Annotated in this window: 44 protein-coding genes and 1 tRNA gene (2 of these 45 cut by a window edge); 24 read left to right on the top strand and 21 right to left on the bottom strand. The window is 61.5% G+C overall.

The annotated features are described in order from the left end of the window. On the top strand, positions 1-559 hold the 3' portion of the coding sequence (gene rdgB, locus OES25_01710) for an RdgB/HAM1 family non-canonical purine NTP pyrophosphatase (GenBank protein ID MDH3626356.1). 44 nt of this gene lie to the left of the window's left edge; the window shows 559 of its 603 coding nt (coding positions 45-603); the start codon falls outside the window, past its left edge; the stop codon is at positions 557-559. Here rdgB and OES25_01705 read toward each other — a convergent pair. Next, a complete protein-coding gene (locus tag OES25_01705) occupies positions 556-1059 on the bottom strand; it encodes a hypothetical protein (GenBank protein MDH3626355.1) in 504 nt (167 codons plus the stop codon). The two genes, rdgB and OES25_01705, sit on opposite strands and share 4 nt — an antisense overlap. Positions 1060-1236: 177 nt before the next feature. Between OES25_01705 and OES25_01700 the strand changes: the two genes are divergently transcribed. The 3 genes from OES25_01700 (at position 1237) to OES25_01690 (ending at position 5787) form a co-directional block, all read left to right on the top strand. After that, a tRNA-Asn gene (locus OES25_01700) sits at positions 1237-1312 on the top strand. Positions 1313-1645: 333 nt separating this feature from the next. Then, complete coding sequence (locus OES25_01695; GenBank protein MDH3626354.1) at positions 1646-2248, top strand: hypothetical protein; 603 nt, start codon at positions 1646-1648, stop codon at positions 2246-2248. A gap of 386 nt (positions 2249-2634) precedes the next feature. Next, a complete protein-coding gene (locus OES25_01690; protein MDH3626353.1) occupies positions 2635-5787 on the top strand; it encodes a metallophosphoesterase in 3153 nt (1050 codons plus the stop codon). Positions 5788-5823: 36 nt separating this feature from the next. Here OES25_01690 and OES25_01685 read toward each other — a convergent pair whose 3' ends face one another. Genes OES25_01685 through OES25_01670 form a run of 4 tightly spaced genes read right to left on the bottom strand, consistent with a single transcriptional unit; the run spans position 5824 to position 7696 of the window. Next, the gene (locus OES25_01685; GenBank protein ID MDH3626352.1) at positions 5824-6267 is read right to left on the bottom strand and encodes a hypothetical protein; all 444 of its coding nucleotides are present in this window, start codon (positions 6265-6267) and stop codon (positions 5824-5826) included. Then, on the bottom strand, positions 6264-6650 hold the full coding sequence (locus OES25_01680) for a hypothetical protein (protein ID MDH3626351.1): 387 nt from the start codon (positions 6648-6650) through the stop codon (positions 6264-6266). Before OES25_01680 ends, OES25_01685 begins: the two co-directional genes overlap by 4 nt. Then, positions 6647-7141 carry an RNA polymerase sigma factor gene (locus OES25_01675; protein ID MDH3626350.1) on the bottom strand — a complete coding sequence of 165 codons (495 nt, stop codon included), beginning with the start codon at positions 7139-7141 and terminating at the stop codon, positions 6647-6649. The genes OES25_01680 and OES25_01675 overlap by 4 nt, the downstream gene beginning before the upstream one ends. Positions 7142-7171: 30 nt before the next feature. Next, complete coding sequence (locus OES25_01670; GenBank protein MDH3626349.1) at positions 7172-7696, bottom strand: hypothetical protein; 525 nt, start codon at positions 7694-7696, stop codon at positions 7172-7174. A gap of 238 nt (positions 7697-7934) precedes the next feature. On the opposite strand from OES25_01670, the gene OES25_01665 reads away from it, so the two are divergent. Beyond that, a complete protein-coding gene (locus OES25_01665; protein MDH3626348.1) occupies positions 7935-11189 on the top strand; it encodes a S8 family serine peptidase in 3255 nt (1084 codons plus the stop codon). A gap of 201 nt (positions 11190-11390) precedes the next feature. On the opposite strand, the gene OES25_01660 is transcribed toward OES25_01665, so the two are convergent. Beyond that, entirely contained in the window at positions 11391-12101 is a 711-nt protein-coding gene (locus OES25_01660) for an Ig-like domain-containing protein (protein MDH3626347.1), read from the bottom strand. A gap of 356 nt (positions 12102-12457) precedes the next feature. Here OES25_01660 and OES25_01655 point away from each other — a divergent pair, with 356 nt between their 5' ends. The 3 genes from OES25_01655 (at position 12458) to OES25_01645 (ending at position 15682) form a co-directional block, all read left to right on the top strand. Then, entirely contained in the window at positions 12458-13612 is a 1155-nt protein-coding gene (locus tag OES25_01655) for an alpha/beta hydrolase (protein ID MDH3626346.1), read from the top strand. Between the two features lie 22 nt (positions 13613-13634). Further along, a complete protein-coding gene (locus OES25_01650) occupies positions 13635-14636 on the top strand; it encodes a peptidoglycan DD-metalloendopeptidase family protein (protein MDH3626345.1) in 1002 nt (333 codons plus the stop codon). Between the two features lie 125 nt (positions 14637-14761). Next, positions 14762-15682, top strand: coding sequence for a phosphatase PAP2 family protein (locus tag OES25_01645; protein ID MDH3626344.1), 921 nt, complete (start codon positions 14762-14764; stop codon positions 15680-15682). A 4-nt stretch (positions 15683-15686) separates the two neighbouring features. On the opposite strand, the gene OES25_01640 is transcribed toward OES25_01645, so the two are convergent. From OES25_01640 to OES25_01630, 3 genes are all read right to left on the bottom strand, one after another. After that, a complete protein-coding gene (locus OES25_01640; GenBank protein ID MDH3626343.1) occupies positions 15687-17699 on the bottom strand; it encodes a tetratricopeptide repeat protein in 2013 nt (670 codons plus the stop codon). Positions 17700-17735: 36 nt separating this feature from the next. Continuing rightward, entirely contained in the window at positions 17736-18989 is a 1254-nt protein-coding gene (locus OES25_01635) for a spondin domain-containing protein (protein ID MDH3626342.1), read from the bottom strand. Positions 18990-19057: 68 nt separating this feature from the next. Beyond that, positions 19058-19486, bottom strand: coding sequence for a GFA family protein (locus OES25_01630; protein MDH3626341.1), 429 nt, complete (start codon positions 19484-19486; stop codon positions 19058-19060). A 62-nt stretch (positions 19487-19548) separates the two neighbouring features. Here OES25_01630 and OES25_01625 point away from each other — a divergent pair, with 62 nt between their 5' ends. Further along, the gene (locus tag OES25_01625; GenBank protein MDH3626340.1) at positions 19549-19839 is read left to right on the top strand and encodes a GYD domain-containing protein; all 291 of its coding nucleotides are present in this window, start codon (positions 19549-19551) and stop codon (positions 19837-19839) included. Further along, positions 19836-20531 carry a PD-(D/E)XK nuclease family protein gene (locus OES25_01620; protein ID MDH3626339.1) on the top strand — a complete coding sequence of 232 codons (696 nt, stop codon included), beginning with the start codon at positions 19836-19838 and terminating at the stop codon, positions 20529-20531. Before OES25_01625 ends, OES25_01620 begins: the two co-directional genes overlap by 4 nt. Here the strand turns inward: OES25_01620 and OES25_01615 are convergent. The 4 genes from OES25_01615 to OES25_01600 are packed head-to-tail and all read right to left on the bottom strand — an operon-like array spanning position 20510 to position 24640. Beyond that, on the bottom strand, positions 20510-21622 hold the full coding sequence (locus OES25_01615; protein ID MDH3626338.1) for a metal ABC transporter permease: 1113 nt from the start codon (positions 21620-21622) through the stop codon (positions 20510-20512). The genes OES25_01620 and OES25_01615 overlap by 22 nt on opposite strands. Further along, on the bottom strand, positions 21619-22899 hold the full coding sequence (locus OES25_01610) for a metal ABC transporter permease (GenBank protein ID MDH3626337.1): 1281 nt from the start codon (positions 22897-22899) through the stop codon (positions 21619-21621). The genes OES25_01615 and OES25_01610 overlap by 4 nt, the downstream gene beginning before the upstream one ends. After that, positions 22899-23714 carry a metal ABC transporter ATP-binding protein gene (locus tag OES25_01605; GenBank protein MDH3626336.1) on the bottom strand — a complete coding sequence of 272 codons (816 nt, stop codon included), beginning with the start codon at positions 23712-23714 and terminating at the stop codon, positions 22899-22901. Before OES25_01605 ends, OES25_01610 begins: the two co-directional genes overlap by 1 nt. Continuing rightward, the gene (locus OES25_01600; protein MDH3626335.1) at positions 23711-24640 is read right to left on the bottom strand and encodes a zinc ABC transporter substrate-binding protein; all 930 of its coding nucleotides are present in this window, start codon (positions 24638-24640) and stop codon (positions 23711-23713) included. The genes OES25_01605 and OES25_01600 overlap by 4 nt, the downstream gene beginning before the upstream one ends. 166 nt (positions 24641-24806) lie before the next feature. Between OES25_01600 and OES25_01595 the strand changes: the two genes are divergently transcribed. Further along, on the top strand, positions 24807-26921 hold the full coding sequence (locus OES25_01595) for a MopE-related protein (protein MDH3626334.1): 2115 nt from the start codon (positions 24807-24809) through the stop codon (positions 26919-26921). Between the two features lie 3 nt (positions 26922-26924). Here OES25_01595 and OES25_01590 read toward each other — a convergent pair whose 3' ends face one another. Next, positions 26925-30029, bottom strand: coding sequence for a hypothetical protein (locus OES25_01590; GenBank protein MDH3626333.1), 3105 nt, complete (start codon positions 30027-30029; stop codon positions 26925-26927). A 197-nt stretch (positions 30030-30226) separates the two neighbouring features. Between OES25_01590 and OES25_01585 the strand changes: the two genes are divergently transcribed. From OES25_01585 to OES25_01555, 7 genes are all read left to right on the top strand, one after another. After that, a complete protein-coding gene (locus OES25_01585) occupies positions 30227-32611 on the top strand; it encodes a PQQ-binding-like beta-propeller repeat protein (GenBank protein ID MDH3626332.1) in 2385 nt (794 codons plus the stop codon). 117 nt (positions 32612-32728) lie between these two features. Continuing rightward, on the top strand, positions 32729-33976 hold the full coding sequence (locus OES25_01580) for an HlyD family efflux transporter periplasmic adaptor subunit (protein ID MDH3626331.1): 1248 nt from the start codon (positions 32729-32731) through the stop codon (positions 33974-33976). 40 nt (positions 33977-34016) lie between these two features. Beyond that, positions 34017-34682, top strand: a complete 666-nt coding sequence (locus OES25_01575; GenBank protein MDH3626330.1) for an ABC transporter ATP-binding protein — start codon at positions 34017-34019, stop codon at positions 34680-34682. 9 nt (positions 34683-34691) lie between these two features. Then, positions 34692-35933 carry an FtsX-like permease family protein gene (locus OES25_01570; protein ID MDH3626329.1) on the top strand — a complete coding sequence of 414 codons (1242 nt, stop codon included), beginning with the start codon at positions 34692-34694 and terminating at the stop codon, positions 35931-35933. Continuing rightward, the gene (locus OES25_01565) at positions 35930-37120 is read left to right on the top strand and encodes an ABC transporter permease (protein ID MDH3626328.1); all 1191 of its coding nucleotides are present in this window, start codon (positions 35930-35932) and stop codon (positions 37118-37120) included. Before OES25_01570 ends, OES25_01565 begins: the two co-directional genes overlap by 4 nt. Then, positions 37110-38507 carry a sigma-54 dependent transcriptional regulator gene (locus OES25_01560; GenBank protein MDH3626327.1) on the top strand — a complete coding sequence of 466 codons (1398 nt, stop codon included), beginning with the start codon at positions 37110-37112 and terminating at the stop codon, positions 38505-38507. Before OES25_01565 ends, OES25_01560 begins: the two co-directional genes overlap by 11 nt. Beyond that, positions 38504-39817 carry an ATP-binding protein gene (locus OES25_01555; GenBank protein MDH3626326.1) on the top strand — a complete coding sequence of 438 codons (1314 nt, stop codon included), beginning with the start codon at positions 38504-38506 and terminating at the stop codon, positions 39815-39817. Before OES25_01560 ends, OES25_01555 begins: the two co-directional genes overlap by 4 nt. On the opposite strand, the gene OES25_01550 is transcribed toward OES25_01555, so the two are convergent. Beyond that, positions 39804-40940 carry a patatin-like phospholipase family protein gene (locus OES25_01550; GenBank protein ID MDH3626325.1) on the bottom strand — a complete coding sequence of 379 codons (1137 nt, stop codon included), beginning with the start codon at positions 40938-40940 and terminating at the stop codon, positions 39804-39806. The two genes, OES25_01555 and OES25_01550, sit on opposite strands and share 14 nt — an antisense overlap. Before the next feature lie 84 nt (positions 40941-41024). Here OES25_01550 and OES25_01545 point away from each other — a divergent pair, with 84 nt between their 5' ends. Next, positions 41025-42674: a hypothetical protein gene (locus tag OES25_01545; GenBank protein ID MDH3626324.1), complete on the top strand. Its 1650-nt coding sequence runs from the start codon at positions 41025-41027 to the stop codon at positions 42672-42674. Between the two features lies 1 nt (position 42675). Here OES25_01545 and OES25_01540 read toward each other — a convergent pair whose 3' ends face one another. Genes OES25_01540 through OES25_01530 form a run of 3 tightly spaced genes read right to left on the bottom strand, consistent with a single transcriptional unit; the run spans position 42676 to position 46828 of the window. Beyond that, positions 42676-43794 carry a hypothetical protein gene (locus tag OES25_01540; GenBank protein ID MDH3626323.1) on the bottom strand — a complete coding sequence of 373 codons (1119 nt, stop codon included), beginning with the start codon at positions 43792-43794 and terminating at the stop codon, positions 42676-42678. Between the two features lie 24 nt (positions 43795-43818). Further along, positions 43819-45096 carry a hypothetical protein gene (locus OES25_01535; protein ID MDH3626322.1) on the bottom strand — a complete coding sequence of 426 codons (1278 nt, stop codon included), beginning with the start codon at positions 45094-45096 and terminating at the stop codon, positions 43819-43821. 10 nt (positions 45097-45106) lie between these two features. Further along, entirely contained in the window at positions 45107-46828 is a 1722-nt protein-coding gene (locus OES25_01530; protein MDH3626321.1) for a DUF885 domain-containing protein, read from the bottom strand. Between the two features lie 150 nt (positions 46829-46978). Between OES25_01530 and OES25_01525 the strand changes: the two genes are divergently transcribed. Both OES25_01525 and OES25_01520 read left to right on the top strand, forming a co-directional pair. Next, a complete protein-coding gene (locus OES25_01525; protein MDH3626320.1) occupies positions 46979-48433 on the top strand; it encodes a M48 family metalloprotease in 1455 nt (484 codons plus the stop codon). A gap of 160 nt (positions 48434-48593) precedes the next feature. Then, positions 48594-49370 (top strand): sigma-70 family RNA polymerase sigma factor, encoded by a 777-nt coding sequence (locus OES25_01520; GenBank protein MDH3626319.1) that lies wholly within the window; start codon positions 48594-48596, stop codon positions 49368-49370. Between the two features lie 13 nt (positions 49371-49383). Here OES25_01520 and OES25_01515 read toward each other — a convergent pair whose 3' ends face one another. The 3 genes from OES25_01515 to OES25_01505 are packed head-to-tail and all read right to left on the bottom strand — an operon-like array spanning position 49384 to position 53861. Then, on the bottom strand, positions 49384-50448 hold the full coding sequence (locus OES25_01515) for an ABC transporter permease (GenBank protein ID MDH3626318.1): 1065 nt from the start codon (positions 50446-50448) through the stop codon (positions 49384-49386). Continuing rightward, the gene (locus tag OES25_01510; protein ID MDH3626317.1) at positions 50441-51382 is read right to left on the bottom strand and encodes an ABC transporter ATP-binding protein; all 942 of its coding nucleotides are present in this window, start codon (positions 51380-51382) and stop codon (positions 50441-50443) included. Before OES25_01510 ends, OES25_01515 begins: the two co-directional genes overlap by 8 nt. Before the next feature lie 4 nt (positions 51383-51386). After that, positions 51387-53861, bottom strand: a complete 2475-nt coding sequence (locus OES25_01505) for a M14 family zinc carboxypeptidase (protein MDH3626316.1) — start codon at positions 53859-53861, stop codon at positions 51387-51389. Between the two features lie 131 nt (positions 53862-53992). Between OES25_01505 and OES25_01500 the strand changes: the two genes are divergently transcribed. From OES25_01500 to OES25_01490, 3 genes are all read left to right on the top strand, one after another. Then, the gene (locus tag OES25_01500) at positions 53993-54493 is read left to right on the top strand and encodes a hypothetical protein (protein ID MDH3626315.1); all 501 of its coding nucleotides are present in this window, start codon (positions 53993-53995) and stop codon (positions 54491-54493) included. Next, positions 54490-55668, top strand: coding sequence for a M20/M25/M40 family metallo-hydrolase (locus OES25_01495; protein MDH3626314.1), 1179 nt, complete (start codon positions 54490-54492; stop codon positions 55666-55668). Before OES25_01500 ends, OES25_01495 begins: the two co-directional genes overlap by 4 nt. 65 nt (positions 55669-55733) lie before the next feature. Beyond that, positions 55734-57671, top strand: the 5' portion of a protein-coding gene (locus tag OES25_01490) for a choice-of-anchor B family protein (protein MDH3626313.1). Its footprint extends 1356 nt past the window's final position; only the first 1938 of its 3294 coding nucleotides appear in the window; it begins with the start codon at positions 55734-55736; its stop codon lies off the right edge, out of view.

Below are 57671 nucleotides of genomic sequence, written 5' to 3'. Positions count from 1 at the left end.
TCGTGAGTTCCAGCGGGCCTTCGCCGAGGTCGGGATCGAGGTTCACGGACTCGACGCGCTGGACGACACCACCGAAGTCGAAGAGACCGGCCGCACCTTCGAGGCCAACGCACGGCTCAAGGCCGAGGGCTACTCACTCCGGACACCCGACTGGGTGGTGGCCGATGACTCGGGATTGGAAGTCGATGCGTTAGATGGAGCGCCCGGTGTCCAGTCGGCCCGCTACGGCGGACCGGGGCTGGACGACGACGGCAGAAACGATCGGTTGCTGAGCGCTCTTACTTGCCGAACCGATCCGGCGGACCGAACCGCCCGCTTCGTCTGCCTGCTTGCGCTGGCGAAAGACGGCGTCACCCACAGCGTCCACCGCGGTGTGGTCGAGGGGCGGATCATCGACGTGGGGGAGTCGGCGCGAGGCGAGAACGGATTCGGCTACGACCCGATCTTCTTCCACCCACCGTCGGGCTGCACCACGGCGGAGCTGGACCCCGCCGCCAAGCAAGCGATCTCCCACCGCGGTCAGGCGATCGCGTCATTACTTAAGTCGCTGCGCGGTTAGTCTTCCGTCTTCTCGACGGCGACGTTCTTGTCGCCGGCACCGATCTTGTTTCGCAGTCCGCCCAACAGGATCAACGCACCTACGATCATGAGGATGATCGGCCAGCCGTCGGGGGAGAACAGGAATGTCCAGAACCGACGCCAGGATCTGAAACCGAGAATCACAAGGATGATGCCGGGAATCAGCGGCCAGCGGGCGGCCTTACGTTCCACCAGCATCTGAATGACGTAGATCAGGATAAAACCGATGCCGAGTCCGATGAGCGAAAACTCTCGCATCACCATCCAGCGGTCATCGCCGAACGCACCGATGCCGTAGCCGGCCAGGATGCAACCGGCGATCAACGCACCGTAGGAACGAGTGGCGAAATAACCGCCGACCAGTAGGAGTCCGATGAGGGTCCAGCCGAGCGGACCGAAATCGATATCGAAGTAGGCCTTCAGGAAGAACACCAGGCCAACAACGATCAGGCTGATGCCGGTCATGACACGAGAGTTCATCGGGGGACTCCATGGACTTTGGTGCGGCCACAATGGCCTCGGGTGCGGGCATTCTAACAGGCGATCCCGGACGTGGGATGTGCCGGAAACTCAGGAAAACGCGGCATTCCTCGATGTTGACGCACCCTGGGTCCGGTGGTAACTTTCCCTGGGTCGCGAGACCGCGCACGAAAATGGTCCTGAGTAGCTCAGTTGGTAGAGCAGGTGGCTGTTAACCACCTTGTCACAGGTTCGAGTCCTGTCTCAGGAGCCAAACATCGCGCTGCACGGAACCTCTGCATCTGGTTAACAGGGGAGAGGTGTGGCTGGCCGGGTGTCCTCGACGATTCGACGGGTCACGGCTAGGTTCAAGGCTGACTCGTACGCTCCACCCACGTAGTGAGTCGGGAGGAACGAGGAGTGGCTCTCTTGCTCTCACGCAAGAGTGTCTAGGGGAGCCGGGGCGATTCACTCTTGCTCCGCCTACCCGCCTGTTTGCGTCTTTTTACATGATCCGAGTTGCCCGACCCGGGGCTTCCCGGTACGGTGTCTTGATCCCGTCTCAGAAAAGAAGTCTATCTTTATTGAAATCTAGAGGAGATCTGGAATGCGAGCAATCCGTCTGCTGGTGATCTTGGTGGTGGCTGTGGTGGTGGCGCCAGGTTTGGCCCTGGCCGACTGCAGCGAGTCCCACGGTAAATCCGAGACGACTACGGCCGCGTCTCATGAGTGCGGTACGGACCACGCCGAGTGCGCGGCCAAGGCCGGCCATGAATGCGGCAAGAATTGCGCCGATTGCAGCGCCAAGATGGCCAAGGTGGCCAAGGCGATGGAGTTGGCCGAAAAGGCCGAGGGAGGTTGCGAACATTCCAAGACCGCGCTGATCGCGATGGCCAGGGAGTCCGGTCACCAGGAGGCCATCACGCTCGCCGAGAAGGCCGAGGGAGGCTGTGAACAATCCAAGGCCGCGCTAATCGCCCTGGTCCGCGAAATGGGTGGCCAGCATGGCGACGCACCCAGCATGGCCATGCTCGCCCGGAACGCCAAGGGTGGCTGCGCCGCGTCAGAGGCAAAACTGATCCAGATGGCCAAGGCCTCCGAGGACAAGAAGGTCGCCGATCTGGCCGAGCGCGCCGCGGGTGGCTGCGAGCACTCGAAGGCCGAGTTGATTGCGATGGTGGCCGACGAGGAGAAGACCGAGACGCAGTAACGCCTCGTGTCTGATCGAAGTCTCGAGAGGGCGGCCCCGCGGGCCGCCCTTTCTTGTTGTGTCCTTCCTCAAAATCATGCATCAATTCCGTTCGACGAATTGTGGTCGAGGTCTGTGATGATCGAGTTGTCGAGTGGTTCCGTTCGCGTCGCATCCATCGAAGATCTGATCGCGATGAAGAAAACGACTGGACGTCCAGAGGATAGGGCGGATATTGAAGCTCTGGAGGCGTTGCGAGATGAGCGGAAAATAGCCATTCGGCAGACGACTGGCACATGTGGCGAGCCAACCTCTACGTCGCGCGGAGCCTCTGTCCTTGGTTAACAGGGGAGAGGTGCACTTACCTGCTGCACCGATCCGTGATGCGCTGTATAAGATTGTTGAAAATGCGCCGTGCAAATCCACTGCAATCGACGGTTCGGACCCTCCTCGGGTGCGTCTGTGTCATAGCCGCTTGCGCCGCGGCCTCGGCTCAGGGGACCCAGGTCGACCGCGGTCCCTACCTGCAACAGGGCAACTCCGATCAGGTAATCGTGCGCTGGCGCACCGATCTTGCGACGGATTCACGCGTGCTCTACGGCACCTCGGCGGGCGTGCTCGACATGGAGGTCAACGCTGCTGCCGGCGTGACCGAGCACGAGTTGATCTTGAGCGGGCTGACCCCCAACACCCGGTACTACTACGCGATCGCAGATATCTCGGGCACTCTGGCCGGCAACGACGCCGATCATTTCTTTGTCACGGCGCCGCTCGCGGGCACGCCCAAGCCGATGCGCATCTGGGCGTTGGGCGATTCGGGGACAGGCAACTCGAACGCGATCGCCGTACGCGATGCGTACTACGCGTTTACGGGAACCCGGCACACCGACCTCTGGTTGATGCTGGGCGACAATGCCTACGGGCAAGGCACCGACGCGCAGTATCAGACTGCACTGTTCGACATCTACCCGGAGATGCTGATCAAGTCCGTCCTGTGGCCTACGATCGGCAACCACGACCTGTTCGACGGCACCACCTCGAGCTGGCCGTACTACGACAATTTCACGCTACCGACCGGCGGTGAGGCCGGGGGACTGCCGTCGAGCTCCGAGGCGTACTACTCCTTCGACTACGGCAACGTGCACTTCGTCGTGCTGGACTCGGTCAATTCGAACCGTTCTCCGGGCAGCCCGATGTTGACCTGGCTGGCCGCCGACCTGATCAGCACCTCGCAGGACTGGATCGTCGCCTTCTGGCATCATCCGCCGTATACGAAAGGCAGCCACGATTCGGACGACGCGGGCGATTCGAACGGCCGGCTGATCGACATGCGTGAAAACGTCGTGCCGATCCTGGAGAGCCACGGCGTCGATCTGGTCCTCAGTGGGCACAGTCACTCGTACGAGCGATCGTTCCTGATCGATGGGCACTATGGCTTCTCGGACACGTTCGTCGAGGGCATGAAGATCGACGGCGGCGACGGAGACATCGCCGGAGACGGCGCCTACAACAAACCCGCCGGGGTGACCCCCAACACCGGCGCCGTGTACACCGTCGCCGGAAGCTCGGGGCAACTGGCGACGGGAGTCGGGATGGACCTGGGAGGCCCGCAGCCCAACCATCCCGCGATGGTCCTTTCGCTGCCGTCGCTCGGGTCGGTGGTGCTGGATATAGACGGCAACCGGCTCGACGCGCGCTTCCTCGACAACCTGGGCGCGGTGCTGGATCAGTACACCATCTTTAAAGGCGGACCGACGCTGCCGCCGGTGGCCGGCTTCGTTGCAGCACCGTTGACCGCGCAGGTGGGTCAGACGGTCGATTTCACCGATCTTACGACGAACGAACCGACGGTGTGGTCCTGGGATTTCGAGAACGACGACCAGGTCGACGCGACCACAAAAGATACGAGCCACGACTACAGCCAACCCGGGCTGTACAGCGTCAAGCTCAGCGTGGCCAACTCGGCGGGCAGCGACGTGGCGCTGGAGCTCGATCTTGTTTGCGTCACCGCCGGCGCCCCCGACACCCTGGACGGATTGGGCATCGAAGGCGGCCTGGTTTCGTGGACACCGGACCCGAAGGCCACCGGCTACGACGTGGTCGAGGGGGACCTTCTGGCGCTGCGCACGGGCGGCGACTACGCCGGTACCGAGATCGCGTGTTTGACCGCCGGCGTCGAGGCTGAGGTGAGCGACACGCCATCACCCGCGCCCGGTCAAGCGCTGTATTACGTCGTGCGGGGCCGTAGCTGCGCGGGCGAAACCGGCACGTACGACACGCTCGGCGACGGCCAGACGGAATCGCGCGACCTCGGTCTACAAGGACGCACTGCGGCCTGCGCTTGTCCGGCCGCGGACGACGCGGATGGCGACCAGTACTGCGACGCGCAGGACAACTGCCCCCTGACCCCCAACCCGACCCAGCAGGATCAGGATGGCGACGGCGCCGGTGACGACTGCGATGTGTGCCCCGCGGATCCGCTCGACGACGGTGACCTGGACGGGCTGTGCGGCAACGTCGACAACTGTCCGAACGATTTTAATCCGAGCCAGATCGACACCGACAACGACGGCCAGGGCGACGTCTGCGATTCCGATGACGACAACGACGGTGTCCCCGACGCCACGGATAGCCACCCCCTGGATCCGTTCCGCTGCAGCGATACCGAGGGAGACGGCTGCGACGACTGCGCCAGCGGCAGCTTTGACATCGCTAACGATGGACCGGACGGCGACAACGATCAGATCTGCGACCTGACCGACTCCTGCACCGACGCCGATGCCGACGGTCTTGGCAACGGCAACCTGGGCAATGTGACGTGTCTAAACCTGGCCACGGACAGCAACGACGGCGACCCGTTCGTGTGTTCCGACACTGACAACGACGGCTGCGACGATTGTTCGAACGGCGGCTACGCTCCGGCAGACGACGGACCCGACGGCGACTCCGACGGAGTGTGTGACGCCGGGGACAACTGCCCTGCGGACCCCAACCCGTCGCAAGCAGATCTCGACGGCGACGGTGCCGGGAACGCTTGCGATATGTGCACGGATACCGATGACGACGGCTTCGGCAACCCCGGCTTCCCCAACAGCTGCCCGCTCGACAACTGCCCGGTCCAGCCCAACCCGGGCCAGGAAGACTCCGACGGCGATGGCCTGGGCGACGCGTGCGATTTCTGCCCCGGACCCGGTGGCGGCCTCGACCCCGACGGCGATGGTTTCGGCAACGACTGCGATAACTGCGACTTCGTCGCCAACCCGTCCCAGACCGACACCGACAGCGACGGCGTCGGCGATGAATGTGACAACTGCCCCGAGGTTTCTAATGCGAGCCAGTTGGATCTGGACGGGGATGGCGTCGGTCAGGCGTGCGACAACTGCCTGTTCATCTGGAACCCGGGACAGGCGGATAACGACGACAACGGGATCGGTGACGTTTGCGAATGCCTGAATCAGGCCCAGTGCGACGACAACATGGCTTGCAGCACGGACCTGTGCCTGTTCGATCTCGGGCAACCTGTCGGGCAGTGCAGGCACTTGACCGGAAACTGCCCTTAGGAGTGTTCCACTCGTCGCCCGCCGCGACGTTGCGGACTAACGCCGTCGTCGTCCCATCCGCTGTTCCCGCAGCCGTCGTAGCTGGGACTGCTGGTCGGCGGTCAACAGATTCTTGATCCGCACCATCAGCATCAGTTGTAGTTCCTTCGCCGTCGCTTCGTTGGCGGTGATCGATCGCAACTGTTTCTTGACTTTGTCCTCGTCGACCCTGGTCTCGGCCAGCAGCTTGCGCATGGCGTCCATCTCGGGCTCCATCGCCCACTGGACCTCCAGCATCTTCGCCTGGGACTCTTGCACGATTCGTAACATCTCCAGGGACTGTTCCTTGGTCAGGCCGATCTGATCCTGAAATCGTTTGATCAACTCAGGGCGGAACATGTCGCCGTCCAGCCGCGCCTCCTGGGCCGGTCGTTGAGCCAGCGCAGGCAAACAAAACAACAGCAATAGCGCGACGGCCAATGCGGAAATCCGAATCTTCATGGGGTCACCTCGTCTTCGGCAGTGGCGGTCGCGGTCTCTGCGGGCGTGCCGTCGTAAATCGTCAATTCAGTGGAGCCAAGCGGCGGGACACCCGTGTCCCAGCCGTCCATTGCGGACGGCAAGAAAACATCGGTGGGTGCCTGCCAGGCGATGATGGTGTCGAACGCGTCCAATTCGTTTTCGTGGCCGGGTTCGTCGTTTCGAAGAGTCATAAAGAGCGCCACCGGGATCACGATCGCCGCCGCCGCCGCCGCCCACCAACGAGCCGGCGACGGACCCGAACGACGGGGCTTCTCGATCAGAGTGTCGAACGACGGTGCGTCGTCTTTCCGTTGTTGGGTGACCTGCTGGATCGCCCGCTCGAGATCCTTGTCCTGCATCATTTCTTTTCACCGGTGTTCGTGAACTGCTCGCGGAGATTCTGCTTGCCACGATGGAGATGCTGGGACGTACTGCCCTGGGAGATCCCCAACACCGTCGACGCCTCGCGGACGGTCATCCCGTGACCGTAGACCAGGGTCAACACCTCCGACTGTCGTGGTGCCAGTCCGGCCAGTGCGTCGGCCACCCGGGACAGGTCGACGACATCGGCGTCCGACGACGGTGCCGGTCGTTGCAGGTCGGCGTCGGTCATCGAGCGACGACGCTTGTGCCACGGCGAGCGCCAACCATCGAGTGCGGTATGACGGATCACGGAGAACAGCCAGGTACGGAACGATGAACGGCCGTCGAACCGCGCACGACCCTCGAGAATCTTGAGGTACGTCGTTTGCAATACGTCTTCCGCCATCGTTCCGTTTCCTTTACAGCAGCTGACCGCCCAGGCGAAGGCGTCGGCGTGGTGCTGTTCCAGCTGCGCCCTGGGCTCTGTCATCACCTGAGTTTAGTCGATTCCGGAGCGGAATCAGACCAGACCCAACTTCTTGAACGCCGGTAGGACCGGTGCCACCGACGCGGCCAGGTTGATCCGTGCCAGTCGTCCCTGCTGGTCTTCGTCCAATTGCGAGACGAAGGCCTCGATGAACGTCTGCTGGTGGGAGCCGATGGCCTGCCTCAACTCGCGAATCTGCAACACCAACACGCCGATCGCTGCGGGGTTGGGATCGTCGGACTTGATCAACTCTTCCAATGCGTGCTCGAGAAGGTCGATCTCGCGGGCCAGCGGCAGAACGGCCTGGCGTCTGACGGTCAGCAACTCGATCGAGTTGCCGATCTGGAATTCGTCCAGTTCCAGTGCGCGGGCGACCACCATCAGTGAAGGTCGAAGGCGTTCGCCGTGGTTGGCTACGACCTCACCCTGTCGTTGGACTCGCTCCTCAAAGCGGGTCGGAGGTTCGTCGTAGGGCCGAAACTCCTGGGCGATGGCCGGTATCGCCAATGCCGAGACGGCGACGGTCATGAGCAAGGCGACGGGGGCAAATCTCTTCATGAGGCTCTCCTGTTCGACCGGGGATTCTTGCCGGTTCAGGAGTGAGTCGTTCCGGAGCCGGGATCTTATGACACGAATAACGTGGGAAGGGTGCCTTTGAGATTCATCGGACGCTCCTACATCAGATTCCGATATATGCAAGGATTGGGTGCTGCCGGGTCGGTCGTCCTTGACCGACCTCGCAGGTCGCGGTACTCGTACCTGTGACCGGCAGTCTCGTCAGATTAGGGGGCATTCGATGAAAGTCCGTCTTCCGTCCGTGTGTGCATTCTCACTGACGCTCCTGCTCGCGACGATGGGTGCGTCGGCGGCCGAGCCTGCCGTACCGTCTCCGCACTATTCGAGTGGTGTGGTGGGTGCCGAACCCGGAGTCCCGCGTGACGATCGCCTGGTCGTCAAACTCAAGGCCGACGCCGCGTCTCGCGCCCCCGGTCTTCCCGAGTACGGTCTCCCACAATTACCCGAACTGGCAGAGATGTGTGCGCGACACGGCATCGCCGACGGTTATCGGGTCGTGCGTCAACACGGTACGCCGATCGGCGACTGGGCCGTGTTCAGCGAGATCGGTCTCGACCGTCTCTACGTCTTGCAACTCGGCCGTCAAGACTCGAAGAAGGTAAGCGAGTTGGTTGACGAGTTTTCACGGCAGCCCTGGGTCGAGTACGCCGAACCGGTCTATCTGCTGCGTCACCTGTCGGCGCCTAACGACGCGGAGTTTTCCAATCAGTGGTCCCATGTGAACGTGGGGCAAAACGTCAACGGTTCGGTCGGTAGCGCCGACGCCGACGCCGACACCGACCTAGCGTGGGACACCCAGGTTGGAGGTCCGACTCACATCGTCGCCGTGCTCGATTCCGGTGTAGACCTCGACCACCCCGATCTCGTCGCAAACCTCGTTCCGGGTTGGGACTTCATCGACGAAGACCCAAACCCTGATGATTTCAATGGTCACGGGACGGGATCATGTGGGATCGCGGCGGCACGCGGCAATAACTCGATCGGCGTCGCGGGTGTCTGTCACCAGTGCGGACTGATGCCGCTGCGTGTGTCGGATTCGGTGGATGAGGCGGATGCGATGCGATTCGCCGCAGACAACGGGGCCCATACCTACAACATGTCTCACACGTTTGGCGCGGTCTGGCTGCAGGGTGTCATCGACGCCACGGAGTATGCGACCGCACTCGGGGCGCTGGGTTTCGCGTCGGCGATCAACTCCACGGGTTACAGCCTGGGCACCCCGGCAGCGTATGAAGAGGTGGTCCCCGTTGGCGGCTCCAATTCGAGCGACGTCCGTGTCTACGCATATAATGACGTCACCGAGTTGACGGCTCCCGGACCCAACACCCGTTCGACGGCACTGAACGGTGGCTACACCTACTTCGGTGGCACGTCGTCCTCTTCGCCGTTCGCCGCGGGACTCGCCACACTCCTGCGTGCCGAGGATCCGAATCTTCACGTCCACGAGTTACGCTACCTGATGAGGCTTAGCAGCGACGACGAGGTCGGCGCGCCATCAGAGGACACCGCTGGCTGGGATCAGTTCATGGGTTATGGCCGTGTCAATGCCAACAAGGCCATGCAGATGATCGATGGACCGTGGATGGGACTGAACCGGCCTCACTACGTTTGCACCGGCGATTTGACCGTCGCGCTGAAGGACGAACTTGCAGCCGGCAGTCCGGGTGTGACGCTGACTGCTTCAGGCGGTGACAGCGAAACCGTCATCGTCAATCCAGTGACCGCAGATGGATATCACGAGGGCGCACTCAATATCTCCTGGGTCGGCAACGATGGACCGCTCGTGATCGGCGACGGCAAGCTGGATGTCGTTCATGGCGAGACGATTACGGCCACGATCCTTTCCGGTGACGGGACGCCCCTTTCGGCGACAGCGTTCATGGACTGCGACAAGCGGATGTGTCGTCTGGCAGAGGTGCGTCCGACAATCAGCGGGGACTGCGATGCAGACGGTGCGGCCGATCCCGGTGAGATCTGGACCCTCCAGGTGCCCGTATTGAACTACCAGACCGAGCCGTTCGATGCGTTAGCGACGCTGGAATCGGCCGACCCCAACGTCGAGATCCTCAGCGGACCGGGTCCGGTGCAGGTGATCCCGTTCAACGTCGCGGTGCTCAGCTTCCAGATTCGGGTCAAGGCCGGTGCGCCGACGAGCCACTCGATCGATTTCGATCTGAACATCTCGGGACCCGGTTGGGTGGCCGACGATGTCTCCTGTCAGTCGTTGGGCTGGGAAAATACGATGACGATCATCGCCAACCGTGACCTTGGTCCGGCGTTGCAGACCTGGGATTTCGACGATGGCACACCCCAGGGGTTCGGCCATGGCGTGGCTCACGGTACCGGTGATCTTCCCGAATGTAGCGGCACCTATTTCGACGACTGGGAGACGTCGCCGACCACCGACCGCTCTCATTCGGGTAGCCATTCCATGCGACTGGGCACGGGCACCACCTATTCCGGCAGCCTGGACGCAGGCTTATTCACGACGCCCTTCGTTCCACCGGTCGGCGGCGGCGCACTGGGCTTTCGGCTGTGGATGGATGCAGAGATGGTCGGCTCCTCGATCGGTACTTTCGCTGCGGACGGGCTGGTCATTGAAACCAAGGGAGTCGCTGAGCCGGACTGGAGCGTCGCCACCGACGTGACCTACAACGCGGATCAAGATCAAAACGGATGTCAGGGATTCCCGATCTTCGATGCCGTCGACATGATCGGCGGCGATGGCGCCGGCGGCAGTGTGGATGGCGATACCTTCGATCGCGAGCATCTGGTCAACATCACCGGGGTCCCGGGGCCCAAGATGCAAGTCCGATTCCGTTTTGGTTCCGATGGCTCGGTGCAGGGGGAGGGTGCGTGGATCGATACCGTCACCGTCTACGGTCCCTACACGGCGGATAACTGGCCCGGTGGAGCACCGTCGAATCTCGTGGATTCGAACGCGTCGTGTCCGACCAGTCTAGATCTGACGTGGGATGGCGTGGCGGGTTCGGGGGCTTACAACGTCTATCGCTCCGAGACCTCGTGTGCGGACGCATCCAGCCGGCCGGACGTCTACGGAACGTCGGGGACGCCGACATTCACGGACGCGACGGTGGTCGAGAACGTCGATTACTATTACGCGGTCGAAGCCACTGAGTCGGGCAGCGCCTGCCCGACCGAGCGCGCGTGTATAGCGGCGTCGTGTGTCTGTGCACTGGGCGGCGATCCGGCGAACCTGCTAGCCGCACGAGTCGCAAATGATGTGGCGCTGACCTGGAATGATCCGGGGGGTGGTGGACTGACATGGAACGTCTATCGCGAGACCGTCGCGGATACGACGTTGTGGGGAGCACCGTTCGCCGGAGGAATCGTTGACGTCGACGGGGGCACTCCGGGCATTCAGTACGTGGATGTCGGCGGCGTAAGTGCCGACCCGCTGTTGTTCTACCTGGCAACCAGCGTGAACGCGTGTGGCGAGTCACCGTTGCGTTGAACGGCACGATCGCGCAAATGAAAGCGAATGCCGCCATCTACGCCGGCGTGTCGCGGACGGCCCAGCGCAGCTTGGCCGACGCGGCACGGGCGTTGCCGCCGATCTCGCTATAGCTCGGTCGGATGACCGGGCACGACAGGCCAACGGCTCAGCGAACAAGACAACGATCTTTCGCGTGACTATCTTCCGCACCATCAGTCGTTACCACTTGTAGGTCACGGTGGGTTGGTCAGCCAGAATTTGATCCTCGACGATGACCACGACCGAGCCGGCTCCCGCAGTCGACGAAACGACCTGCACCGTGTAGCGCCCGTTGCCCTCATCGACGACCGGCCCAACAGGAGTACCGGGCAGCAGCGAGGCTTCGTCCAGCAGCACTCTCAGTCCGGCGCCCAGGGGAGTTCCGAATCCGTCCCGAGGAACGATGGTCACGGTTGCCGCCGTTGCCCCGTCGGCTGAGATGTCGGACGGTCGGACGGTCAGGCCGGACCACGCAACGTTGACGGCCGCGGATGATGGTTTGCCGTCATCGAAACCGAGACGAACGGTTCCCAGCGCTTCATTCTTGTGCACCGAGAGCGTCACGGCCCGAATGGGGTGCTCGATTACGTAGAAGTAGAGTGCGCCGTCGTCCAGCACGCCGACGTCGTCATCGTGAGGCCCCTGGAAGACCATGACGTGCGCCTGCGCCTCCCGGACCATTGACGCATCGCCCACGGTGCGTTGGACTTTGAACGGGGCGTTGTTCGGGTCCTCCGGGATGTACGGCTCGGCCGCTCGAACGAGGTTGATCGGCGAGAGGATGAGGACGTTGAGCAGAACGAGCAACAGGAGGAGAATGACGGATTTGGACTCGGAGTGCTCCGCACCGTGGGGTGGATCTTTGGAGTTGGCTCGTCGAATTTGTAACATAATTATAAGATAAGGCGCACCCCCTCCGAGTCAAACTGGAAGGGGAAAGGCCGGAAAACCTGGCCGTCTCGCAGACCCGCGTGGGCGTCCGCAGGCTCGCTGCGGACCCCATGCCGCAAGAGCTGAGCGAACCCGGGGCCTCCGTCCGATGGAACTCGTAACCTTGATGTACGAAAGGAGGACAGCATGTCGATGCCTGCACAACCCTTACGAGATCGAGTCATCACGACCTACCTGCCGATCCTGGGTCTCATCGCCCTCGGCGCGCTTCTGGCGGCCTACACCTCCCAGGGTCTGACCTGACCCCACTCCGATTGCGTCCGCGGTTTCGACCCCGTGTATGATCGCGATCGACCATGCGAAAGCGAACCCATCTCACACTGACCGTGTCCCTGCTGGTTCTCGCGACCGTCGGCTGCGCCCATCCGTACCGCGAGCTGCGGACGATTCAGCAGGTGCCGCACCTGGCGAAGTTGGAGGCGCAGCGGCTACAGCAAACTTCGTGGACAACCTATCGGGTCGAAACCGCAGCGGATGGCGGCAGCGGACAGGCATTGGCTGTCGAGGAACTCCACAACCCCGACGCCGATCGAACGCTGGTGTTTGTTCATGGTGGATTCTCAAATCGAGAGACCTGGCGGTTCTTGGTGGGAGACCTGGGGCGGGACCACAAGATCGTGTTGATCGATCAGCTCGGAAGCGGGGAGAGTGATCACCCCGACCCCGAGAGCCTGCCGACCGAAGGGTACGGACCCGAAGCTCAGGCCCGCCGCATCTTGCAAGTGCTTCGAGAGCGGGACAATCAAACCGACGACCGCGGGCCGTTCACGTTTGTCGGGCATTCAATCGGCGGAACCGTCGTTCTTCGCGCATTGGGTTCGCCGGCACTTAGCATTGAGTATCCCGATGTCCTGGAACGCGTCGAAAGTGCGGTGCTCCTTGCTCCTCTCGATATCGCCGTCGAGAGGATTCCGGCAGATTTCGTGACTGTGGCAGAGCTCCCCGGGCCGCTGCTGGGCATCGCACGGATGTTCGGAATGGTGAAGAGGAAGACGGCCAGGATTGCGCTGGCGAGCACGAACGACCCGAGCCATGCCACTCATCTGGAAGCCGACCGGTTGAGATCGATTCTCATCAATCGAGAGCGTCGACGATCCGCCCAGGCGGTCCTGAGACAGACGGTGCCGTACTCTCCAGAGACTCGGCGTCCGACGTGGAACAAAATTGAACAACTTGTCGCCGACTATCAGTCCGTGACGCCAAGAGTCCTCATTATCTGGGGCGAGCGAGACGAGGTGCTGCCGCTATCGATGGGCTACAAGCTGCAGCGTCAACTGCCGAATGCGCAACTCCGTGTCATCGAAAAGAGCAAGCACGCTCTACCTTCAGAACGACCGGCGATCGTCGCGAGTTTGTTGCGTGAGTTCATCGAGCAGGTCGAGTCTGCAGAGGTTGTGGCCGATCGGATTACCCTCAACCCCGACGCGGACTCTCCGCTAGCTGCCAACTAGTTCGCTCAAAGTCAGGATTACGATGAGCCAAAGATCTCTCGCCTACCGCTGTTGTGTCCTTCTCGCAGGTCTCTCCATCGCCGTCGTAAGCGCGGCCGCCGACGATGGCGCCGTCATCGAACGCGGTCAACGGGACACGGCCCGGTTTTACTCGGGCGAACTTGCCGCCCTGCACGCTGACTTCGACGATGCGATGAAATCCGGGCTAAGTGTCGACGCGCTCCAGGTATTTCGCACGCAGATCGGCGAGCAACTCGGCAAAGAGGTCTCCGTCCTGGACGAGTCGGTGACGACGGCAGGCGGAGTCCAGATATACACTCGCGCGGCGACCTTTGAAAAACACGAGAGCCCGCTAGAGGTGGTGCTGGCCTATTCCGATGACGGGAAGATTGCCGGTTTCAGGATTCGTCCGAAACAGGTTGAAGCCGCAACGGAGCATCTTGAATACCAGACCAAGACGCCGTTGCGCTTGCCCTTCACCGACGAGTGGGATGTGTTCTGGGGTGGGCGCAGCCTGAAAGAGAACTACCACACCGCGTATCCCGATCAGCGGTTCGCCTACGACGTCCTCGTGATGCGGGATGGGGCAACTCATGAGGGGGATGGCACGGAAAACGAGCAGTACTACTGTTTCGGTTTACCGCTCGTCGTGCCCGGCGATGGCATCGTCGTGTCCGCCGCCAACGATGTGGAGGACAACGTCCCCGGCGAGATGAACCCCAAGCAAGCGTTGGGGAATCACGTCATCATCGATCACGGGAACGGCGAGTTCTCGTTCATCGCCCACATCAAGCAGGGCACGCTTGCCGTAGAGGTCGGGGAGAAGGTGACCGCCGGGCAGCCCCTCGGGCTGACGGGGAATAGCGGCAACACGAGCGAGGCACACGTCCACTACCACCTGCAGACCACGGCAGAGTTCGGCAAAGGCGACGGCCTACCGTCCCAGTTCCTCAACTACACCGCGGACGGTGAAAAGATCGAGCGTGGTGAGCCTACCAGGGGGCAGAAGATCCAACCACGGTGAGCTAGGCTGCGGCGATCGTACCGCAAGTACGAACTTGTGATCGTCTTGGACGAAGGATTCCAACGCGACGGCACCTCTTATCTCTCGCCACGACCGGAGCACTCCGGTGGCATCGAGGTAAGATCTTGCATAGAAACCCCATTCTTCCGTACCTTGTCGCGCTGTGTTGTCTTCTGGGTGTCCCGGCATTCGCCGAGGATTCCGATCCGGAGCTACCGAATCTAGGCAGAAACTTCACGCCGATAAAACGCTGGGACTCCGATCGTCCGTTTCATCGTAAGAATCTCTTCAAGCGGGTGGCCGGCGACCAGAAGTTCCTCGTGACCACCTGGTGGCCTGCAGAGGCGCGACGCCTGAGCTTCTCGCTCCCTCTGGCGATGGCGGTGACCGGCGCGACGCAGTCTTCCGCTGACGCTGGATCGGCGGACCTTCAGTTGACAAGAAACTTCGAGGGATGGTCGACGGGCAATCGGCGTGGAACCGCCGAGTTCTTTACGGCCGTCGGCGACGCCAAGACCAGCGCATTGATTCTTGGCAGTACCTACCTGGTCTCGCGTTGGGCCGGGAACAACCGTTTAGAACGAACGACCAGTCTCTCGGGCGAGGCCCTGATCAACACGGCGATCTACGTCAGTGTGTTGAAGAAGGTCACCCGTAGGACGCGACCGGCGTCCGGAGGAAACGGCGGGTTCTTCATCTCGTCTCCGATCGCCGGACAGGAGTCGACCTCGTTCCCATCCGGTCATGCCGCAGGCGCGTTTGCCGTGGCCGCCGTTATCGCCGGTGAATATTACGAGCGTCGTTTGGTTGCGTGGCTCTCGTACGGGACGGCCAGCATGATCGCCCTGTCCCGCGTGGCGCTGGGTCGTCATTTCCCGTCGGACATCCTGGCCGGCGCGATTCTAGGGCAGAGCATCGGCCAGATGGTGACCTACCGCGCGACAGGTCTCGACGACTCGCCGTCGCAGCTATGGAAGCGATTCCGCCCTCACGTCGATTCCACTAACGGCGGATTCGGAGTGATCTACCAACACAGCTGGAAGTGACCGCCTACTCGTTTCGTCGTCGATCGATCGCGGCCAGGGCGCGACGAGCCTGGGCATTGTCCGGATCCAGTCGCAGGCTTTCGAGGTAGAGACGTTCTGCCGCGTCGAGTTCCCCGCGGTTGGCGAGTGCCGCCGCGACGCCGTTTCGCGCCTTGATACTGCCGGAGTCCAGTTCGAGCGCTGCACGAAACGCGTTCTCCGCTTCGTCAAATCGATCGACGCGAAGAAGCGCGCCGCCCAGCAGAACGCGTACGTTGGCGTCGGTCGGATTCAGATCTGCTGCGTGGGCGAACGATATCGCGGCCCGATCCATCTGTTGAAGTTGCACCAGTGTCAGCCCGTGAAGAAGCCACGAGTTACCCGACTTAGGGTCTATCCGTGTCGCGCGTTCGAAGAACTCGAGGGCTTCCTGCGCGCGCCCCTGTTTCTGGAGCGTCACTCCGAGTCCATGCACGGCGCGCAGGTGGTCGGGCTCCTCGGCGACGACCCGGCGATACTCGTTCTCAGCTTCCGCCAACTGACCACGACCGTAGAGGAGTCGGGCCAGGTTCGATCGAGCGTAGAAGTAACCGGGGTGCAGTTCGAGACAGGCGCGATACTTTGCCTCCGCCTGATCGGTGTGACCTTGATTCTCGAGAACGACTGCGAGATTGAACAGCATTGCCGGTGTCTGTTGGCCGGAGTCGCCGATCGGCTGATCGACCAGGTCGCTGACGACGGGTCGTTTTGACCCGACGAGGCTCCAGAATCGAGATGGGACGTCCGGCTCGACCAGCTCCATCCAGATCGCCTCGGCGATGAGCTGATGAGTCAGAGGTTTCGGGTGAACGTAGTCCTCGAAAAGGTTGAAACCGGGGAGTCCGTTGGGGGCGAACTTCTCGACCACGCTGACGGAATCGACAAGCGGAATATCGCGCTTGACCGCAAGCGAACGGATCACGTCATTCAATGCGGTGCTGGCTCGGGACGGAGCGGCATCGAGGTCGCGAGCACGTGTATAGGCCTGGCGCGCCTCGTCGGACTGACCGAGTGACGCGAGCGCGTTCCCTCGAATAAACCACCAGAGGGCATGACGATCGGCCACGTCGTCGATTCCGTCGAGACGTGTGAGCGCGCCGGGCGGATCGTTGTCATTCAGTGCCTCTTCGGCGGCAACCAACGTCTCGTCGATTCGTTGTTTCTCGGGTGGGGTCATCCCGTCGGGGAACGAGGACCCGTTCGGTAGCCAACCGGTCAAGTTGGAAGGAACCGTCGACAGAACGACGGTCACACCCTCACGTTCACATAGATCGATGATCGCACTCAGATTCTCGTCAAACTGCCGCACAACCTCTTCGCGTTCGGCGTTGGCCATCTCCTGCGGTTTCTCTCGGCGGACGTCAAGCCCCAGGGGTGAGTCAGCCTGCGCAACCGGCTCTTTCAGATTCTCGTAGAACCGTGTCGCCGCCGAGAAAAGGCGTGAGTGGCTCATGACCCGTTTCAGCGTATCGAGTTCTTCCGGCCGCTCCAGCATCTTGCTGTAGAAGCTGCGCTCGACAAACTCGTTGTGGCCCCCGTAAACCACCAGAACATCGGGTTTGTAGCGCATCAGCTCGTGGACCAGGATCCGAAGACGATGGGAGCCGTAGGACATGGCGGCCGCATTGATCGACTCGACCGTCCGATCGGGATAGGTCTGAGCCAGAGCCTCGCCGAGTAGATGGGGGAAGGCCTCCCTGGCACCCCACGGAAATCCGTAGGCGCTGGAGCCGCCGATCGTGAAAACGCGCAACCCATTTTTCGGCTTCCGCGCGAGGAACTGTTGATCGTTGAACGAGCGCAGCCGGGCTCGCTCCGGCGTCCGCCAGACTCCTGCGGACGAATCCAGTTCGAAGACGCTGACCTGCTTCGAGAACCCCGCGAAGGGATCTCTCTCCGCCAGGAGGGGACGGACTCCCACGACCAGCAGGACCAGTTCCAGCAGGCCGAAGAACGCGACGATCGTGATCGCCGCGAAGAGTGGTCGTTTCCATTTCACGCTGGGGTCAGGCTCACGCGGATCAGCCTACACGAATCAGCGGTTCTGGAGATCGTCCGGAATCCTTCCACCGGGTAGGAGCGGTGGTCCCTCGCCATCATCCATGGCCTCGATCCGGACGACACCACGGGGACCGGGGAACAACTGGCCACGAATCTCGCCGGCCGGGTTGAGTTCGGTATGCACGTTGACGTAGATCGCCCCGGACGCAAGCTCTGCCAACAACGCGCTGAAGGGACGATCGGCATCCCCGAGTACGCCCATCACATCGTCGGGCGTGATGGTCCCGACAAACCGTCGCCTGTCTCGATCGCGGAGCGCGAGGAGATCGACAACCACGGGGCCGGTCTGACCGGCGGGCGCAAGGTGAAGATGGGCGCCCGTAATCGGCCCGCTCAGGCTCCGCGTCTCGATTCGGAAGCTGAGGCCATCGCCATCGCTGAGAAGTTGAAGTCGGATCTTCCCACCGCCGGGTCGGCGCTCGACGATCGGGGCAGGGATCTCCTGCTGCACACTCAGCCGACCGGCGAACGTCGTGGATCCACCCAGATCAATCAGATGAAACCGAAACGCCAACAGGTTGTAGCGGACCTCGGTGTAGTCCGCGTGGGCAAACTGTGGTTCGTCGAGAACGCCGCCGGAGCCGACCGCGTTGAAGCCGGAGGCGGTGTGCACGACACCCAATTCATCGTCGCCGCTGTTTGCGACGCTCTGGCCCAGGAAAGCGGTGTTGGCGGGTAGCTCGTCGTTGGCCTCGGTTCCGGCGTCGATGGCGCCGCCAGGGCCGGCGACCGTGAATCCCTCTGCCACGAATCTGCCGCGATCGTTGTAGATCGGGTGTGCGACCGGCGAGTCGTTGCCGACGAACGTGTCGTTACTCGGTAAGACCATCGACGCAAAACTAAAGTAGCGAGTGTTCGGGTCTGAGGGATCAAGCTCGAAGATCCGGCTGGCCAGTTGTCCCGGTGCGAGGGGAGGCATCATGCCGTTGGCGGCGACGGTCGTCTGGATGCCATCGGGCATCATCGTCGCGAAAAGGGCGTTCAGCGCCGCGGTGTCGCCGTCCTCCGCGATCCGTTCAAGGGCCTCGGACGAGGCCATTCCGAGATCGTAGAGATCGAAACCTCCGTCATGGAAACCAATCCAGATGGGACTCTGATACGTGCCACCTGCCGGCGCGAGATTCTGAACGGTCACCACGACCGCTCTTCGACCGACTTGCTGCGCGTGGGAGAGACCGGCGACCATCAATCCGATGGCGAACAGAGTGGACAATCGACGGATGCGCATGGGGAACCTCCAGTCCGAACGAGAATCGGCATCGAACACAGCAACACGAATGTTACAGCACCCGCCGATTAATCGATAGGCTGATTGCCTTCGGGCCCCCCGAGACGCGGCAGCTCATCGAGGATGGGGCACCAACCCGGCGCACGGTCGGCATAGACGTGAAGATCCGGCGCCGTATCGATCGGTTCCTCGAGGTTGGCCAGCGACAGATCGATGACCCCGGGCCAACGGGGCGAGGCGAAGGTCAGGCTACTTCCGCAATTCCCGCAAAACTGCCTGATCGCGTCGGTATCCGACCGGTACTGCCGAAGGTCCTCGTGACCGGTCTCGACGTCGACCGCCTCCGTCTTGAAGGTGATCCAGGTCCAGACTCCGGCCCCCTGGGCCCGTCGGCAGTTGTCGCAGTGGCAGTGTCCGATCCTCTGTATCGGCGGACAGGCGGCCAACCGAACCCGGCCGCAGAGACAGGACGCATGGTAGGTTTCCGTGCTGCTCATCGTCGCCCTCCCAGGATAGAATCAACGGTACTACGGGCCTACATCCCGAACGAGGAGATTCGATGGGGACCTTCATCGCCTTGCTGGATTACACGGATCAGGGGATACGTAACATCAAGAATTCTCCCCATCGGGCGGATCAATTCAACGCAATGGCCGAGAAGGCGGGGGCTCGAGTGGTCGCGCAGTACTGGACGATCGGATCTCACGACGGCGTGTTGATCATCGAAGCGCCGGACGACGAGACGGCCGCGACGATCCTTCTCTCGCTTGGAGCGTCGGGGAACGTCAGGACCACGACGCTGCGCGCGTATGAATGGGCCGATGCCCAGGGACTCATCGAGAAGCAATGAACTCCGACATGCTGAAGTTCGACGAGTCGACCCATACCTATACGTACGATGGTCGCAAGTTGATCTCCGTCACCCAGTTTCTATCCCGCTTCTTCGCGGCGTTTGATGGACCCAGGATTGCGCGCAAGGTCGTCCTTAACCCGAACAGCAAGTACCACGGCCGCGATCCCGACGAACTGGTGGCGGAGTGGGAGGCCAACGGACAGCAGGCAAGAGAACTCGGGACGTTGCTTCACAACAACATCCAGCAGCATCTGGTTGACGGTGATGTCAGCGGCGAACGCAGCGACGAGTTCGAGCACTTCGAGTCGTTTATCGCCGACAAGCCCTGGCGACCGCTGATGGTCGAGGAACAGGTCTGTTGTCCAGAACTCGGGATCGCCGGGACCGTAGACGCCGTCTTCGAAGATCGCGACGGCGCGATCATCATCTGTGACTGGAAGCGCGCCAAGAAGATGAAATTCGATAATCGCTGGCAGAAGGCACGGCCTCCGATCGAACACCTCGACGACTGCGATCTCAGCAAGTACAGCCTACAGCTGTCTCTCTATCGACACCTGTTGCGGGAGAGGATCGGGGAGCGCAGCGTTTCGTTACGTCTTGTCAACTTCACCGATCGTCATAACGAGATCCCGATCCGCGAACACCACGACGAGGTTCAGGCGTTACTTCAGACCGGAACCAGCGGATGACGTAGTTCGCTCTGGCCGGAGGTCTCAAGGGCCTCCGCACCCCGGGTCGTTAGACGAAGACCATCGGCATCCCGGGATATCCAGTCCTTCGCCAGCAGGCGCGAGACGACCCGGTCGAACCTACCGCGGGGCCACGAGAAGCGCTGGACGAGGACGTCCAGCGGCATTGGTCGTCCCGAATCCATGTGCAGCAGCATCAGTTGTTCGGCCATCGCCCAACCGAGTTTGCGATGAACACGCCAGCGTCCGAGAACACCGTGTTGACCCGAGAACGTGAGAGAGAAGAGAAAGACGATGCCGGTTGCCAATGCGATCGAGCCGGCGATTGACGCGTCCCACCAACGGGCCAGGAAGTAGCCACCGATCGCCGACAGGACGCCGAAGCTGACCGCAAGAGTCAGGAGGATGTTCAATCGATCGGTCCACAGGTACGCCGCCGCAGGAGGAACCACGAGGAGGGCCAGCACGAGGATCGCACCGACCGACTCGAACGCTCCGACCACCGTCAATGAGACGGAACTCATCAGCAGGTAATGCACGAGAATCGGCGAGAACCCCAACGTCGCGGCAAGCTGCGCATCGAAGGTCGTGAGCTTGAGCTCCTTGAACAGAAGTCCGACGAACAGGAGGTTGACGAGTAGGATCGCTCCATTGATCCACAGAGCCTTCGGGCCAAGTACCACATCGCGATAGATGACGAGGTCCAGGGGCGAGTAGGCAATCTCACCGTAAAGCACGCAGTCGAGATCCAGGTCTACCTGCCCGGCATAACGGCTGATGAGGATGACGCCGATAGAAAACAGGGCGGGGAAGACGACACCGATGGACGCATCTTCCTTCAGGCGTCGGGTTCGGAGGAACATCTCGACGAGGAACACGGTGACGACACCGAGCGCACCGGCACCGATGACCATCGGTAACGGAGAGCGATCACCGGTCATCAAGAATGCAATCACGATTCCCGGCAGCACGGCGTGGCTGATCGCATCCCCCAGGAGGGCCATGCGTCGTAGGACAAGAAACGTTCCGACGATGGCACACGAAGCCGCCGCAACCGAGGCCACCAGCAGGATGACGATCGTCGAACTCATGCCGCTCTCCGGGGTGGGATCGGTTGGCCGTGGGGATCAATCCCGGGATAGCCGAGACGCTCGTCGAGTAGGGCCACCGCCTCTTCATCGAGGGCATGCTCCATCAGGTCGGCATCCCGATGGACGTGGTCGCTCGCAAGATCCAATTTCCGGGTGAGGTAGGTCTCCCACAGTCGATGCTTGCGGACGATGCTCTCGGCTTGCAGTAGACCGTCGGGTGTGAGTCTCATGCCGGCGTTCGTTCGTTCGAGCAGTCCGCGACGTCGCAGCGCACGGGCAACACGCAGGAGTCGTGACGCTCCCTGGCCACGCATTCCGGTGAGAAGGTTGATCGAGACCTCGGAGGTCCAGTCTTCACCGGGTGACTCACCCCAACGATAGAGGTCCTTCAGTAGGTTCTCGCGTCGAATGCGTTGAGCGACGGTTCGCGCGCGCAAGGACGACCACAAGATGCCCCGGGATCGGCCGAATAGGATCGAGAGCACAAGGGCACCGCTACTACAGAGGACGATCACCGGTCCCGTCGGCATCGATGCCGCCGAAGCGCTCCACAGGGCGCCGAGTGCTCCGGAGCCTCCGCCGATCACGACGGCAAGAAACAACATGACCCCCAGCCGTTCCGTCCACTGTCGCGCGGCCGCCGCTGGAGTGATCAGCGTCGCGACGACGAGAACGACGCCCACGGTCTGGAGTCCGATGACGACGACGGTCACCAGGAGCGTCGTCATGAGAATCTCGAGCCAGCGGACCGGTGTTCCCAGGCTGGCCTGAAACTCTCGGTCGAAACAGAGAAGCTTGAACTCCTTGTAGAACAGCCACGTCAGCACGAGGACGATGGCGACGAGCACTCCCATGACCCTGAGGTCTCTCGGCATCAGCGTCGCCGCCTGACCAAACAGGTACTTGTCCAGGCCGGTCTGATTCCCCATCGGCATCTTCTGGATCACGGTCAGGAGGACGATTCCGCCGCCGAAGAAGACCGAGAGTACGATGCCGATGGAAGTGTCCTCCTTGATGCGGGAGTTCCGCACGATCGCCAGGATGATCAACGCCCCGAGCAACCCCGCGACCAGGGCACCGGCCAGAAGTACACCCGGCGACTTGGATCCCGTAAGCAGGAACGCAAGACAGACGCCCGGAAGTGCCGCGTGGGCCAGGGCATCGCCGAGGAGGCTCTGTCGTCGCAACAATGCAAACGAACCCAACAGTCCGCCAGCGACCCCTAGAAGGCTGGCGCCGATCAGCACGTTACGCGCAGAGAATCCGAGTTCGAACATCAGTCCTTCCCCGAGTGCTCCCGAAGTGTGGGACCCGCAGAGGAACGTCGCATCAATGCTTCCGTGGCCTGGGTGAGAACCGTCAGACGCCCGCCGTAGGTTCTCTGGAGGTTTTCGGTCGTGAAGGTCGTATCGACAGGGCCGGATGCGACGAGACGCATGTTGAGCAGCACGACATGATCGAAGTATTCGGCGACGGTCTGCAGATCGTGATGGACTGCCACGACCGTTCTTCCCTCGGCACGTAGTTCGTGCAGGAGTTCGAGAATCGCACGTTCCGTAGTCGCGTCGACGCCTGCAAACGGTTCATCCATCAGGTAGAGGCGCGCATCTTGTGCCAACGCTCTCGCGAGGAACACGCGCTGCTGTTGTCCACCGGAGAGTTGGCTTATCTGGCGGTCCGCGAGTTCGCGAATCCCAACCTGATCCAGGCATTGGAGTGCCGCGTCTCGATGCAACCGATTGGGTCGACGAAACCAGCCGAGTTGGCCGTAACGCCCCATCAGGACGACGTCGAGCGCGCTTGTCGGAAAGTCCCAATCGACGGACTCTCGTTGGGGCACGTAGCCGACCCAGCTGCGACGGGTCCCGGCCGATTCACCGAAGATCTTTACCCACCCGGTGATGGGCTTCAGGAGTCCCAGCACCGCCTTGAGCAGCGTCGATTTCCCCGCGCCGTTGGGTCCGACGATGGCGATCAGACGACCCTCGGGAAGCGTGACGTCGATGTCCCACAGGACCGGCTGGGTGCCATATGCCACGGTCAGGTCATGGACTTCGACGGCGGGGGAGGCGTGTTCTGGGAGTGGGGTCATTGGAGAGCCTCGACGATTGTGTTGACGTTGTGTCGAACCATGCCGATGTAGGTTCCCTCGGGGGACCCTTCGGCACCCATGGCGTCGGAGAAGAGTTCCCCGCCGATCTCCACATCGGCACCTCGGGCGCGACAGGCAGCCTGCACCGCCTCGATGGCCCGCCGGGGGACGCTGGTCTCCACGAAGATCGCATCGATGCCACTATCGACGACGATATCCACCACCCGTTCCATATCCTTCAGTCCGGCTTCGGCCAGAGTCGAGAGTCCCTGAAGACCGACAACACGAACGCCGTAGCGCTCGCCGAAATAGCCGAACGCATCGTGGGCGGTTACGAGGATTCGGCGAGACTCCGGAATGGATTCGATCCGATCCTTGGCCCAGCTATCCAATTCCAGAAGTGCCTGGCGATAGCTCTCGGCGTTGGCGCGAAACGTCTCCGCGTGTTCGGGTCGAAGCTCTACGAGGGCCTCTGCGATGAACGTCAGGGTCCGACTCCAGAGCTCGACATCGAACCAGATGTGGGGGTCGTACTGACCAAGAAACTCCGGAGGTTCGCGGAGTCGTTCCTCGGGTAGTTCGCCACCGACGGCGACGATCGGTCGACGCGAGGCCAGCTTGACCAGGATGTCGGTCATCTTGCCTTCCAGATGAAGACCATTGTAGAGGATCAGGTCTGCGTCGCCGAGCCTCTGCACATCGCCTTCGCTGGCCTTGAACAGATGGGGGTCGACACCCGGCCCCATCAAGGTCTCGACGTTCACCGCATCACCGCCGACGATCGCCGCGGCGTCCCCGATCATGCCGGTGGTGGCGACGATCTTGAGCGGTCCGTCACCGGCTGCCCGGTCCGTGGGGTCGCTGGCACAACCGGTGACCAACGCGACAACTGCAATCGTGAGTACGGCTTGGATAGTTTTTGACATGTCAAAATATTAATACCGGGAGATGAAAAGATCAATGGGGCGCGAACCCGCTATCCGCAACAAACGCAAAATCTTACTAACTTCTCGACCCATTTCGGCTTAGATGATGGGTAGCACATTCGGGCCCCCGGCCGTCTCGCGCACACGGGGCCAAGAGGGGGGAAGCATGAAGACAACCTGGAAACGGGCTCGACGGGTCGTCGAGTTGTCGATTCTGATCATTCTGTGCGCCTCGCCGCTGCTGGCGGGAGGCATCGCCGTCCGCTCCGTCTCGCTGACGGACAACGGCGACAACGATGGGTTTGCCGACACCCTCGAGACGGTATCCGTGAACGTGACGGTCGAGAACACCAGCGGTCAGTCCCTGACCAACGTGACGCTCCGTCTCTACGAACTGCAGTCGGAACTTGGCTGCCTGACCACCAACACCATCTTGGTCGGAAACCTTCCCAGCGGCGCGGTGGTCCAGACGACGGCCGGCGCGGTCTTTACCGTTGCCGATGTGGATCGTGCGACTCTCGGTCTTGGACCGTTTGACGACCTATCGGTGGAGTTCAAGGTCACGGCCGATTCCAATCAGGGACCCGTGGCGGTGTACTCGCCGAAACTGCGTCTCGATCTTGACCTGAACGTCAGCGGGGGTTCGGGGAGCACGTCCTACTTCGAGAGCTTCGAGGACGGCATGGGGTCGTTCGAGGTGGACAACATCGACGCCGGTCACGGCACTCTGGCCGATTCGGATGGTTACCGCTGTCAGTACAACGACCCTGCGGCGCCCAACTCCAACAGTGGCCCCAGCAACGCCAATTGTCATATGGGTCCGACTCCCGAATTCGTGGACGGCGAGATCTGGGGTCTCAGTGGACCGGCCTTTTCACCGGCCGGGGGGCGGGGCTTCAGCGGATTCCACTCGCTCTTTTACGGCATCGATCTGGGACCCCCGCTGAACTGGACGACCCCGCTGGCCTCCCTCGAGGCGGCACGCATGAGTCAGCCGGTGCATATCGCCGCCGATGCGGTAGAACCCACCTTGATCTTCAAGCATCAGTCGAGTTTCGCCGACAGCCGGGCCTTTGCGCTCCCCTACCGCCGGACCTATGACGCTGGAGTCGTGATGATCCAGGTGGCCGACGATCAGGGCGACCCTGCAGGACCCTGGTTCAAGGTCGATCCCTACCGGAACCCCTACGACCAGCAGAACCACCCTCACATCTCTAATTGCGGTTTTGACCCGATCGATGATGGGAGTACGGAGGATGACTATTTTGCGCCGACCCATCCGGACCGGCGTTACGGTCGTTCGTCGACCTGCTACCCCGAGTTCATCTTCGCCAACATGGGAGACACCCAGAACACCTACGATCCGGCCAACCTGGGGCTGGCCGACGGACCGGGACTCCAGGGTCTGTGGGGGATCGGGACATGGGTCGAATCTCGCGTCGACCTCAGTCGTTATCGTGGGAGATCCATTCGAGTCCGCTACCTGGCCAGCACGCTGGAGGGGAATGTCGCCCTCGCGGAGACCTGGGAGGAAATCTTTCCCGGCTTGAACCCGGTACCCGGAGACGACGGCTGGTGGGTCGATGACGTCGAGATCACGGAGCTGGTGACGACGCCGCCCACAGTCATCGTCGATAGCAGCGATAACAGTGGCCTCCCGCCGCTAGGCGGCAACGACGCCGATTCCGACGGTCGTCCCGACGCCTGTGACAACTGCCCGAGCGTTGCCAACGCCGACCAGTGGAATGCGGACAGTGATGAGGTAGGCGACAGCTGTGACTTCTGCCCCCTCAATCCCGACAATTCCGACCCGGACATGGATTTGATCTGTAGTACCGACGACAACTGTGAACTCGTTTCAAATCCCGATCAGATGGATCTTGACAGCGATGGTTGGGGCACCGTCTGCGACTGTAACGACGCCGACGCCGGCACCAATCCTGATCAGTTCGAGTCGAACGACGGCATCGACAACGATTGTTCTGGAGACACCGACGAGATCGACGGCGTCACCGGTTTCCTGGATCCCGGTGGAGATCCGACGCTCCTGTCATGGTCCGCCCAGGCAAACGCCGCCCGTTACCAGATCCAACGATCAACTCACGCCGATTTCTCGACCGGTTGCACGCCGTTCAGTTCGTTCTCCAATAGCTTCACGGATACGGACGTTCCGGCTTCCGGGACGGTGTTCAACTATCTGGTGCGATCCGTCATTCCGAACCCCGGTAGCTGGGGCCTGGATTCCGACGGTGTGGAACGGATTCTGGTCTGCGCGCCGTGATGATCAGCTGCAGTCGAGTGCGTCGAGAGCTTCTCGACTCACGATCGCCGGCGGCTGGCCGCAGCGGTTGCGGCCTCGGATGAGATAGAAATAGCCATCCCCGACCGACGGGTTCGGTCGGGGGTCTAGGTGCATCGCCGCCGGAAGGCCGGACTCGACGCATGTCGAACCGGCGACGCCCGTCGTCGTCAATGTCGAGAGGTCTCCGCCCAGAACGTCGTAGACAATGCCGTCGCCGACCGACGGGGCCTGGTCGGTCCAGGTGAGGGTCGTCGCAAACGGATCGACGACGACGAGATCCACCGTCGCCGTCGGGACCGCCCAGGCGCCCCCATCGTCGCCGGCACAATCGTCGAGATTCAGAACCGCGTCCTGGTCACGGTCGCCACCAAGGCGGGTTCCCGCGCCAAGCGTGGCGCAGGTAAAGGTGATCGGTCCGCCGGCGCCCTCTCGCAGCGATTGGGATGACAACGGTGGATCGGCCATCGCGTCAGGGACCCACTGCGAGTTGTTCAGGTGGTAACTCCGCGAAACACCACCAACCACGGTCGTCGCATACAGTTCGCAATGACGCCCGACGTTGGCCAGATCTCCAAGCGACAGCAGCGTCGTCAACGTCAGCTCGTCGGCCGCCGATCCGGTAGGCGGCGTTCCGGCCGGGACGGTCACCTGAACGCCCACCGACGGTTTGATGGACGTCGGGAAATGGAACATGAAGCTGACGATGTCACGAACTTCCTGGGCCTGGTCCGTCGCGGACAGCGTAAAGACGTTGGACGAGAAGAAGCGGAACATGTCCGGGAACGCACCGTCGTGGGAATAGCCGAACCCGTTGGCGGTATCGATGGGGGACGCAGCCGGTGGCGGCAACAGTGGGCCAAGCTTGTCGTACATGTTGCGCAGATGCGGGATCTTCAGGTCGCTGTGCAGACTCCCGTCGGCGGTTCCGAAGAACAGCGCGGCGGCATCCGACGAGACGGGATCGACGGGAGTCACGCCGTTCAGTTTTCCTCCACCGGCGCCGAATGGATGGCTGTGACACGCCACGCAGGGCTGACCTGCATCCGTGGATGCCGTGTCAAAAAGAAGAGCGCCCTCGGTGGGATTTCCCGAGTGGGAGGAGCCGTAAGCGAGGACCTGGCAACCCGGATCTCCGGCACGGGTGCCGCACGGAGTCGTGTCGTCGATGTTCCGGAACGGGTTCGGCGGGAACGACATGGCCAGAGCGAACTGCCTGAAGCTCTCCATATCAACCGCACTCAGTCCCGCAGCCTTTCCGTTGATCGGGCCGATGTCGGCGGTGCCCATCAGGTCGGGGAATGCCCCATTGAAGTCGTTCATCGTCGCCCGGTCGCCACGCCAGTGCAGCGGCTCCAACATGCCGCGCAGGGTCTGGGTCACCATCGGGCCCTTCTGGGGATCGAAGCCGTCGTGGGCCGCGCAGACCGCGGAATCGCACTCCACCGGTTGCCCACCCTGTGGCACGACGAAGCGAACGTTGTCCAGCGGCTCGTCATACGACACGAACGATCCGGCGGGGTTGCCAAGGTCCCATCCGAGTCCATCCATGTCGCCGGAGAGGTGACAACTGGAACAGGCGGCGTCGCCGTGACCGGATCCGATGATGGCGTCATAGAGGAACCGACGTCCGTTCCGGGTCGACGGAGAACTGGGGTCATGTAGATCGACGGTTAACTGGACCGTCATCGTGGATGCCTGGACTACCGTCAGCGAGTGGGAGATGCGGTTGAGGACGTACAAACGATCATCGTCCGAGTTCAGCGCGACGCCTGTAGGTCCCTCGCCAACCTCCACCACCGCAGGTGCCGCTCGATCCGCCCCGAAGATACAGGCGGCTGTCGTGCAGGTTCCGTCTACCCGAAACAGCTTCCGCGTGCCGATGGCGGTCAGGTAACCGACGGATCCATCGGCCTTCCACGTCATCATTCCCGGCTGCGAGATGCTGGCCGTTCGTTCCGCGACGTTGTTTGCAGGATCGCTGTTGCGATCGATATGGGCGTTCAGGTCGATGATGTTGACCGAGTTGCTGTCCAACGGATCCACGACCGTCAAGCGGTTGTCGACCACATGCCCCTGAACTCCTAACGGGTGTTCGAAGCGGACATGATTCCGCGCTTCGGTATTGGGGATGTAGATCTTCTGATTCGTCGGGTGAACCGACACATCGAACAGCGATGTTCCAAGGTGGGCCACATCGGTGATCGCCATGGTGGTCGCGTCGATGATGAAGAGGTCCTTGTCGGGCAGTCGGTACGGGAGGCAGTCGTTCCAGGATGTGCCATCGTCGTCCGTCCACTGGCCCCCCACGTCATCCCAGCGAACGATCAGTCCTACCGGGGGAAACTCTGCGGGGTTCGCGCTGGCCGGAGGGTCGGTCAGTGCCGGATTGCGGACGATTCCGGTTGGTAGCGCGGGGTACGCCGGAGGTGTTGAGCTGCAGGCGAAGTCGCGAAGGCCCAGTGCCGTCAACCTTGGCCCGTTGAGGTTTGTGTTGTTGCCGTTGAAGATGACAGCGGAGCTGACCACCGTTGTCTGGTTGCCGGACCGCAGGGTGACGGCGTAGATCTCCGAACCGCTGGCCGAGCGCGCGAGCGCACGCACGTCCCGGCTGAACAACGTGACGACCGTGGGGGCCGCGTCGAGATTGGCGAGGGTGTAACGCTTGACCGCGTCTTCCTGCGACACCGCCACGAACGCGTGGGTCGCCGTGAACACGACATCTGTCGGTTCGTCGCCGACGCTGAGCGTCCGGGTGACCACGCCGGTGGACAGATCGACGATGCTGACGCTATCGGACAGGTTGTTGACGACCCATGCCTCGGTCTCCGTCCGCGCGGCGACCGTGACCGGTTCCAGGCCCACGGGAATCGTGCGCTCGGCTGTTAGGCTTCCATCGTCTTCCACGACGAACACTTCGAGAAGTGCATCGGGTGTGTTCACGACCAACAGCCGGGTGTTCAAGGGTGTCAGCGCGATGGGGTGGACGTGGGATGACTCAAAATTGACGTACGACGCCGACGTGAAGAACCAGGGGAAAAGCAGGAGAGCGACACACGCAGCCGATCGAGGTCTCTTGAAGAATCGCATGGTCTCTCCTATACGCCGATACTTGCAGTTCTGCAGCGCGCGGCCGCCCACGTTTCTCGATATTCTAATGCAGTCAGGCGTTTTGCGGGGTCGTGCCCGCGGTGGGCTGCGGTGGGATGGTCCGCGCACCGTCGGATCTCGTCTATAATTCCGGCCTCACTTCGGAGGAGTTCACCATGTGTTGCGATGCTCGACCCTTGACCCGATTTCTGTTAGCCGTGCTGATCGTCGTGGGTCTCGCACCTGTCGCCGCCGCCTCTGAAGACTGGAGTCAGTTTCGGGGACCCGCTGCCGAGGGACGCGGCACCGGTCTGACCGTTGAGCCCGTCGAACTGGGCATGCAACTGGAGTGGCGTCAGAAGCTCGGCAGTGGTTACTCCTCGGTCGTGGTTGCCGACTCGAGGGTCATCACGCAGTACGCGGACGGGACGTCCGAGCTCACCGCGGCCTTCAACAGCAGAACGGGCGAGTCACTCTGGAGCTACACGATCGAGCCGCAATACGCCGGCCACGATGGATCCCACGATGGCTCGCTGTCGACGCCGCTGATTCTCGGCGACACCGTCTACGGCGTCAGTCCGGCCGGGAAACTGTTCGCACTTGACGCAACCGATGGCAAGCAGCGATGGGTCGTGGATCTGGCCGCCAAGTTCGAGATCGGCGCCCCGTTCTACGGCTTCGGCGGCTCCCCGATCGCCGTCGGCGACACGATCGTCGTTCAGGCGGGAGCCGGGAAAGGCGCGATCTACGCCTTCGCCGCCGCCGACGGTGAGTTGCGCTGGAGAGCCGGCGAGGACCGGATGCAGTACCAGACGCCGACGGTGACTCGGCTCGACGGCAAGACGGTCGTCGTGGCGGTCGGCATGACCAAACTCTGGGGTGTTGACGCGACCGACGGTGACGTTCTGTTTCAGCAGGAACATGGGGGCGGCGGAGGTGGCTACGGGGCGAGCTCGGCGACGCCGGTCCCGGCGGGAGATGGACGGATCTTCGTCTCCCACAAGGACGATGCATCGGCCATGTACTCGGTCGCGAAGAGCGACAACGGTTATTCGGTCGAGACGCTCTGGGAGAACAACGGTATCCGTCATAGCTACAACACACCGGTCTATCGCGATGGTTTTCTCTATGGTCACAGCAGCCGATTCATGACCTGCCTTGACGCGGCCACCGGTGAGGCGATGTGGAAGACTCGAGAGCCGGGTGACGGGTACACGATGTTGGTGGACGATTTCGTCGTCATCTTGACCCGCGAGGGCAGTGTTCACCTGATCGAGGCGAGTTCTGAGTCTTACAAGGAACTGGCGGCCGTTGAGGTGTTCGACGACCTGGCGTGGTCCCCGCCAAGTTTCGCCGCTGGGCGAATCTACGCGCGTAGCCTGGGAAGCCTGGCATCCGTCAACATCGTCAACGGCGGGACCCGTCTCGCGGTCACCGATCACGAGAATACTCGAATCGTCGGATCGAAGTTCGCGAGATTCCTGACCCGGCTCGAGGCAGCCGACGACCCGAACACCCTGGCCCGTCAGTGGGTCGAGGCACAGGAGCAGTTTCCGATCGTCGAGGACGGCTGGGTTCATTTCGTCTACTACGGGGAGGCCACCGACGTCGCCGTCGGAAGCGACCTCATCGGCATCGCCGCCGAGAAATCGATGAACCGCGTAAAGGGGACAGATTTATTTTTCGCGTCGATCCGCCTGGAGAACGACGCTCGCGCCAACTACATCCTGTTCAAGGACTACGAACAGGTTCTCGACCCTCGCAATACTCGTGTCGCACGTACCGCCGCGATCGGTGCCGATATGGAGCTCTCATTCGCCGGGCAGTGGATGGAGATGTCCTGGTTCTCGATGCCGGATTGGAAGGAGCCCGTTCATCTGACGGCCGCGTCGGAAGAGCGCAACGGCCTCGTGAAGGATCACGCGTTCAAGAGCGAGCAGCTGGCTGCCGATGTCGCGACGCAGGTCTACCTGCCACACGGGTACGAAGAAGGCGACACGCGGTATCCGGTACTCTATTTTCACGGTGCCTCCGGAGCTCTCGACGAGGGCGGGTGGGCGCAGAGTCTCGACAACTTGATCGGACAATCGGTGGAGCCGATGATCGTCGTCTTCATCGGGCCGGTGCGAGCTCCACAGCCGGCGTACGCGAAGATGATCGGTGAAGAGTTGATCCCGAACATCGACGCGATGTTTCGAACAGTCGCGGAGCGAGACTCTCGCGCCAGCGTGGGGAACAACTTCTCGGCCGTCGGAGCGTTGTTCTCGACGTTCATGAATCCAGACCTGATCGGCAAGGTCGCGACGCAATCCGCCTTTGTGACGGAGTTCGGGTGGCTACCGTTGCAACCGGTATTGGATGGTCTGGAGCGCCACGACTTCTCACTCTACGTGGACTGGGGTCGCTATGACCTGCGGAGCGACCACGAGAATTGGGACCTCTCGGATGCCAATGCGACCATGGTAGAGGCGTTGGACAAGAGGGGCATGAAGGTCCACGGCGGGCAGGCCAACGACGGGGCAGGCTGGCCGAGTTGGCGGAATCGAACCGACGCACTTCTGAAGGCGTTGTTCCCCATCTGAGCTGTTCGGAATCGAACAGTCCTGTCCGCGATCGATCAGTCCATGACCTGAAACGCCCGGAAATCGGGTCGAAAACCTGGCACGCCGGTTGCAAATCCGTAATCCCGGAGGCAACCGATGGACCGCGAAATCGACATCAGTATTCGCCGCGGACGGGTCCGACGACGGGTCGTCGTGGGGCTCCTGGTCGCCGGCAGTCTGGTTGCGACGGTCCTCCTTGCTGCCGAGTGGTTGCGTCCTTCGGTGCATCGTTCCCGCGTTCGGTTTGCAACCGTTGAGCGGGGGGGATTCGAGGCGACGGTCCAGGCGTCGGGGACCGTGGTTCCGGCATCGGAGCGAGTTCTCTCCAGTCCGGCAGAAGTTCGTGTCGAGCGTGTGTTACGACGACCGGGCGAGCGCGTCGAGGCGGGCGAACCGATTCTGGAGCTGGACACCGGAGATATCGAACTGCGGCTCGACGCGATCGACGACCGCCTCCAGAAGAACAGTAGCGAGCGCACGCAGAAGACCGTTCAGCACGAGGACCGGGTCGCCGCACTTCGGAGTCAGATCCAGATTCAGGAATTGGATCTAGAGATCGTCCGATACAAGCTGGACCAATCGCGTCGCCTGTTTGCCGAGGGCCTCGTCTCCGAAGAGGGGTTCAAGCAGGCCGAGGTTGAGGTGCGTCGCGCGGAAATCCAACTCATCCGCAGCCAGGAGGAGGTTGTCTCCGTCGAGCGTGGCTATGTGGCAGAGCTGCAGAGGATGCAGTTGGACGCCGACTTGCTCGTCAAGGACCGCCGGGAAATCGAGCGACAGCTCGAACTGGCAACGACACGGTCTCCCGTCGACGGAGTGTTGACATGGGTCGCCGATGAAGTCGGGTCGACGATCGCAACCGGTTCAGTCCTTGCACGTATCGCGGATCTTCGATCGTTCAGAGTCGAGGCCACTGTCTCCGATGCCTATGCCCCGCGATTGAAGATCGGACAACTCGTGCGCATCGGGTTCGCAGGTCAGACTCTTGACGCGACGCTGTCGTCGATTCTCCCGACCATCGAATCCGGCGTGCTGTCGTTCGAGGTTGCCCTCGAGAACGCCGATCACTCGGCCCTTCGACACAACCTCCGCGTCGACGCGATCGTCGTCACGGACAGCTCCAGCGATACGCTCGTCGCTCCGCGCGGTCCGTACATCCAGCGTGGCGGGCTCGAGCACAAGGTCTTCGTCGTTAGGGGAGATCGCGCCTACCGCACCGAGGTGCGATTCGGTCGCTCGGGTCACGACTTCTACGAGGTGCTTTCCGGTCTGGAGGAAGGTGACTCGATCATCGTTTCGGATATGCGTTCTTCCCTTCATGCAAGGGAACTACGAGTCAAGTGAGGGGTCCCATGCAGGTCGTTCAATCGACGGAGGCAGTGTCATGATCAACTTTCAAGCCGTCAGCAAGGTCTATCAAACCGACCGCATCGAAACGCTGGCGCTCGACAGCATCGATGTCGAAATCGGCAAGGGCGAGTTCGTGTCCGTGATGGGGCCCTCCGGCTGCGGAAAGTCGACTCTTCTCAATCTCATGGGTCTGCTTGACGCACCGACGTCGGGAAAGATCACCTTCGGCGGTGAGACGATCGAGGACTACAGCGATCGAAGACTGGCTCGTCTCCGCAACGAAAAACTTGGATTCGTCTTTCAGGAATTCCATCTCATCAACGACCTCAAAGTGCTCGACAACGTCGAGTTACCTTTGCTTTACCGTACTTCGAGCAGCGGTGAGCGAAAAGCCCGAGCGTTGAAGGCTCTGGATCGGGTGGGCCTGTCTTCACGGGTCCATCACTTCCCGTCGCAGCTGTCGGGAGGACAACAGCAAAGAGTGGCGTTGGCACGTGCCATCGTCGGCGAGCCTGATGTTCTCCTTGCGGACGAGCCAACCGGAAACCTCGACAGTCGGATGGGTGCGGATGTCATCGAGATGCTGCAGGAATTCAATCGGGAGGTTGGCACCACGATCGTCATGGTGACCCACGACGCGGAGATGGCTGCGAAGACCCAGCGCACGCTGCGGATCTTCGATGGCCGTCAGGTTCAGTAGGAATAGACGATGATCAAGAACTACCTGAAAATTGCGATCAAGGTCCTGATGCGGCGCAAATTCTACACGCTGGTCAGCCTCTTCGGCATCTCGTTCACCCTGCTGATCCTGAACGTGGCCGTCGCGTTCATGGACAACTTCTTCTCGTCGGACTCACCGGAGAGTCGCCTCGATCGCGTGCTGTCGATCGAGCATGCCCGAATGTACGGGGAGAGTTGGAGCACATCCGGGTCGCCCGGATTCGCGTTATTGGAAAAGTACGCGCAGGACCTTCCCGGTGTCGAAAAGATGTCGATCTCGACCCGGCAGCAACCCGTCACAGCGTTTGTGAAGGGCGAGAAACTTCAGCCGTCGATGCGACGGACCGACGCCAACTACTGGGAAATCCTCGACTTCGAGTTTGTCTCCGGCGCACCGTACACGGCGAGCGACGTAGACGCGGGAAACTCGCTAGCGGTTATCAACCAGGCAACAGAGACCCGTTTCTTCGATGGGAAGCCGGCACTCGGTGAGGTGCTTCGAGTCGACAACCAGGCGTTTACCGTCGTGGGTGTCGTGCGTGACGTCGGGTACATGAGAGCGCTCGCTTTCAGCGAGATCTGGGTACCGCTGACAACGGCAAAATCCACCGCGTATCGAGAGCGATTACGAGGGGGGATGGTCGGGATCTTGCTGGTCGATCATCCTTCGAGCTTTGCGGGAGTCAAGGAGGAGTTTGCCAGCCGTCTTGCCGACGCCGAACTCCCCGATCCCGTCAAGTTTCACTCGCTGGAGGCTTCTGCGTTCACTCGATTCGAGCATGTGGCCAGTGAGTTTCTTGATTCGCGGTTTGAGGATCCTTCAACCGGACTCATGGCGTTGATTTTCTCTTTCGGCGGACTCCTCTTCATGCTCCTTCCGGCACTGAATCTCGTCAACCTGAGCCTGAGTCGAATCCTGGAACGCGCGTCGGAAATCGGCGTGCGCAAGGCGTTCGGGGCGTCGTCCTGGACCCTGGTGGGTCAGTTCCTGACCGAGAGTATCGTTCTGACAATGCTCGGCGCCCTGATCGCTTTGGGTTTGTCCGCGGTCGCACTGCCGCTGATTAGCAGCCTCGATGCGATTCCCTACGTGGACTTGACCTTCAATCTTCGTGCGTTCCTGTACGGACTACTTGTCGCTCTCATGTTCGCGATCGTCTCGGGGACGTACCCCGCCTGGAGGATGTCACGCATGCATCCTGTACAGGCGCTACACGGGAGATCGGCATGATTCGTCATCTGCTCAAGCTCGTCTGGAACCGCAAGCGAACCCATCTCCTCATCGTTGCGGAAATGTTCCTGTCGTTCATCGTCGTGTTCGCGCTGCTGGTAACCGGCCTGCATTTCTTTCGCCTGTACCGGATTCCGATGGGATTCGATCACGAGAATGTTTGGAGGATCTCAGTGGATCGCGAGTCAGCACGAGAGGAATGGGGCGTCGAGGAGGCTCAGATGTTCCGTCGACTCCATCGCGAGTTGGAGTCGATGCCGGAAATACTCTCTGCGGCTTCGGCGGACAACAGTCCGTTCAGCGGCTCCCAGTCGACGACGGTTTGGGAGCAGGGCGGCAGTGACATCCGGACCGAGGAGGCCACCGCGTCCAGCCAGTATCTGGAGACCCTCAAGCTTGAGCTTATCGAAGGACGCTGGTTTGAACCCGGAGATCACACGCTGAACTGGCAGCCGGTCGTTATCGATCAACGGCTCGCTGAGCAACTCGTGGGCGATGGCGACGCGCTGGGGTTCGTGCTCGACCCCGGCAATGGCGTGATCGAACGGCGGGTCATCGGTGTGATCACGGGGTTTCGGCGCGGCGGGCCGTTCGCCGCGCCGATGGCATTCATGTTTCGGCCTGCACTCGAGGAGAGCGATACGGCCCCGCACATGAGTCGGTTCGTTATTCGCCTGGTGGAGGGGACCGGCGCTGAGTTCGAGGAGCGAATGATCGATCGTCTGCAATCCATTGCGCACGGATGGACTTTCACGACCCGTACTCTGGAGAATCAACGCAAGGCCAAGATCCAGGAGAGGATGGTCCCGTTGGCGATCGTGGGTACCATTGGCACATTCTTGCTTATCATGGTCGTTCTCGGGCTGACCGGAGTGATGTGGCAAAATGTCGTCCGCAGAACAAGAGAGATCGGTCTACGCCGCGCGACCGGAGCGCATCGTTCATCGATCCACCGCCAGATCGTACTGGAGGTCGTCATCACGGCATTGTTCGGAGTTCTTCTTGGAGTCGCATTGGCCGCTCAACTTCCCATCATTGGCCCATTCACGATGGTGCCCGTCGCCGTCGTGATTCAGGCGATCGTGGTCTCGACGTTGTTCTTGCTGACGGTTGCCGGTCTGTGCGGGCTCTATCCCGGACTAAGCGCGACCCGGATCCTTCCGGCGGAGGCACTACATTACGAATAGGCTTTCCATCCTGATCGTCGACGATGACGAGTCGGTGACCGCCACGCTCAGCATGCTGCTGAAGCAGAACGGTCACCTGTCGAAGACCGCTTCGAACCCCACGGACGCCCTGGCGGTTCTGAGCGACGGCGACGTCGATCTTGTACTGCAAGACATGAATTTCTCGCGGGCGACAACCGGCGAGGAGGGCATGGAACTCCTCCGCGAGATCAAGTCCATGCGTCCCCACCTTCCCGTCATCCTGATCACCGCGTGGGGGTCGATCGCCCTGGCCGTCGAAGGGGTCAAGGCCGGCGCCAGCGACTTCGTGACGAAACCGTGGTCCAACCAGCACCTTCTTCGCTCGATAGAGACGGCGGTCCATCTCGCCGAAGGTGTCGGGGAGACCGACCAGGATCAGACGCCGCCGCGGCGAGAGGATCTCGATCGCCAGTTCGATTTCTCCGGTCTGATGGGGAACGATCCGCAGTTACGCCGCATCCTCGATCTGATCGGGAGGGTTGGGCCGACCGACGCATCCGTCCTGGTCACCGGGGAATCGGGGACCGGCAAGGAGTTAGTCGCCGAGGCGCTCCACCGGAACAGCCGACGGAGCGACGGACCGTTCGTCAAGGTCAACCTGGGCGGCGTTTCATCGACGCTGTTCGAAAGTGAGATGTTCGGGCATGTGCGGGGCGCGTTTACGGATGCGCGCTCCGATCGATCCGGAAGGTTCGAGGTGGCTCAGGCCGGGACGATCTTCCTCGACGAGATCGGCGAACTTGACCTTGCGTCGCAGGTGAAACTGCTTCGAGTCTTGCAGGATCGGACTTACGAGGTCCTCGGGTCCAGCCGGACCCGTACCGTGGACGTCCGGGTGATCTCTGCGACGAATCGGGACCTGGCACTGGCCGTCCACGAGGGCGGTTTTCGTGAGGACCTGCTGTATCGGTTGAACCTGATATCGATCAAGCTACCGGCCCTCCGTGAGCGCGCAGGCGATATCCCGTTGTTGGCTCGGCACTTCCTCGACGGCTGTGCGACGGCCTACGGGCGCGGGGCACTAGCCCTGACCGACGCTGCCACACGTTGGCTTCAGCGGCAGCGCTGGCCCGGTAACGTTCGCCAGCTAAAGCAGACCATCGAACGCGCCGTACTCGTCGTCGATGGCGATCGGATTGAACAGTCGGACTTCGAGACGCTCGCATGTCTCGAGGCTGGAGAATCCGCACGGGGGACGCTTCCCGCACCGGGGTCGATGACGTTGAATCAACTTGAACGCGAGATGATCTCGAGTTGTATGCAGCACTACGACGGCAACATCTCTCACGTCGCAGAGGCTCTGGGCCTGTCCCGAGCCGCGCTCTATCGACGGCTCGAGAAGTACGGGCTGTCGCTGCCCGGATGACTCTCCGCCTCAAAATATTGACCTATCTCATCGCCCTGCATCTGCTGCTGGGCGTTGCCGTCTATTTCCTGGCCAAGAGCTCGCCGTGGTGGGTCGTCGGCGCGGAGATCACTCTGGTGATCTCGGTGGTCGTGTTCTATCGACTTCTAAGGGCATTCCTCTTGCCGCTCGACATGATCCGGACCGGAACGGAATTGATCCGCGAACGAGAGTTTGGATCGTACTTTCGACACGTCCGCCACCCGGAGATGGATCAGCTGATCGACATCTACAATCGAATGGTGGATCAGCTTCGAGAAGAACGACTAAAACTCGAGGAGCAGAATCTCTTCCTGGAGAAGGTGATGGAGGCATCGCCTGCCGGTGTGATCACCCTCGATCTGGATCAAAAAATCCAGCAATTGAACAGTGCTGCCGAACGCTTGCTTGGCGATCGACGCAAGGAGTGGATCGGCGCCCATCTATCCCAGCTTCCGGGGGTGTTTGCCAACGAGTTGCTGTCCCTGGGCGACGGTGGTTCGACGGTGGTCCAGCTTCACGGTCGACGCCGCTTGCGAATCCGCAGGGCGTCGTTCTACGACCGCGGCGTTCAACGGATCTTCTACCTGCTCGAGGAGTTGACCGATGAACTGCAGGCATCCGAGAAGGGCGCGTACGACAAGCTTATCCGGATGATGTCCCACGAGGTCAACAACTCGGTGGGTGTCGTCAAGTCGTTGCTGGAGTCGTGCGGGCACTACCGCGACCAGCTTCGCGACGACGATCGTCCTGACTACGATCGAGCCATCGAGGTGGCCGTCAATCGGCTCCTGAATCTGAGCTCGTTCATGAACGGTCTGGCAGCGGTCGTACGGGTTCCTCCTCCGGATTGCCATCCGTGCGATGTGGTCGCCCTGATACAGGACATCGTAAGCCTGATCTCGCCGGAGATCGTGCAACGTAATATTCGTCTCGAGTGGAATCCCCCGGCGAATCTTCCGGTCATCGACCTCGACAAGAACCAGATCGAGCAGGTGCTGGTCAACGTTCTTCGGAATGCGTTGGAGGCCATGGGCGAGGGCGGGACTCTGACGATCGGACTTGATCGTGAGCGGGGACGCACGGTTCTGGCCGTCCGTGACAGCGGTCCCGGCATCGAGGCAGACGTCGCGACCGAGATCTTTACCCCGTTCTTCTCGACGAAACGTGACGGGCAGGGAATCGGTCTGACCTTGAGTAGAGAGATTCTCTCCCAGCACGGCTACGATTTTTCGCTGGCCAACCATCGCGACGGTGGCGCGGAATTCAGGATCGTGTTCAGCGCGAGATAGTCGGCGCCAGGAAGCGGACCAGTTCTTCCGCGTTCTGTGCTGCGTCGTCTTCGCCAACACGGATCATTTCGGAAAGATACGAGGGTTCGAACAGGACCAGGCTGAGGAGATCGTTGGATCGTGTCTCCTTGGTGCCCGTGCCGCGAGCGAGAAACCGCAGGGCCCCGGGCGTGTCGTGCTCATGGGCACTTGCCAGAATTCCGAGATCGACCGACGGTCGTGTCGTTCGAAGATCGATCGGGCGAAGGTCCTTCTGTTGCTCGCCATCCAGCAGCGAGTTGATACGCTCGAGACGCAGGGCGTCGCCATCGAGCGCGTCAAGAAAGATCGAATTGAGGAGAACACCGGCGACCTGTGCCGGTGGGGGGTATCCGACGATTTCAGGGCGCTCGGCTTCCTCGACAGATCGATCGTATCGGGTCGAGATGGCGAGGATCCGATCGGCACCGAGATGAATCGCCGGAGAGAGCGGCGTCGTCAATCGCATTCCCCCGTCGCCATACCATGTGCCGTCCACACGCTCGGCGGGAAACAGGAACGGTAGTGCGGCCGAGGCCATGACATGACGGATGCCGATCTCGCACGACACTCCGATCCGGTGCGGTCGTTGCCAGCCATTCAGTTCTCGCCCCTGAACAAATGAGACCGATCGACCGGTTTCGTAGGAGCTGGCAAGAATGGCCAGGGCATGTAGCTCGCCTCGGTCCATCTTGTCGGTGACGCCGAGAAGCTGTCCATCTTCGCTTGGCAGCACCCGAGATAGCAGTGCGCGGAGTGGACTGTTATCGAGAAGACCGCGCGGGTCAGAAAAGCGACCGCCGCCACCCAGTTTGAGGATCCAATGCAGGCTACGTCGAAGGAGTCGATAGCCCCGGACGTCAAACACGTCAGAGGTCGTCAGTTCGGACCACAGTCGCGCGAGTTCCTCTGTCCGCTCACGAAAATTTCCGGGGATGGAGGCCAGGCCTGCGGCATTGATAGCACCTGCAGAAATCCCGACGATAATATCCACGCGTAGGTCGGGTAACAGCCGGCCCAGTCCGCGAAGATAGCCCGCCTGGTAGGCCGCCCGGGCACCACCGCCGTACAACAAGAATGCGAGTTCGTTCTTCACCTGAGACATCCGCCAGCGGGGACCATGGTACGCCAATTGAGATGACACGCGTATAGCAGCCGTCTCGTCGTATAGTGGTCGTCGGGCGAATCCATGAAGACAACGACCATCCAGATGATTCAGGGCGACGGTGTTCGTTCGCCCATGGCAGGCCGATTGGTTCGGGTCACCGGTGTGGTCACCGGCGAGACCCGAAAGGGCTTCTTCCTCGAGGACCCGGAGGGGGATCCCGAAGGTGCGGCGTCCCGCGGGATCTGCGTGTTCGAGTCGCGTCGACGTCCACCGCTTGGGTCGGTCGTTGAGGTCGAGGGTCGTGTTCTCGATTACCTACCTCACGAGGATGAGCGACCGACGACCCAGATTGACATGACGGAGTTTCGTGTCTCGCAGGAGCGCGCCCCTCTCTGGACGCCGGTCTGGCTCTCGGCGGCGAACCTCGCGAAGACCAACGCGGAGCTTGCGCAATACCTGAATAGCCATGAAGGGATGTTGGTCGGCATCCGCAAGGGAGCGACATTGATCGCCCCCAGCAACCCATTCGGCGACAACGTCGCGGTTCCAGCCGACATGGATATTCCACGAACGCTTCATGGTGGCGTCTCGATCCAGGCCGACAATCCGCACCGCTGGTACCCGAGCTTTCGCTTCATTCGCTACGCGCGTGCGCCCATCGTCAACGTCGGGTCGAAGCTGGCGGAGTCGGTTATCGGCCCACTGAACTACCGTTCGGCGGCCTTCCAGATTGCGGCCCTCGGCGACCTGGAGGTCGAGTCCCGACCGGTAAGACCGGAGGCTACACGCCTTGTAAGGGACGAAGACTCGTTGCGTGTTCTGACGCTGAATGGATTCAACCTCGACCGGCGTCATGAGGATCCCGATAAGGTTCAGGATCGGCGGCGGGACGTCGACGACGATGTCGGGTCCGGGCGATTCCGGGCGTTGGCAACGGCGATCGTACGGCAGGCCGCCGGCCCGGAGATCATCGCGCTCCAGGAGATCCAGGATGATGACGGCGCGGAGATCAGCGAGCGTGTATCCGCCGCCGCAACCTATCGGAAACTCATCAGCGAGGTACGTAAGCTGGGTGGGCCGGACTATCACTGGGCCGATTGCCCGCCGGAATCTGATTCGGACGGTGGCCAGCCGGGTGGCAACATCCGCAACGGGTTCATCTTCGACGCTTCACGCGTAGATCTGTCGCGATCGAGTCTGGATCGAATCGGGGATGGCTCGCAGGAGTTCGAGGGCTCTCGCAAGCCGCTGGTGGGTCGTTTCGTCGATCGCAGGACCGGTCGCGCGATCGCGATCATTAACGTCCACCTGGCGTCGAAACGACATCAACGCGGAATCTTCGCGCCCGAGAATCCCGGTTTCGACCCTCGTCTCTCCACACGCGTTCGTCAGGCCGAGAGAATCGCGCGTGTTCTCGATGAATTCGACGACAACGGAATCGACTATTACGTGACCGGCGACTTCAACGACCACGAGTTCAGCGAGACGCTCGCTGCTCTCCTGGATCGCGGCCGGGTCAACCTCGCCGAGAGAGTTCCGGTGAACGCGCGCTATGACTACAACCACCGCGGGATCTCTCAGGTCCTGATGCACGGCGTCGTGTCGTCTCGTCAGGCTGCAGACCCCGGTGTTGACTACGAGATCCTGCACGGGAACGAACTGATCGGTGTCAAGCCCGGTGAGTTGGGGAACAAACCCACCGATCATGCGTACGTCATGGCCCGACTGTGATCTAGCGAGAATCCGGGACCGCGGCGAGGATCTGACGAATCGCCTCGTCGATACCGGGAGTCGGATTCCACTTGCGTTGCCTGGACGGGTCGAGTCGACCACCGACATGAGGATCCCGCCGCTCGGTGACCATCCTCGCCGCACGATCCAGTTCGTCGTCGCTGGCGATGAGATCCGCGTGGCCGACCATCTTCTCGACGATGCGTCTCGGCTGGGAGAGGAGGTCTGCGTAGAGAATCGCCGGCATCTGGCGGTCCGTATCTCGAATCGACCGAACTCCCTGCAGCGCAGACACCCAGTTCACGGCCAGCAGACCGGCGCCGCCGGCGCGGGATAGGAGGCCGAGATCCACATCCGCCATGTACGGACTCAACGTCGCGCCTCGCCCACGTCCCATCGATAGCATCCATCGCATCAGCCGTCGGCCGAGCGCGTGGCGCGATAACCGCTCGAAGAAGACGAGAAGACTTCTTCGGCCATGAAAATTACGCATTCCGGAGACCACCGTTTCCATCCCGTCACGGTAAAGAAACATTCTGCGCGCGTCCGAGAATGATCGTCGAACGATGGGGTCGGGCAGCGCACCAAAACCCCGCAGTTTGAAGACGACACGTCGGCTGTCAGCCCCCAACGCTCGCAATAGCAACCGAACCGAGCCATCGAGTGCCATCGACAGCGATGGATCGTTCGTATCCCCACCGATCACGCCCGCGAACAGATCGGGCTCCGACAACGCGAGTGTGTCGCCGACGAAATTCAGAAGGCGAACAACCGCCGTCGAACCACATCGCCCGGTGTTGTAAAGCAGGATCGGTCGGTCGACTACCGGCAGATCCAGTGTCAGATCCGCCATCTGATCGAACGGCACGACGATGGCATGCGTCGCTCGTTCAAATTGGCCTTGATTGAAAAAATCGACATCAACCAGGACCGTCGGGTCTCTGGTCACGACGAACAGGACGCGTCGCCGGAGGTGATCGATGCAGTACGGCGTTGGGCGCAATCGGTGAAACTCGAGCGAATCGATTCGCCGACCCGGGAGACGTAGAAAATCCTTCGGTGAGGCGAGAGAGAGGACCGGGTCCGTGCGGAATCGAGCCAGGATCCGTTGGATGCGCATGGTTGCCGCGAAACCTCGCGCCGGTCAGCGCGCCTCGCGAACGACGGCCGGAGCGGAGACCGGATCTCGCCGCCCGCGTCCCACGAGAAAGGGAGTCAACCTCTCCGCGAGCTCCTTCGGTTCGAAGACCCAGGCTCCGACGGAATGAAAATGCCGAAGGTATCGATAGTTCCCATCCTCGTGACGGACCATCCCGTGATATCGCGACTCTCGATGTTCACCGGTGCAGATGAACGCCGGAGCGCGGCCGACGGTCAGCAGTTCCATCGTGGTCATCCCGCCGGAGCGGGTGACCGTCGCGTCGCTACGATGGTAGAGCGCCGACACCGTGGCGGCATCCACGAATCCCATGGCGACGATGCGAGTTTGGGATCCGCTTCCGGCAACAAGATCTGCTAATTGTGATCGTTGGTGTGGGGTTCGAGCGTAGACGAACACGACGATGTCGGGATCATTCCATCGAGCGAGAATCGACCGGACGGACTCCATCGTGAACTGCCACGTGCCCTGACTACCCATCAGAATCGTAACGACGCGATTGGCTGGGGAAATCGTTTCCCAGTTATCGGGTGCCGACGGTGTGGTAGGAACCGTAGTGAGCTCCTGAAGCGTATTGCCGGCACAACGGATATGGAGACTCTCGCTGTGAGGTGGGGAGTAGAACTCCGCGCGAACCGGAAAGCCGCTGGACTCGTCGACTTGCGATCGATCGATCTTGCAGGTCTTGCGCCAGAACATCTCCGCCGTCTCTCCGTTCTTCAGGAGAGGTGGGCTGGCCCAGATGTGTAGATGACGACGGAGTCGAGCGGGGAGTCGTCGAATCGGATCGAAAAACTGACTCAGCGCCTCGTTGGCCGGTTCCGTCAAGACCTTCGTGATTCGAACGTTACGACCCTCCTGACGGTGCACACGTCGAGCGGCCGTGAGTAACGAGCGGGTACCCATGACCTGACAGTCGAAGACTTCATCCACGCGGAGTCTTCTCAGCGCTCGGACGGCATGGAAGAGGATCGGGATGTGAAATACGAGCTCTCCCATCGCCTGGAGGCGAACGGTGAGGTTCATCCTCCTGGAGTTGCCGCTTCGCATCGCACCGTTCCAGGCCCAGACCCCGAAGCGACCCATCGGGCCGGTCCAGTTCAGAAGTACGTCGATGGTGTCGACGACTTCGACGGACGGATCGTCGGCGAGTCGCTTGCGGATGGCCTCCGCGGCGACGAGGTGGGCCCCGCCACCTGAACTGCTCAGGATCAGTACGCGACGACGCGACGATCGGTCCAGAGCATTTCGAGAGAGCGGCATCTTGTTGTTTCTACTCGGGTTTATCCGCATTGGCAAGGGAAGCCTCGATCCAGGCCTCGACGCGGTTCTCAAGAATATCCAGAGGCAGCGCCCCGGCACCAAGAATCACGCGATGAAAGTCCCGAACATCGAACTGCTCACCGAGGCGCTCCTCGGCGCGACGTCGCAATTCCAGGATGTGAAGTTGCCCGACCTTGTAGGCGAGCGCCTGACCCGGCATGGCGAGGTAACGATCGACTTCTCGTTCGTTGCTGATGTATTTGATCGCCATCTTTCGGTTCCAACTCATCGCGTGTAGACCGGTGTCCACCACGAGGCGACGCGCACGAAACAGCTCCGAGTAGAGGGCTCTTACGGTCTGGTTTCGGTTGCGATAGAGACCCAGCGGCGTTCCCAGTCTCTCTGCGTATAGCGCCCAACCCTCCGAGAATGCTGTCTGATGACCGAATCGACGGAATCGCGGTAGTTTCGCGAGCTCTCTCTGAAGCGAGATCTGAAGATGATGTCCGGGGATGGCCTCGTGAAGAAACAAAGCGTCGCTCGGCGGACCTGTCGTCTTCTCCGAAGCGTTGACGTAGAACACTCCGGGTCGATCGCCGTCGGGACTTGCCGCGACGTAGGATGCGCCCGGTGCCGATGCGCTGCGAAACGATTCCACCGGCCGCACTTCGAAGGTCGCGTCAGGAATGTCGTGGAATAGTTGCGGCAGACGTCCCATGACATGGGACGTCAACTCCCGGTAGCCGTCGAGGAGGGGTCCATCCCACTCCGGTGCCGAGTCTTTCCAGTCCCGCCGCCTCTCTACCTCGAGTTGCTCGATGATGCGGTCGACTTCCTTGCGGCCGAGTTCATGGATCTCCTGGGGAGTGAGGGATGTCGTTGTATGGGCGCGGACGAGGTGCGCGTACCACTCCCGTCCGCCGGGAAGCCGGCCGAGTCCTTGATTGGGTCGACAGGACGGCAAGTACTCTTCACGCAGGAACGTGGCAAGCCGTTGATAGCCGGGAACGACGACATCGGAGATCACTTTCCGGTAGGCTTGTTCGATCCGTTTGCGCTCTTTCGCTCTGGTGTTAGCCGGAAGCTCTCGCACAGGTCGGTAAAACACGCTATCCGTAGGATCGTCGACGACGTGCGTCTCCATAATCGGAATCGCTCGCTCGATCACGATTCGAGGCTGGACCACACCCCGCTCGATACCCGTCCGCATATTGCCGATGGCGGTTTCCACCCAATCCGGCACGACGGCCAATCTCGCCAGCCAGTTGTCGTAGTCCTTGACCGTCGCAAACGGTTGGATGGACTTGCCACTACCAAGCGTCGCCAACTGGACAGGGAAACTGGCGATCTGGTCGATCGGTATTAGATGATCGGGAAAGACGGCGTCTTCGATGGAGAGTCTGCGTTCCCGGAGGAAGAGCGCCCTCGTCAAACGTTGGCCGTCGCTCAGCTGCTCGCCGTCGAGAGCCTCGATCTTCTTCAGGTACGTGCGTTCGAGGGCCAACGACGCTTTGCGATGCTCCGCGGCGATCCCGACCGTGAGTTGATCGTCAAAGCGATGATCCCCGTTGTACGTCGCCACAGCCGGATTCAGCTTCAGGAACTCGTCGTAATAGGCCTCGACGAGAGTCGTGAGGGGGTCGACGGATGTGTCGGGAGCCCCTTGCGCGGGCCCGGCGATGATCACCAGCAAGACCGCCACAAGACGCATCAATCCACTCCGTCGGGTCATCGCCATTTGTCCTCCACCCGTTCGCAGCCCTCGAGCGTGTAACAAATTGTAAATCGGCCTCAGAATCCTGCCAGCATGATCGGTAGTTAGTGGAGTCCCGCCGGCGTTGGGCTGTAGAATATCGAAACTGGATATTCTCGGGAGGCTCCCATGCGACATCTTTCGCTGCCCGCAATCGAATCCCTTCTAATCGCAGGGTTGTTGTTGACGACCGGTTGTGCGGTTAATCCGGCGACGGGCAAGAGACAACTGATGTTGGTGAGCGACTCCCAGGAGCGCTCGCTCGGTCTTGACAGTGACCGACAGATCCAGTCCCAGATGGGGGTCTACGATGACACGTCGTTACAACAATACGTCTCGACGATCGGCCGACGGATGGCCGCGGGCTCCGAGCGTCCGGCTCTCGATTGGACGTTCCGTGTGATCGATGATCCGGTCGTCAACGCGTTCGCACTCCCCGGAGGCTATATCTACGTCACCCGTGGAATTCTGGCTCACATGGAAAACGAAGCCGAATTGGCGGCCGTGATCGGCCACGAGATCGGACACGTCACGGCTCGACACGGAGCGTCGCAGATGAGCAAGGCGCAGCTGGCCCAGGGAGGACTCATGGCAGGTGCCGTTCTGGCGCCTGAGAAATTTGAGAAGTTCGGCGGCCTTGCGTCGCAAGGCATGTCGCTCATGTTCCTGAAGTTCGGTCGCGACGACGAACGCCAGGCCGACGATCTGGGGCTTCGATACATGGTGACGGATGGGTATGACGCCGATCCGATGACGAACATGTTTGACATGCTCGACCGAATCGGCAAGGCGTCGCAGACCGACCGTCTGCCGGGTTGGATCTCGACCCATCCCGCACCGACCAGCCGTCGAGAACGCTCCGAGGCCAGGATCGCCGGGCTCGGGGCGGGTGCGGCGGACGGTCGCGTGGGGCGCGGGCCGTTCCTGGATCGGATCGAGGGCCTCGTCTTCGGTGTGGATCCGAGAGAGGGGTTCTTCGAGGGTGCGAAGTTTCTTCATCCGGGGATGCGTTTTCGCTTTGAGTTTCCATCCGGCTGGGTGACCCAGAATCAGCGACAGGCCGTCATCGGCATCAATTCCGAGAAGAATGCAGTGATCGAGCTGACGATCGTCGACGCGCCGAACGCTAGCGAGGCGCTGGCAACGTTTCTTGGCCCGGAAGGCATCCAGGCGCAGGGGCAGCGGATGGGTTCGATCAGTGGACTGCCGACCAGCGGGGACAGCTTCGTGGTCAAGGACGAGACCCGGGAGATTCGTGGCCGCGTAGGGTTTGTCGAGTATCGAGATCGCGTGTTCAGGCTCCTGGCGTATACCACCGGCGAAAGATGGGCCAACGCCCAGTCGACGCTGAGACGTTCCCTCGCGAGCTTCGGCCCGCTCAGCGATCCCGCGGCATTGAACGCTCAACCGCAACGGCTGGCAATCGTGACGGTCGATCGAGCGATGACGGTGGAGTCCTTCGCCGACCGATATGACGCGACCGTCGATCCCGGTACACTCGCCCTGATCAATCGCCTGGATCCGGGGGAGCGGCTGAAATCGGGTGGCCGGTACAAGGTCGTGCGTGGTGGACGCCGTCCCTGATCGCGGACGCCCGTGTCTCCTAAACGCCACATTGGCGCGGGTCGGCTGCCATCCCGCCGAGCCCCGGCCGAAAAAAGTCCCCCATTTCGGGAATTTTCCGGCCCGTTTCCGGGTTTTCCATTAGCAGGAAATCGGCCCTGATCTTGCAAGGAGTACGGGTATGAAAAATCAACAACTGGACGATCCCATCGAGCTGTCGGCAGAGAAGATCCCTTCCGATGTCGACCTGACGGCTCTTTACCTGCGCGAAGTCGGCTCCACCGCGTTGCTCACCCGTGACGACGAATACAGGTTGGCCAGCGCGTTGCAAGCGGCACGAGAGGCCTATGCAAAGGCCGTCCTACAGTTGCCGACGGCGATCGCGAACCCGATCCTTGCAGAGTACGAGGTCTCCCGCGATGCGCAGGGGCTCTGGACGATGCGACAGATCGAAGGGACCTGCGACCGTCTACGCGCAGTGGGCCGCGCTAGTAAGGCGCTGCGCGAACATCGGGCCTACAAGCCGTTCATCAGAGCGAAGCGAGAGATGGACACCCACCGTGACGCGATGATCCAGGCCAATCTTCGCCTGGTGGCCCACGTTGCGAAAAAGTTCAGCAAGCAGGGCCTGCCCTATATGGACCTCGTACAAGAGGGGAACATGGGTCTCATGAAGGCCGTCGAGAAGTTCGAGCACGAGCGCGGCTACAAGTTTTCGACCTACGCGTTCTGGTGGATCAAGCAGGCGATCACCCGGGCAATTTCCGACAAATCAAGAACGATCCGCATTCCGGTGCATCTCCTCGAGAAGATGCGCAAGGTACAGCGTGTCTCGCGGGAGTTGGAAGAAGAACTTGGGCGTCGACCGAAACTCTCGGAGATCGCCGATCGATCCAATGTCCCAGTCAAGGCCCTCGTGGAGATGCTCGGCCCGTCTCACGACGAGGTCGAAGACTGAACAACTTCTGTCGCTACTCCCAGCGAAAGAACGCCAGCGACAGTGCGAAGGTGACCAGCGACCAACCCGCCATCACCCCGAGTTGAGGCAGGACTCCCAGAAGGTTGGCACCCTCCAACGCATTGGCCCTCAGCGCGTCGTTGAGCGCGGTTAACGGTAGGGCTCTCAGGATCGGATGTAGGACTTCCGGGAATCGCTCGTACGAGAAGAATACCCCGGACAACAACCACATCGGCATCACGACAAGATTCATCAGACCGGAGGCACCTTCGATCGTTCGGGCGCGGGTGACGGTCAGGAGTCCAAGCGACGCGAAGGTCACCATCCCCACAATGCAGATGACGAGGAATACGATCAGTGAGCCGCGGAGTGGGACCCTCAGGATCAGGAATCCAAACCCGCCGATGAGCGCCAACTCGATCACCAGGAAGACGAGTCTCCCCGACAGGAACGACAGCAAGAACGCGCCCTTACGCATGGGGGTCACCAGCAAGCGCCGGATCAACTTCTTTTGCCGCATGTCCGCGATGGCGAAGCCGATACCCCAGATCCCGGTACCCATAAGATTCATGCCGAGAATCCCGGGAAACAGCCAGTCGATGTAGCGAGATCCCGTCTCGCGAATCTCGTTAAACGTGACGACCGAGTCCGGCGATGTCCGAGCCGAGTTCAGGAGCGCTCGCTCCAGACGTAGACGTGCGATCTCCGCGTCCGGACGCTGTGGATCCAGCGATAACGTAGGCGGATCGCCAGGTTCGACGTACGCGGCGATCTTTCCGAACCGAAGTTGCTCTCGGGTCATCTCCGAGTCTGTCGAGATAGTGACGTCGAGCAATGGGTCGGCGGCAAGCTTCTCGGCCAATTGCTCCGCCGAAGAGTCCTCGCCCCTCGCGGCGTCTTCCGCGCTCGACAGGACGGCCACCGGCAGGTGCTCCGGTGAGCGATCACGAAATGCCCAACCGAGAACCATCGTCAACAGGAGCGGGAAGACGAGGATCCAGAACACCGCCTCCGGCTCTCTCAAGAGCAGCACGATGCGGGTTCGGGTCAACTGACCGAACTGGGAGACTCTACCCATCCCGCAGGTGCTTTCCCGTCAACTCGACGAAGACATCCTCGAGCGTCGCGCGTCGTGTATGAAGGTCGTCAAGAGTTCGCGCGTTCTGTCGCAGCGTTTCGAGGACCGCGGGCACCGTGAGGTGGATCGAGCGAACGTGAAGTTCGATCCGATTGCCATCGCGACGGAGTTGACTGACGCCCGCGATGGTTCGTAGCGCGTCCTCGGGCACGTCCACATCGGCGTTGTCGAAGGTCAGCTCGATGCGATTCTGACTGTCGAGGGTGCGAATCAGTTCAGCAGGGGAGCCGCGGGCAATACAGCGGCCATCGTCGATCACGATCACGTCATCTGCGAGTAGCTCCGCCTCCTCCATGTAATGGGTCGTCAGCAAGACGGTGCCGCCATTTTTCTTGAATCGGTGAACGATCTCCCAGACTCGGCGGCGGGCCTGAGGATCGAGACCGGTTGTCGGCTCATCGAGAAAGAGGAGGCGCGGACGGTTGACGAGTGCACAGCCGAGAGCTAACCGTTGTTGCTGCCCACCCGACAATTTTCCCCGTCGCGTGTCTCGTTTCTCTTGCAGACCGACAAGCTCGAGAACCTCGTCCGGGTTCCGCGGCTCTCGATAGAAACTCCCGAACAGCACGACGATCTCGCGGCAGGTCAGCTTGTCAAACAAGAGCGTCTCTTGAAGTTGGACGCCGATCTCCTCAAGAGTCTGGCGTCGCTCGCGACCGCGAAGGTCGCGTCCGAGGATTCGAACCTCGCCCGCGTCCGGGCGGAGCAAGCCGACAAGGACGTTGACCGTCGTCGACTTGCCGGCACCGTTCGGACCCAGTAGCGCCAGACAGCGGCCGCTTGATACGTCCAGGTCGAGACCATCGACCGCGGTGAGTCCCTTGAAACGCTTGACAAGTCCCCGCACAGAGATCGCGGGTACGACATCGTTCATGGTCTCACTCGCCGAAGTGGCCCTTCGGTCCCTCGCCGCCAGGACCCATGCCTGTCACGAGGTAGAACACAAGTGGGTCTGTACCACTGTCGTCAAACAGCGTGTCGGTGTCGTTGGGGTCGGTGCCGGTCACGTCAACGAATGCGGCAACGTTTGCCGGATCGGAGGATCGGTAGACGCGGTACCCGGTGATACCGGGGTAGGGCCACCACTCCAGCGTGGTATTCACGGAGTTACGGGAGATCTCCTTGAACTTCATCTCGGGAGTGGTTGTCTCGGCGGGGCGACCGGTGATCTGCAGGCTCCAGCCATTGAGGTCGCCTCCGTCGCCGATCGCCGTGTCGAGGATCGAGAGAGTCCAGGTTCCCAGCGAGTTCTCGCCGTTAAACGCGTCGAGCGATTGGGTCGGCGTGAGATCCACCCCGTAGGTCCCTACGATGTCCGACGCAGAACCGCCGCCGTGGTTGTGCAGTTGGACAAGCGTTCCATTCGGGCTCTGGACCGCTACTTCAATGTCGCCGATGAAAGAGTGGGTGAGATCGATGGTCACCTTGACGTCGGTCACATTGGTCACGCTCGACTCGATCGGAATGACCAGGTCGCTGACGGCTGTCTCGGCATAGAAGATACCGATGTTCTTGGGAACGTCGGTGGACGGTACGGAGTCGACCGTGCCGGATCCGATTTCGAGAAAGAACGGGTCCGACATGCCAACGCCCTGATCGGTCAGCCACTGAACGGCAAAACCCAACTTCCTGCCTTCGGCAATCTGGGGATTGGCCTGGATCTCGAAATGAGGCGCCAGACTACCACCCGTGCCTGCGACATCGATGTTGGGATAGCTCGCCAGTGAACGACTGACCTCGGCGTCGTATCCCGTCGGAATGAGCTGCCCACTGACGCCGGTAGCCGAACGGCCGAGATTCAGGAGTGTCAGGCTGAGATCGGTTGTTTCGCCGACGTCGACGAATCCATTGGCACCATCGAGGACCGCGGAGTTCATCGGTTGCAGATCCACCGGTGCCGGGCCCAGTGCGGCGTTGACGACCGTCGCCGGTCCCGCGTTGACGACGACGTTGGGGATGACCAGGGTCTCGCGACCATCCGCCCGGATCGTCAGCGTGTAGGTGTCCGGCATCAGAGCCCGATGGTAATCACCCATCTCGCGGTCGGTGTACGCCACGAACGGGTTGCTATCGAACTGGATGCTTGCAGAAAGCGGAAGCCCCGTTTCTGCATCGGTGATCAGGCCGCGGACGCCTTCGTGCACTCGCTCCAGACAGGAGAGAAGTGACTCGAGGTTGTCGTCCCAGAAACCGGGAAGTGAAGATGCGCCAGGCCACTTCGTCGAGCTGATCTCGACGAGAACCTCGAAACCGCCGTGCCAGACGTACTGCCAATCCTGCATGCCGCCGTTGATCGCGTACCAGTCGGCCCCATTGGTGATGCCGTCATCCCACGCGGGATGTCCGTTGCTGACCGACATCGGCGGGTTGTTGTCGGCGTAGGTCCGCGCAAACGATTGGAACATGGCGTGATCGGGTGGCGGAGCCGGGCTGAACGACGACGTGCCCTGCGGGTTGCTGTCGAGCGGGTAGTTGGTGACCAACGCACCCCCGTGAAAATTGATCGACATGTTGGTCGCGACGCCCGCTCGCCAGTTCATGATCGCTGCCGTCTCGGCCTGGCGCCCAACGGTCGTATTCACGGCGTCGATGAACTGATCCGGGAAGTCTCGATTCAGGTCCTTTCCGTTGGCGTTGCCGCGTTGACCGATCTCGGTTCCGTCAGGGTTCATCGACGGCATGATCCAGAGTTCCGTGTCGTCGACGATGTTGGTGACGCGACTCAGCGATCCGTAATTGTCCGTCAGGTAATCAATGAGGTTGTAGAGAACCTCCTTTCCGACCACCTCGTCTCCGTGCATGGACGAGATGTACGCAAACTCCGGCTCGTCCTCCTGAACGTCGGGATTGTCGGAGATCTTGACCATCCATAGCTCACGGCCCTGATTGGTCTGGCCGATGCTGGACAGTCGGACGATGTCGGGATGATCGGTCGCGATCTGCTGAAGATCCTGCGTAAGCGTAGTGTAGGTGTGGTACTCCGCCGCAACCGAGCCACGTTGCGTCGGTGGACGCTTGTCACGGGTCTCGGCGGTTAGCCGAGCTTCCTCGGCTTTCCGAGGACTGTCGTTCGGAAGGAGGCTGACATCGAAGCCCAGCTTGTACAGCTTGGCCCGCTCTTTCGCGACGACGTAGACCCGTGCCCAACCGTCGAACACGGCATCGATGTTGATGCCGAGTCGTGCCAGCCGGTCAACCTCTGCGAAGTCGGGTCCGACTTCGATGCGTGCCGGGACGGGATGCTCGATCGCATCGGGCTCCGCACCGGACGCACTCGGAACGTACGCCGCGACAACAAGGAACAGGACGAGAAAAGCACCGGCTGCGCCGGTGACATTCGATGGGAGTCTCACGCTGATGCCCCTACAAACAGAATCGACGCAACCCAGTCATTGTTGTACGCTGAACTCGTGGGCCCGTCAAACCGACGGCGACTGTATCCGGGCCGCCCTCGTCGTCTCAGTTCCCAGGAATCGAGGATATCTTGAGAGTAGCCGGTCGAACCATCCTACTGGCCACCGTGCTGATCCTTTGTGGCGGGCTCCTCGCCGGCGATCCGTCTCCCGAGGTCGAGATCGCCGAATTCGACGGTCATCGTTACCAGCTCTTCGACGACGTCGAGGACCTCTCCTGGCAGGGGGCCCGAGACCGTTGTGTCGAGGCTGGCGGACACCTCGTCGTGATCGACCGCGAGGCGGAGTTCGAGTTTATCGCCTCTCTTTGCGACGGCCGGTACATGTATCTGGGTGCGTCGGACGCCGACGAGGAGGGCCTGTGGACCTGGGTCGACGGGACGGAATGGGCGTTCGAGCGCTGGATGAAAGGCCAGCCCAACAACTACGGGGGCGGCGAGGACTTCCTGGCAACCTACAAGGGTGGAGAGTGGGTCGACGTCGAGGCGTCGGGCGGCGGCTTCTGGATGCCCACCGGCTACATCTGTGAATGGGACGAACTTCCGACGTCGGATTCCGGGGCGGGTTCATGAACGACAGGACGATCGACGACAAGCGGGCGCTCCACCATCTGATGGGTCTGCTGGCGGTAGAAGGGCTGAGTGGCCGCGAGAAGGCGGTGGCCAACGAAGTCAAGCGACGGGCCCGGGCGGCGGGCTGTCGACCCTCCTGGATCAAACACGACGACGCCCACAAGCGGATCGGCGAGGGCTACGAGGTGGGCAATCTGATCATTCAGTTGCCCGGCACGACCCGCACACCTCGCCGACTGCTGGCCAGCCACCTGGACACGGTGCCGCTCTGTCGAGGGGCCGAGCCCGTTCGACGTGGCAAACGGATCGTCTCCCGGGGGCCTACGGGGCTTGGCGGGGATAACCGCACGGCCGTCGCTTGCCTGGTGACCGTGCTGGAACGGATTCTGACGAAGGGACTTCCCCATCCGCCTCTCACGTTTCTTTTCACCGTGGGAGAGGAGGTCGGACTGAAAGGGGCACGCAACCTGCGTGTAACCGATCTGGGTCGGCCTCGTCTCGGCTTCAACATTGACGGGGGGGACCCCGCGGACATGTGGATCGGCGCACTCGGTGCCGATCGCTGGAACGTCGATATCCATGGCCGCTCGTCTCACGCCGGCGTTCACCCGGAGCACGGAGTTTCCGCATCGCTGATCGCCGCACGGGCGATCGCGGACGTATCGAAACGCGGCTTCTTTGGGAAAATCGTGAAGGGCGGACGCCGGGGTACATCCAACGTCGGCGTCATCACCGGTGGAGAGGCGACGAATCAGGTCACCGATCACGTGTTCGTCAAGGGCGAGTCTCGCTCCCACGATGAGGCGTTCGTCGACACGATCACGGACACCTACAGGAAGGCCTTCGAACGCGCCGCACGAGGCGTACGCAATCACAAGAAACAGACGGGGAAAATCCGTTTTCGCGCCAACACCGACTATCGGCCTTTTCGACTCGAGCGGGACGCTCCAGTCGTGAAGATCTCGCGGGGCGCAGCCCGGGACGTCGGGCTCAAGCCATCCCTTCGATACGCAGACGGTGGGCTGGATGCCAATCATCTGAATCGAAAAGGCATCCCGACGGTCACCCTCGGCGCCGGTCAGCACTCTCCGCATACGGTTGACGAGTATATTGAGGTCTCCGAATACCTCGACGGATGCCGTCTGGCTCTCCGAGTCGCCAGCGACACCGATTGACCGGATCTCGAGAGCCGCGTATGTAATGGGCGGGAGAACCCGCGATCTGCGGAAATGGGGCACTCATGCAGGCCAAGCGACGTCTCGTTGTTGTCATCTTCGTCATGTCTCTCGCAGTCCTCGGTGGAACCGTGGCCTGGACCGAGGATCGTTGCGGCGTCGCCGAGGGTCTGACGCTGCAGAGTTCTGAACCCCTCCAGCTGGGTAGCGATGTCTTCGAGCTGAACGTCCGTCCGCTGCCGTTTGAACTCGAGAGATCCGGCGAACAGCGTGTGTCGATCGAACTCGTCCTCCGGCAGATCGATGCCGGCTCCACACCGGCAGGCAGAACCCACACCCAACCGTTGCGGGTCCAGGGGAGTTGGTCGCTTTACACGGTCGGCGGCGATGTGATCCGGGGACAACTCGCTGAAGGCGTGGTGCAGGCCGGTACCGCGATGAGCGCGGAGCTGTCGCTCCCGCGGCCGGTTCCCAGCGGAGAGTATCGTTTCGTCATCGAACTCGAGGGCGATCCGTCGTCCGCCTGTCCGACATACCCCCTGCGCCTGAATTATCGACTCGATGCCGACGAGCTCTTCTCGCCGATCGCGTCCTCCGCTGACCCGAGCCAACGATCGATGAACACACGAGTCAACCTGCTGGGGCAGGTCGACATCCGCGACAGCGAAGACTCCAGCGATATCTGGGGTTATTCCGACGGAACGACCTATCTGGCGATCATGGGTAGCCAGGCCGGCACGTTATTTATCGATGTGACGGATCCGACGCAGCCGGTGCAAGTCGCGTTCATCGGCGGACCCAATTCCGCGTGGCGAGATATCAAGACCTACCAAAACTACGCGTACATCGTGACCGAGGGTGGAGGATCGCTGCAGGGTCTTCAGATCGTGGATCTCTCGGACCCCCTGGCGCCTATACTGGTCAACACCTACACCCAGAACTTCGCAACGGTTCACAATATCTGGATCGACACCGAACGCGGGCACGCCTGGCTCGTTGGTACAAACGCGGGAGCACGCATTCTCTCGTTGGCCGACCCGGTCAACCCCGTCGAGATCGGCACGTTCGGATCGCGTTATGTCCACGACGTATTCGTCAAGGGCAACACGGCCTACCTGTCCGAGATCTTCTCGGGTCTTCATGAGATCGTCGACGCGACAGATCCGGGCAATCTACAGATCCTTTCGACCTGGAGTACGCCGTTCAACTTCACGCACAACTCGTGGCCGAGTAGCGATTTGAGCATCGTGGTAACGACGGACGAACAACCCGGCGGCCATCTTGCGACCTATGACATCAGCAATCCGAATGTGCCGGGCACGCTGATCAGCGAGTTCGAGCCCGACAGCAATGCGATTGTTCACAACACGATTTTTGATGACGTGCCGGGCAAGCGCGTTGCGATGTCTCACTATCGACTCGGCTTCGAGTACGTCGATCTACAACGACCCGGCTTCCCCGTCGCACTCGGTAACTACGACACGTACCCGCAGAGTGATTCCGGGTTTGGGGGCGCCTGGGGCGTCTACCCCTTCGACCCCAGGGGCTACTTCTACATCAGCGATATCCAGAGTGGACTGTTCGTCCTGGAATACGCTCCGACGGGCGGAACGCTGACGGGCAAGGTCGTGCAGTCCGACGGCGGAAGCGCGATCCCGGCGGCGACCATCTTGCTCCTCAACAGTCAGGAGATCCTGACGGCGAATCTCAACGGCGAGTTTGGGTCTTACATCGACAGCGGACCGGTCGTGCTGCGGGTCTCCGCTCCCGGCTACAGCACGAAGTTCGTCTCTCCCGGGACGCTGCCCCTCGACGGTGGGATCGATGTAGAGGTCGAGTTGGTCTCACTCCCCCGAACGACGGTGCAGGGCACGGTGATCGACGCCGGCACGGCAGCCCCAATTGTCGGTGCGGAGGTGAGTATCGTCGGTGGCAACACGCCGGTGGTGACGGACGGTTCCGGACACTACGTGCTGCCGGACGCCGCCATCGGGCAGCGTGTC

The sequence above is a fragment of the Acidobacteriota bacterium genome (assembly GCA_029861955.1).
GTDB lineage: Bacteria > Acidobacteriota > Polarisedimenticolia > Polarisedimenticolales > Polarisedimenticolaceae > JAOTYK01.
This window is presented reverse-complemented; position numbering and strand designations above follow the sequence as displayed.

Coding starts and splice junctions, on each gene's coding strand:
- OES25_01705 (MDH3626355.1), bottom strand. CDS start 1,059: ATGAACTCTCGTGTCATGACCGGCATCAGCCTGATCGTTGTTGGCCTG.
- OES25_01695 (MDH3626354.1), top strand. CDS start 1,646: ATGCGAGCAATCCGTCTGCTGGTGATCTTGGTGGTGGCTGTGGTGGTG.
- OES25_01690 (MDH3626353.1), top strand. CDS start 2,635: ATGCGCCGTGCAAATCCACTGCAATCGACGGTTCGGACCCTCCTCGGG.
- OES25_01685 (MDH3626352.1), bottom strand. CDS start 6,267: ATGAAGATTCGGATTTCCGCATTGGCCGTCGCGCTATTGCTGTTGTTT.
- OES25_01680 (MDH3626351.1), bottom strand. CDS start 6,650: ATGATGCAGGACAAGGATCTCGAGCGGGCGATCCAGCAGGTCACCCAA.
- OES25_01675 (MDH3626350.1), bottom strand. CDS start 7,141: ATGACAGAGCCCAGGGCGCAGCTGGAACAGCACCACGCCGACGCCTTC.
- OES25_01670 (MDH3626349.1), bottom strand. CDS start 7,696: ATGAAGAGATTTGCCCCCGTCGCCTTGCTCATGACCGTCGCCGTCTCG.
- OES25_01665 (MDH3626348.1), top strand. CDS start 7,935: ATGAAAGTCCGTCTTCCGTCCGTGTGTGCATTCTCACTGACGCTCCTG.
- OES25_01660 (MDH3626347.1), bottom strand. CDS start 12,101: ATGTTACAAATTCGACGAGCCAACTCCAAAGATCCACCCCACGGTGCG.
- OES25_01655 (MDH3626346.1), top strand. CDS start 12,458: ATGCGAAAGCGAACCCATCTCACACTGACCGTGTCCCTGCTGGTTCTC.
- OES25_01650 (MDH3626345.1), top strand. CDS start 13,635: ATGAGCCAAAGATCTCTCGCCTACCGCTGTTGTGTCCTTCTCGCAGGT.
- OES25_01635 (MDH3626342.1), bottom strand. CDS start 18,989: ATGCGCATCCGTCGATTGTCCACTCTGTTCGCCATCGGATTGATGGTC.
- OES25_01630 (MDH3626341.1), bottom strand. CDS start 19,486: ATGAGCAGCACGGAAACCTACCATGCGTCCTGTCTCTGCGGCCGGGTT.
- OES25_01625 (MDH3626340.1), top strand. CDS start 19,549: ATGGGGACCTTCATCGCCTTGCTGGATTACACGGATCAGGGGATACGT.
- OES25_01620 (MDH3626339.1), top strand. CDS start 19,836: ATGAACTCCGACATGCTGAAGTTCGACGAGTCGACCCATACCTATACG.
- OES25_01615 (MDH3626338.1), bottom strand. CDS start 21,622: ATGAGTTCGACGATCGTCATCCTGCTGGTGGCCTCGGTTGCGGCGGCT.
- OES25_01610 (MDH3626337.1), bottom strand. CDS start 22,899: ATGTTCGAACTCGGATTCTCTGCGCGTAACGTGCTGATCGGCGCCAGC.
- OES25_01605 (MDH3626336.1), bottom strand. CDS start 23,714: ATGACCCCACTCCCAGAACACGCCTCCCCCGCCGTCGAAGTCCATGAC.
- OES25_01600 (MDH3626335.1), bottom strand. CDS start 24,640: ATGTCAAAAACTATCCAAGCCGTACTCACGATTGCAGTTGTCGCGTTG.
- OES25_01595 (MDH3626334.1), top strand. CDS start 24,807: ATGAAGACAACCTGGAAACGGGCTCGACGGGTCGTCGAGTTGTCGATT.
- OES25_01590 (MDH3626333.1), bottom strand. CDS start 30,029: ATGCGATTCTTCAAGAGACCTCGATCGGCTGCGTGTGTCGCTCTCCTG.
- OES25_01580 (MDH3626331.1), top strand. CDS start 32,729: ATGGACCGCGAAATCGACATCAGTATTCGCCGCGGACGGGTCCGACGA.
- OES25_01575 (MDH3626330.1), top strand. CDS start 34,017: ATGATCAACTTTCAAGCCGTCAGCAAGGTCTATCAAACCGACCGCATC.
- OES25_01570 (MDH3626329.1), top strand. CDS start 34,692: ATGATCAAGAACTACCTGAAAATTGCGATCAAGGTCCTGATGCGGCGC.
- OES25_01565 (MDH3626328.1), top strand. CDS start 35,930: ATGATTCGTCATCTGCTCAAGCTCGTCTGGAACCGCAAGCGAACCCAT.
- OES25_01555 (MDH3626326.1), top strand. CDS start 38,504: ATGACTCTCCGCCTCAAAATATTGACCTATCTCATCGCCCTGCATCTG.
- OES25_01550 (MDH3626325.1), bottom strand. CDS start 40,940: ATGTCTCAGGTGAAGAACGAACTCGCATTCTTGTTGTACGGCGGTGGT.
- OES25_01545 (MDH3626324.1), top strand. CDS start 41,025: ATGAAGACAACGACCATCCAGATGATTCAGGGCGACGGTGTTCGTTCG.
- OES25_01540 (MDH3626323.1), bottom strand. CDS start 43,794: ATGCGCATCCAACGGATCCTGGCTCGATTCCGCACGGACCCGGTCCTC.
- OES25_01535 (MDH3626322.1), bottom strand. CDS start 45,096: ATGCCGCTCTCTCGAAATGCTCTGGACCGATCGTCGCGTCGTCGCGTA.
- OES25_01530 (MDH3626321.1), bottom strand. CDS start 46,828: ATGACCCGACGGAGTGGATTGATGCGTCTTGTGGCGGTCTTGCTGGTG.
- OES25_01525 (MDH3626320.1), top strand. CDS start 46,979: ATGCGACATCTTTCGCTGCCCGCAATCGAATCCCTTCTAATCGCAGGG.
- OES25_01520 (MDH3626319.1), top strand. CDS start 48,594: ATGAAAAATCAACAACTGGACGATCCCATCGAGCTGTCGGCAGAGAAG.
- OES25_01515 (MDH3626318.1), bottom strand. CDS start 50,448: ATGGGTAGAGTCTCCCAGTTCGGTCAGTTGACCCGAACCCGCATCGTG.
- OES25_01510 (MDH3626317.1), bottom strand. CDS start 51,382: ATGAACGATGTCGTACCCGCGATCTCTGTGCGGGGACTTGTCAAGCGT.
- OES25_01495 (MDH3626314.1), top strand. CDS start 54,490: ATGAACGACAGGACGATCGACGACAAGCGGGCGCTCCACCATCTGATG.